Genomic DNA, 57,671 nt, shown 5'->3' on the forward strand with positions numbered 1-57,671 from the left:
AACTTTGATCGTCCCCTGCTGAACCGGGAGGGCTTTGCCGCCCGCTGCGGGATTGATCTGAGTGAATGCCTTGATCCCCTGCAGGAGCTGAATACCGCCCGCAAGCTCTTTGAACGCAGGATCCGCTACGAACAGTGCCGCCCGCTGCCCGATGATCCGGCTGCGGTACTCTCTCCGGCCGATGCCCGGGTGATCGTCGGTTCGCTGCAGGAGACGGCGCTGTTCTTTCTGAAGGACAAGTTCTTCAGCTTTGAGGAGCTGATCGGGCCTGAGCGCAGCTTCTGGCGCCACCGTTTTGCCGACGGCGACTTTGCCGTGTTCCGTCTGACCCCGGACAAGTATCACTACAATCATCTCCCGGTCAGCGGGCGGGTGGTTGACTTCTACAGCATTGACGGTGCCTACCACTGCTGCAACCCCGCCGCCGTGGTCAGCATGGTCACCCCCTATTCCAAGAACAAGCGGGTGGTAACCCTGATCGACACCGACGTCGAGGGAGGCAGCCGGGTCGGGCTGGTGGCGATGGTGGAGGTGGTGGCCCTGATGATCGGCGATATCGTGCAGGCCTACAGTGACCAGGGCTATGCAGAGCCCCGCCAGGTCCGGGTCGGCATGTTTCTGAAAAAGGGACAGCCCAAGAGCCTCTACCGGCCCGGCAGCAGCACCGATATCCTGTTTTTTCAGCCCGGCAGGGTCTGCTTTGCCGCAGACCTGCTGCAGAATCAGCTGCGTAGCGGGGTCGTCAGCCGCTTTACGCAGGGGTTTGAAAAACCACTGGTGGAGACCGACATTCAGGTGCGTTCTTTATTGGCAACGGCAGCGGGCGGCGCCAGGCGGGGCAGTCCATGCAACAGCGGGAAAACATACCATGAAAACCTTTAAGGCAGACCTGCACGTCCATTCCAGCTACTCCAACAAGCCGACCTACTGGGCCATGCGCAAATTCAACTGCCCGGAGAGCTATACCTCGCCCCGGCAGCTTTACCAGGCCGCCCTGGCGCGGGGTATGACGTACGTCACCATCACCGATCACAACGCCATCGGCGGGGCGCTGGAGATCGCCCATCTGCCCAATGCCTTCGTCAGCGCCGAGATCACCACCCACTTCCCTGAAAACGGCTGCAAGATCCATCTGGTGGTGCTGCATATCTCCGAGGCCCAGTTCAGGGAGATCATGGCGCTGCGCAAGAATGTCTACGAACTGACAGCCTACCTCAACCAGGAGCGGATCGCCCATTTCCTGGCCCATCCGCTCTATGCCCAGAACGACAAGCTGACCATTGCGATCATTGAAAAGTGTCTGCTGCTGTTCTCTGTTTTTGAGATCCGGAACGGCTGCCGGGCCAGCCGGTTCAACAACGTTACCGCGACATTGGTGGGAACCCTGACCCAGACGCTGATCGAGCGGTTGGCCGATAAACACAATCTGACCCCTTTGGGTGACGAACCGCACCGTAAGGGGGTGGTGGGCGGCTCCGATGACCACGGCGGCCTGTTCATTGCCCGGGCCCACACCTGCAGCCATTGCGGCGAGGATCTCGGCGCCTTTCTTGATGCCGTCCGGCAGGGCAGCACCTGGGCGGAAGGGGAACATGGCGGGCCGTTGACCATGGCCCACAGCCTCTATGGCGTGGCCCACAGCTTCTACCGGGAGCGTTTCGGCGAGCGCAGGCGGGGCGCCACCCCCTTTGTCAGCGCCCTTTTGGACCGCTTTTTCAACCTGGGCACGGACAAAGGCTCCTTTGTGGAAAAGATCAGACTGTTCGTGCTGAAAAACCTGCCGGAAAAACGCTCAGCCAGGGAGCTTGGCTTTGAAGAGCTGCTGGACAGCGAGGCCCGGCAGCTGCTCAACGATGCCCCCTTTCTGGAAGGGTTGAAGGGGGCCGACCTGAACCACAAGATCTTCATGGTCACCAGCCGCCTGGCAAACCGGATCCTGTACCGCTACACCAACCGTCTCATGTCGCTCTCCCTGCAGGCCGGTTTTTTTGATTACCTCAACACGGCCGGCACCATCGGCCTGGTGCATCTGCTGGTTTCCCCCTACTACCTGGCCTTTCATCATCAGCACAAGGGCAAGGAGTTGATCCGCGAGATGGCGGAGCGGCTGCCGGAGATCCCGTTTGCGCCTGCAGAGGAGAAGATCGCCCTGTTCACCGATACCCTGGATGAGATCAACGGCGTGGCCATGACGATCCACCGTCTGATCAGTACCGCACAGCAACGGGGCATCAGCCTGACCGTGATCACCTCCGGCGACGGCAGCCAGGCACCACCTGCCGGGGTGAAACAGTTCCAGGCGGTGGGCGACTTCGTACTGCCGGAATACCCCGAGCTGAAGCTCAGCTTCCCGCCGATCCTGGATGTGCTGAACTACATCGAGAAGGAAGGGATCACCCGGATCCATGTCAGCACCCCCGGCACGGTCGGCCTGCTGGGGCTGCTGATCGCCCGGCTGATGAACATCCCGGTGGCCGGCACCTACCATACCGACATCCCCCAGTATGTCCGCAGCCTGACCAATGATGAGTTTCTGGAACAGGCGGCCTGGAGCTACATGGTCTGGTTCTACAACCAGATGGAAGAGGTGCTGGTCCCCTCGAACGGCACGCGGGAACAGCTGCTCTCACACGGCCTGCCGCCGGAGAAGATGAAGCCGCTGCCGCGCTGGGTCGATACGGAGCAGTTTTCGCCGGATAAGCGGGTCGAGCGCTACTGGCTTGAGCGCGGTCTCAGCGCCAGGACCACCCTGCTCTATGTCGGCCGGGTCTCGCGGGAAAAGGGGCTGGAGCTGCTGGTGGAGGCGTTTGCCGGGCTGGTTGACCAGGGGGCGGATCTGGCCCTGGCCGTGATCGGCGACGGCCCCTACCGCAGCGAGATGGAGCAGGCCCTTGGCGGCTATCCGGCGCTGTTTACCGGCTATCTGCAGGGGCACGAGCTGCAGCGGGCCTATGCCTCGGCAGACCTGTTCGTCTTTCCCAGCGCCACCGATACCTTCGGCAATGTGGTGCTGGAGGCCCAGGCCTCGGGACTGCCGGTGATCGTCTCCGATGCCGGCGGCCCCCGTGAGCTGATGCGTGCCGGTGAGACCGGGCTGCTGTTCAGCGCCGGGGAGGCGGCGGCACTGACCGCCACAATCCGCAGTATGACCGCCAATCACCTGATGCTTTCCCTGATGGGGGAAGCTGCACGGAACTTTGTGCTGGCAAAGGCGCCACACGCCTCCGCCACCTACAGCACCATCCTGCGGCCCGGCCTGAAACCGGAGACCGCCTATTCCATCCCAGGGGAGCCCCCATGTCCGCAGTCCTGTTCCTGTTAGCCGCAAGCTGTCTGCTTGGCGCCTACCTCTGGTGGGGCTTCCGTTTCTTACCGGCCGAACGCTGGCAGATCGTTGCCGCGGTGCCGACCGCAAAAGATCCCCACGGCAACGGCTGGCTGGGGATCAACATCACCTGGTACGGCCTCCTGACCGCCAACGCCTATCTGGTGGCGGTTGCCGTACTGCTGGTACTGCTGGGGGCGGTGGGGGTGCCGCCGCTGGGTACGGCCCTGCTGGCTGCCGCCATGCTCTGCTGCTGCGTACCGGCCTCGCGGCTGGTGGCGCGGATCGTGGAGAAGAAGGCCCACACCTTCACCGTGGGGGGGGCGGTCTTTGTGGGGATCATCATTACCCCGTTTCTGATCCAGCTGCTGAACCGGCTGGCCGGTCCGTGGCTCGGCTTCCAGATCCCGGTCATGGCGGCCTACGCTGCCATTGCGATTGCCTATGCCTTTGGTGAAGGGCTGGGGCGGCTGGCCTGCATCAGCTTCGGCTGCTGTTACGGCAGGCCGGTTCCACAGGATGGCGGATTGCTGCACAGGCTTTTCAACGGTCGCGGCTTTGTCTTTCTGGGCAGCACCAAAAAGATCGCCTATGCCGACGGCATGGAGTCGGTAGAGGTGCTGCCTGTCCAGGCGTTGACGGCCGTGCTCTACACCGTCTGCGGCCTGCTGGCAACGGCACTGTTCCTTGACGCCCGGCATGCCGCCGCCTTTCTGCTGGCCACCACCGTCACCCAGGGCTGGCGCTCCTTTTCGGAAACCATGCGGGCCGATTACCGCGGCGCTGGCAGGATCTCTGCCTATCAGGTCATGGGGCTGATCGGCGTGCTGTACGCCTTTGTGATGGTCTGGCTGCTGGGGGGGGCGTTACCTGTGCCGGCGCAGCTTGCCGTTGGCCTGCAGAGTCTCTGGAACCCGGCCCTGCTGCTGTTCCTGCAGGGGATCTGGTGTCTGATCTTCTTCTACACCGGGCGCAGCACCGTTACCGGGGCCACCCTCAGCTTTCATGTCCACCGCGACCGGATCTGATGCTGCATGCCAACCATGAGCCACCCCAATCAGCTTACCCTTGAAGAGGCCCTGGCATTATTGAAACAGCTGGTCCTGCTGGATGGGCAGGGCTCAACCAGCCTGTCGCGACTGCAGGTGATGCAGTTGCTCTGTGCCCGTAAACGTGCCCTTGCCGCAGCTGATAACGGCTTTGATACGCTGTTGTTTGAACTGGGTAAGCAGCTGGATGAGCAGATCCGGGACGGTGCCCCGCTGGCGGTCAAAATACGCTTCAACCAGCTGACCGACTACTTTCACAAGCTGGAACTGGCCAGCGGCCACCTCAACCATCTGGCCTTCATCGGCAGCTCGCAGCTTGATGTCGAACTGCTGGTGGAGCTGAAACACGACATGGAGTGGTTTGAAGAGATCGAGGCCGGTCTGTTCAATCGCCTGATGGTGGATGACCTGCTCAAGAGCCAGCTGCTGGACAGCTTCGGGCGGCGCCGGGTCAAGCTGCTGGTGGATGGACTGGCGCAGATTCAGACCGTCAGAAGCCAGAAAAACGACATGAAGTTCTTTGACCTGCAGGCGGTCCAGGGGATCATCAGCCGGTTGCAGCAGCTGGAAAAGGAAGAACGGCTCTTCATGCTGCTGGCGGAGATCGTGGCTGAACAATCCAGGCTGAATCAGGCTGCCATGAGCACGCCCCAGGGGCGGGAGGTGATCCGGCGCATCACCACCATTGAACTGCGCCAGCGCCACGGCGTGGAGGGCGATATCCCGGATGAGCTGTTTCAGAAGGCCTTTGAGCTGGTCAAGCTGGAGGCGATCTATTCCAACGCCATCCTGCCGCAGGTGGTGCGGGGCAATAGCGCCCTGCGGCAGGACTTCATCAAAAAATCAGGACTGGACCTGTTCTACATTGAAGACCTTGAGGATCAGTACTGCAGCCGCAACGGCATTGATCCTGCGTTGATCCGGTGCCTACGCTGAGCACCGCCCGCCTGACGGCACCAAACCCCTCCAAACCGTTGCTTCCTGAGGGAGGCTGAAAGCCCCCGGCTATCTGCTGCCTCCTTGAGAAGGAAGGGCCGGTGAGGTTCGCTTCCGGCACGCTATTCTCGCTAACTACCCTGTTTTTTGCTGGACAGCCCGGCCGGACTGTTTTATACCGGACAGCAGATAAACCAGACACAAGGATCGCCCATGCGAACCCGGCCCATACACTGCGTACAGCACGCACCACACGAAGACCCCGCCCCACCAGGCGGGGTCTTCGTTTTTTCAGGATGTAAAGAAATTTTACAGTTTTTTGTAAAAGTTTATATTTACTGCTGCTTTGCTCAGGACGTAACACTATGAACTTGAACATTGACGGACACATTATCACGCACCAAGCAGCGCCTTCTCAACGCTGTTGCCTGACCCGGAACCTGATTAGCGACGGCATCCAATCCGGGCTTTTTAGTTGCCCTCGATATTTATGCTGTGCAGGCGCGGCAGTAACCGCAGGCAGTCCAGAGATCCCTTGGCGCAGGCAATCAACGCACCGTTCAACTGGAGCAGGATGCCGCCCGGTTTGTGTAGATTGAGGGCGGCTCGGAACGAGGCACTGTGCCAGGATAGCAGTAGGGTGTTTGGGGGGTTGGATGCCTGAGAGCGGTGACAATTGTCGGCCCTGACGAGAATTTAGCTTATGGAGTCATATAATGCCCATCAAAGTAACTTGTGTCTGCGGTGCCACGGCCATGGTGAACGATAAACTTGCCGGGCGAACGGGTCAGTGCAGTGTCTGTAAGGCACCAGTAATCGTTGGACCCGTCACTGAAACTGCTACCGAACCGACCGATTCGGTGTCGCCAACCCTTACTGGTATGAAATGTGGCTTATGTGGACGAGAAACCTCGGAAATTATTTTTCAAGATGACGAAGAGTTGTGCAGAAGTTGTTATGACAAGGTTAATGATAGTCATGACCCTTGGTTCCGGAAATTTGACGGTTTATTGCAGCTACTCCGCCCGAAAGTAAATCCAAAGGCTGTCGGATTTATTGTCTTGCTTGTCGTCTTTGTATTCGGATTTGTTATCAGGCTTGATAAAACCGGTCGTGGCCCTGACCTGTTTTCCATCATAAATAAGGGGTATGTAACTCCAGAGAACCGTTTGGTATTGGTTGGCAACACTCACTATACGGTCATTAACCTTGCGGGGCCAATAAAGCAGCAGACCAACATAGGTTCAAGGCCAGATGTTAATCCGACCATGACAAGCGCCTTTTCCTGGATCGGTTTCAGTAAAGGTAGTCCTGATGCCAAATTGATGCAAGGTGCAGCAGAGGTGGCAATTTCTAATGATTCTGTTAGTTTCCTCTATAACTCGGCAGTGGATGGTAACGGGGGGTGGGATAACTTGGCCAGGTCAAACCACGGTTTCCTTGCATCACCTCTTGTTGGGTATAGCTACACTCTTTATAAAAGTACCCCGGAAACAGGAAAACCCACACCAGGAAAATCTACACTAATAACATCCTGCATGTTGGTAACAAAAGGCAGATTTTCCAATGGATCCAATGCCGTCAAGTTGTTCTACGATCCCGGTATAGGTTTTCGCCCTAGATATATATTTAATACATTCCAGCTGATATTATACGGTCCTAGTTATTTAGGTCTTTGTATTGCAATGTTTGTTGCGATGACAGCGCTGAAAACTGCTAGTAAAGCCGGATTGTTAACTTTGTCTATGTTATTGCACGCTGTTTCAAGCTTTATGATATTTGTTATAGTCAGAGCAGGAGAAGCTTGGAGCGGTTATAGCACTGAGCACAATTATGCTATCACATATGGGGTTTTCGGGTCTCTCGTTATTCTAGCAATTGCAATGCTTCCAGGTTATTTCAGAACTCCATCAAGTAATGAAGGTGAAGTGTGACTCGTAAATGAAATAGCGACAGCTGCTTTAAGTGTTAACACCTTAAAAGCGAATAAAAGTAGCCTGTCCCATGTTCTGTTTTCACACAAAGAAACTCGCATCAGTTTTCTTAAGTAAACCGAAAGTCTTTAAAATAATATAAAGCTCTAGTTGTGTAGTTAAAACTGGTTTATATCCTGCATTGGTGCCAGAAATGAATGTATCTTCAATTTATGCCGCTTTGTTAAAAATAATCTGCTTCTTGGTTTGCCTTGTCATTGCCGCAATAGTTTCTTTTTATGCTGTGTTTCCCATATTTGGCGGGCATCGGTCCGCGTGGGGGCTTGAGTATTTGTTATGTTTATTTGCCCCGCTACCTGCTGTTATCGGGTTCTTGATCTCCTGGTTTCTGCTGAGACATAAATATAAAGGATATGAGCGGGGAATTTTGAGTGCACTAAACGGCGTAGCGGTGGCAGGCGTTGCTATTGTGTTGCTTTGCCTAGTTATACTATATGTGGGGGGGGAAAAGGATCGAGACGCGGCCAAGTTTTTTTACGCTGCAATCCAGGGAAAACATAGCGAAGTTGAAATCAGAAATTACTATACAAATCATCCTGCTCCGTATCAGATAAAGCTTGATAAAACAAAAGTCACTATTTCTCCAAAAGCAATGGAGCTACTCATTAGTGTTTTTGATAACAACCCTTCTCTTAAAGGAGAGTTCTCAGCGTGGCCTGAGACGCCGACAGAACTTAAATTAAAAGTGGCGGAATCGCCAGAAATACAGGCTGTTTTTCCGATGGCAATAAATACGTCAACCCCTCCTGAAGTACTTATTAAATTAGCTTCTCACGAATTGATAGAAATATCTCGCGCTGTTAATAACAACAGTAATGCACCATTGGCAGCAAGATACATATATTGTATTCGTGCATTAGTTGATGAAAAAGAACGCTATGTTGCTTCAAAAAAGTTGTGCCCGCCAGATCTCGAAGATGCGACGGGAAAATATGTATGGGAATCTCTTGCTTCAGATAAACGTGAATATGTCAGGCTCTGGGTAGCAAAATCAGATGCGCCACCAGCGATATTACAATCAATGGGAAGTGATCAGTCTCCAGAGGTTTTGAAGTAGATTTTCTTGAATAGTCTTACTCACCGTGAAACGATAAAATTTATTGCAAGACAATTTAACACTAATCAATACAGTCTCATGGAGCGTTTTAGTAGTGATCCAAACAACCTTGTAAGAAGAGCCGTTACCCAGACCTCTGCAACTTCTGATAAATTACTGTTTAAACTAATGGCGGATGAGGATGCTACGGTTTCAGGTTGGGCAAGTAGCGAATTAGAAGGGCGTGGATATGATTTAAACTATTCAAAGAATCGTCCCTTGTCAAAAAGTATTCCTTATTAGTCGTATCCCAACGTTGATTTATTAAACAACTCACCTTTAATAGCAGCGCTGCGTATTAAGGGTGAGCTGATCTTCAAACCACAACCTTTCCCACCCTCAGCGCGGACTATAGTGCCGCTTCAGCCAGCGGCTCAAGCCATCCAGGCCGGGAAACAGCACCCGTTCGGTGATGTTGGCCTGGTCAAGTTTGTCGCGGATCTCCCACTTCAAGGCAGCCGGTATGATGATCTTGCGGCCGGTTTCAGGATGGTTGGCCAGCCAGCTGTCCAGCGCCATGCCGGGGGAGGTCATGACCGAGCAGAAGGCAAACTGGTTGACGATCCGGTCGTCGATGGAGGGCGGCTCGAAAAACAGGGCAACGTCATCCTGCGCAATCGCATCCAGCTCGGATAACGATCTGATCACTTCCGTCAGCATCTCTACGGTCAGTATATTCGCGCCTTCCTGTTCAAGCTTATGACGTAATACGTCAGGCAATAACTGGTGGGCCTTGACGTAATTCACGGCCCAGACCACCCCATCAATGTCGCTCTTCTCAATGTTGGCCGTGGCAAAGTGCATGGCGATAAAGGGTGAGTAGGTCCAGTCCAGCAGACGGGTCGGCAGGCCGTAGTGCTGGGCCACCGAGAGCCAGTGCCAGATCGAGTCCCGCTCCACCACCCGCTGATGGGCGTATTTCTTGAAATTGCGCAGCAGGTGGTGTTCCAGCTCGGCATAGGGGCCGCCCAGCCGCATCAGGGTGGTCTCAAGGCGGTAGTTGACATCGGACAGCCCCCTGAAGGCGAAACGTGAGCGGTAGCGCCCCAGATCCTCGTTCCACGAATCGGCAAACAGGGCCTGCTGCAGTTCATCCCAGGAGTGGACGGTGATGGTTGCAAGCATGGCGTCAGGCCTTGTTCTTCAGACGTTGCTTGTACTCCTCATAGTCCTGCATCAGACGTTCATAGGGGTCGTGCATCAGTGAGGAGGAGATCAGGAAGTCGGCGGTGGAACGGTTGCAGGCCACCGGAATGTTCCAGACCACCGCGATCCGCAGCAGCGCCTTGACGTCCGGGTCGTGGGGCTGCGGTTCCAGCGGGTCCCAGAAGAAGATCACGAAGTCGATCTCCCCCTGGGAGATCATGGCGCCGATCTGCTGGTCGCCCCCCAGCGGCCCGCTCTGCAGGCGGGTTACCTGCAGGTCAAGCGATTCCGCCAGCAGCGCCCCGGTGGTGCCGGTGGCGTACAGGTCATGTTCCACCAGGATGGCGCGGTTGTAGCGGGCCCATTCGATCAGATCCCGCTTTTTGTTGTCGTGGGCCACCAGGGCGATCCGTTTGCGGGCCCCCATCTCTATGATGTTGTAAGAAGGCATGCTGTTTTCCTTTCCTGGCACAGGGGCTTTCCGCAATGTCGCTGTGGCCCCGTTGCGGTAACAGTACACCTTTTAGCTGACCGGTTCCAGTGTCAGTTACCGTTTTGCCAGCCAGATTTCAACCCGGTTGTTGCGCTGCCTGCCCTCTTTGGTGCTGTTGTCGGCCACCGGCAGGCTTGAGCCGAACCCCTCTGCTGCTGCCACCATGATGCCGCGGGAGCGCAGTTCCTGGGCCACCTGACCTACCCGCTGGTGGGAGAGTGCCAGGCTGCTGTGGGGGTCGCTGCTGGCATCGGTGAAGCTGAACAGCAGCAGCTGACGCCCCTGCAGCTCTTTGGAGGAAAGCGCCCGCACCAGCCGGTCCAGATCCCGGTAGGCCTTGTTGTCAAGCTGGCCGTCGGCGGCAAATTTGACGTTGAGGGAGAGCCGCTCCGCGTTGCCTGCAAGCATGCGGTAACGCTCAGGGGCATTGGCCGAGATGGAAGAGTTGCCCATCCGGATCGAGAGCGGCACAAAGCCGTTCTTTTCCACGATGGCCTGTCCTTCGGGGGAAAGGGCAAATTCGACAAAATCCCTGATCCTCTGGTTTTTGGGCTGACCCGGTGTGTAGAGGTAGAGGCGGCGGGCCAGCCCGTAGTCCTCGGTGGCAACGGTGAAGGGGGTCGGCAGGATCGGCTGGGCACCGCCGCTGATGGCCACCGCCTTGGAGGATTTGACGTAGGGCAGGCCGATGAAGCCGATGCCGTTGGGATCACCGGAGACATCCCGCGAGAGCTTGACGCTGTCCTCGAAACGTTTGGCATCGTTCACCAGTTTTTCCTTGTGCAGCACCAGGCTCTTGAAGGTGTCGAAGGTGCCTGATTTGTCATCCCGGGCATAGACATGCACCGGCGCAGCCTTGGCAGCGCTGTTCAGCTGCTTCCATTCAGGGATCGTGCCGGTGAAGAGCCCCTGGGTATCGGCCATGGTCAGGGTTGCAACCGGGTTGGTGCTGTTGACGATGACCGCCACCCCGTCCAGAGCCAGGACATGCTCGTTGGCTCGGGAGGTCATGTTCCCCAGCAGCGACAGCCGCTTGACCTCGTCATCCTTGATCCTGCGGGATGACATGCCGATGTCGCAGGCGTTGGCCTGCAACCCTTCAAAGGCGGTGGTGGAGCCGTGGGCCTTGATCTCCACCGCCCGGTTGCGGCGCCCCTCCATGATCCCTTCTACCAGCTGCTCTTCGTGGTTGTTGCCCGGTACCCGCCGGATTCTGACCGCCCCCTGTTTTTTGAGAAACTCTTCGGCCAGCGCGGGGGCCAGTTCTGCGCCGATGGTGTTGGAGCCCTGCAGCTTCAGGATGATGTCGTAGGAGTTGATCCAGTGGTAGTAGTAGCCGCCGCCGGTTGCCAGCAGCAGTGCGCTTACCAGTGATGACATCACCAGGCCGCGGCGGCGCCTGAACCAGGAGTCGGCAATCCCTTCGGCCGGTGCCTTGGGCAGCAGGGCGACCCGGTGCGCCTCAAGGGCGGCCAGGAACTCGACGCAGCTCTGGTAGCGGTTGGCCGGGTCCTTTTCCAGGGCCTTGTGGACGATGGCAGCCAGCTCTTCATGGGTATCCGGCGCAAAGGTTCTGATATCCGGGATGGTGCTGTCAAACTGGTTCATCAGGGTGTCGACGGCGGATTCTTCGCTGAACGGCAGCCTGCCGGCCAGCATGTTGTACAGGATCAGCCCCACGGCGTAGAGGTCGCTCTGGGGGGTCACGGTAAACGGGTTCAGGATCTGCTCCGGGCTCATGAAGGCGGCCTCACCTCCCTGGCCGACCTCCTGCAGGTCTTCGCCGTACTTCAACAGCGCCACCCCGAAGTCGGAGATCTTCAGCCCGCCGTTGCGGTCCAGCAGGATGATCGCGGTGGTCAGGCCACGGTGGATCACCCCTTTGTCATGGGCGAAGCGCAGCCCCTGCAGCAGCCGCACCGCATAGTGCAGGGCAACCTGCTGCGGAAAGGGGCCGTTATGTTCGATCATCCGGTCCAGGGCCGCGCCGTTGTAGTATTCCATCACCAGCCAGAACCCGCCGTTGTGCTCAAAAAAGTCGGTGGCCTGCAGGATGTTGGGATGGACCATGCCGGCCAGCAGCTTGGCCTCGTTATAGAACCGCTCCCGGTAGGATTCGGTGCCGGGCAGTTTCGGGGTCAGGGATTTCAGCAGAAAACGTTTGCCCAGCAGGATATGTTCGGCCATCAGCAGCGCCCCTTTGCCATAGGGGGCCGGCCCTTCGATGCGATAGTGGTACAGCATGGTTCCCTTTTCCATTCCCCAGAACTCCTTGCTCTTGTAGTTGGTTATGCTTCTGCCGGTAGGGCGCCAAGCACCACATTGGGCGCCTCGAAACTGTCTTTAACCGCCACCGACGACCCCCTGACCTTCTTGGCGGTCTTTTTGACCTCGCTGGCCATGGAGGCCAGCTGGGCATAGGAGCCGATCTGCAGCTGCCCGGTGCTGATCACCGCCACTGAAAGCGACAGCAGGCTGAAGGTCTCCAGCTCACCCTTGCGGTTGAAGGAGGTGTAACAGCCCTTGGCGTAGTCACTGGAGCCGTGCAGCAGCGGCAGCCGTGCGTCAAACTCGGCGATCACCTGGCGGGACAGGGCGGCGGCGTAGCCGGGGCCGGTGATGATGATGAAGTCGTCGCCGCCGATATGTCCGCAGAAGTTCCTGGCCTGCTTGCCCTGCAGCAGCTCATCGGCGTGAAATTTCAGGATATCCCCCACCACCTGGATCACCATGTCGCCCCGCTCAAAGCCGTAGAAGTCGTTGTACGGCTTGAAGTGGTCAATATCGATGTAGGCGATGTCGAACGGCATGCCGGACTCCAGCCGCCGGGTGGTCTCACGCTGGATGCTTTCATTGCCCGGCAGGCCGGTCAGCGGGTTGGCCCCTTTGGCCAGCTTCAGGTTCAGGGCGGTGATCGCCTCCACCAGGGTGCGGACATCCAGGATGCCCTGGTAGACGCCACGCTTGGCAACGCAGATGTTCTCCAACCGCATGGTGCCGAAATTGCCGTGCAGGGCCTGGGCCGCCTCTTCAATGCTGGCGTCGGAATCAATCACCAGCGGCACCGGCTGCATCAGGTCGCGCACCTTTTTGGAGTGGTTGATATGAAAGGCGTAGCCGATCCGCCCGACAATCTGCTCTTCGATGAACTCGGAGCGGTTCAGCACCCCCGCGACCCGGTACTGATCCACCACCGGCAGCACCTGCAGCCGCTTGTCGGTCTGAAAGCGCTCCAGGGCGGTGTTCAGCCGGTCAGCCGGTCTGAGCGGCTGAATACGCAGGGTGATGTCGGCAACGTTCTGCAGTGAACGGTCATCCTCATCCTGCACCGCTGCCATGACCGCCGGGGCCTGGAACTCCTGCTCGGCCTGGTCGGGGATGACGCAGGCGGCTTCGCCGGCCGGCAGCGCCACCCCCTCCTGCAAAAAATGTTCAAAGGCCTCCCGCTGCATCGGTTTGCCGAAGTAGTAGCCCTGCATGGTGTCGCAGCCCAGCTCCTGCAGCAATTGGTGCTGGCTGAGGGTCTCCACCCCCTCTGCGGTGACCTTGAGATGCAGAGAACGGGCCATGGCGATGATGGCAACCACAATCGCCCGGTCATCCGGGTTGCTGTCCAGCTCGTTCACAAAGGAACGGTCGATCTTGATCCGGTCCACCGGCAGGTGTTTCAGGTAGGTCAGGGATGAATAGCCGGTGCCGAAGTCATCAATGGCCAGTTTGACCCCCAGCTCCTTCAGCCGGAAGATCTGCTCGGTATTTTCATTGGAATGCTCCATCAACAGCGATTCGGTCAGTTCGCAACAGAGCGCGTCAGGCGGCAGCCCCACCATCTGCAGCTGGCGGGCAACCCGTTCGGCAAACTGGCGGTCCTTCAGCTGACGGGTCGAGACATTGACCGACACGGTCAGATGGGGGTAGCCCTGCTCCCGCCACTGCTTGCAGTTCTGCAGGGCCAGTTCCAGCATCCGGTCCCCCAGCTGCACAATGGCGCCGTTGGCCTCGGCCACCGGGATGAACTTGTCCGGCCCCACCAGCCCCAGGGTCGGGTGCTGCCAGCGGGCCAGCGCCTCCATCCCGACCAGTTTTTTGCCGTCCTGACTGAACAGCGGCTGATAGCAGGCAAAGAACTCCCCGGCCCGCAACCCCCGCAGGATGCTTGACTCAATCTGCATCTGCTCTCTGACCGCCTGGTTCATCTCTTCTGCGTAGAACTTGAAGCCGCTTTCACCGGCAATCGACTTGGACTGCGCCTGGAGCTGCGCCAGGTGGGCATGCTGCAGCAGCACCTCGCCGCTGCGTCCGTCACCGGGAAAGATGGCAATGCCGATATGGGCATTCAGCTGGAATTCGGCGTCATGCAGGCTGAACGGCTCGTTGATGGCATCAAGCAGTTTGGTGATGACCGGCAGGATATCCCGTTCGCTCCCGCTCTTGGGCAGCAGGATGCCAAACTCACCCTTCTGCAGCACCGCCAGGGTGTCGGTCTCGCGCAGGACATCCTGCAGCCGGTCGGCCACGCTGCGCAGCAGCTCGTCACAGTCGTCGCCACCCCGTGCGCTGATCGCACCGGGACAGCGGCCCAGCACCAGCTTCAGCACCGACAGGGCCTGTTCTTCGCGGCTGCTGATGGCCAGCAGCTGGGTCAGGCGGTCGCTGAGCAGCTTCTGGTTGGGCAGGCCGGTGATGGCGTCATAGCGGGTCAGCTCTTCCACCTTGCGGGCCGCCTGTTTCAGCAGGGTGATATCCTCCAGAAAGATGATGGTGCAGGAGTCTCCCTCAAACAGGATCCGGTGGGCCGAAATGGCCCCGGTCAGCAGGGAATCGTCCTGGCGCCGCAGGGTGACCTCCAGACCCTGGACAGCGCCGCTGCTGCGGATCCGGCGGATCAGGTCCAGCCGTTCCGTGCTGTTTTCCCAGAGCTTCAGGTCGTTGTCGCTGTGTCCCACAATGCTGTCAACGGTATAGCCGGTCATAGCGGCAAAGCGCTGGTTGACCGACAGGAACCGGCGGTCCTGGTCCCGCACCACCGCAATACCGTTGGGAGAGGCATGGAAGGCCCTGATGATCAGTTCATGGGAGGATGAATCGTTTCTGATAAAGCGCCGGATCAGCAGGTAGAGCAGTGCCGCCGTGATCAGCAGCAGGCCTGATCCTGCGACAATATGTGTCAGATACGAAAGCCCTTCCGGTAGTCCGAGCTGGCGTTCAAGCAGCCCGGCCGAGACGGTCCAGATGCCGCCGAACAGCAGAAAGGTGAGGGTTATGCTGCGGGCGCTCAGGGGCAGTGTCAGGCCGAACAGCAGCAGCTTTGCCTGACGGCCCGGTATGTTGGCCGGTTTGACCGCTTCGTCCGGCAGCCACTGCCTTCCTGCTATGGGGTGCTGCGTAACGGTATGCATGGTTAGGTTCCTCTGTCAGACTGCTGAATACTACTGCGGAGCCCGTTTACTGCGTTGCAGGGTGCTCGCTCCTTTGTCTAACGGTTTGTTCTGTCTCTGCTGCTGTGCGCCGTGCTGTGCAGTCCGGAGATGACATCGCGAATCACCTCCTACGATCTGGTTACCAGGCTGTTGATCAATAGTTTCCGGCGGATGGTCATGGCGTGTCTTCCTCCCTGTCTATGGCGAAACCGAACAGTAACAGGCCGCTGTTACAGCCCGGTGACGGGCGGGAAAAATCTCTGTGGCGGCCCTGATAAGCGCTGTTTGGGGCCTTGGGAGGTTTGTTGCAGACTCTTTGGAAACCTGACACGCAACTGTTATTTTTAAGCGGTAAGGTCTGGCAAACGATAAAGGACATGCCAATCAAGAGGCAGGAGGACGACTGCTATGAGAAGACGAACCCACGATGACTATTATGCCTGGACCTGTGACTGGTGCGACAGCGAGAACCGGACCCTCTGGGTGCGGGTGGCTCACGGTGATGTGGCCTGCGGGGCCTGCCACCGCACCACCAGCTTTCCGACCTCAAGTGTTGCCTTGACTGCCGGACAGCAACCGATGCTGAGCGGCCAATGTTAGAGAGGTAGACCATGTTTCTGTTACGGATTTTGAGCATGAAGCGCGAGTTTGACCTGATTGACCAGCAACTTGAGCGTTTACGCCGTTTGACGGGCCGCAAGGCCTGAGATCGGGGAGATCATCCATGAAGCAGTTGTTGAGCAGACACCTACAGCCGTTAACTGAGCGTCACCCGGCCCTGCTGACTATGGCCACCGCCACCGCCGGTTTCTTGCGTTCGATTGCCATCAAGCCGTACCGGCAGCGTCACCGCCCGCGGGAGCTGGCGTTGTGGGAACGCTATCACAGTCTGCATGCCGTGCGGTGCCAGGTCTACCGCGAGAAGTCTGCCGGGGGGAGGCCCACCATTGTGGTGGCCGGCTTTGTGCCGGATGCCACCGAGGTGGTGGAGTTTCAACGTCCGCTGCTGCGTAGCCACGGCAGCATCTATTATCTCAACTACCCGCGCAACGGTTTCAGTCATGAACTGTTTGAGGCGCAGCTGGCAGACCTGATTGATGAACTGAGCCTGAAGGGAGAACGGCCGGTGCTGATGGGGGTCAGCTTCGGCGCCGGGCTGGTGGTTGATTTTCTGCGGCGGGCCTCGGAGCAGCTGCATGACCGCCTGCGCGGCCTGCTGCTGGTCAGCCCGGTACTCTGCACCGCCGACCTGATCCGGCCCGACAACCAGCGCAGCGGCGGGGTGCGGATGCTGGAGTCGAACCTGCGTAAAATCCTGAAGGCCGATCCTGAAGACGAGAGCGACCTGAACCGTCAGCTGGAAAGGGCACGGCGCTGCTTTCAGGCCCTGTTCGAGGCAGGAGCCGAAAACCGCAACCTGACCACCCGCCACCTGGCCATCCGGCAGCGGATCTTCGGGGTGCTGGAACATACCTCCAACCTGGGCGGCTACCAGCGGGTGCTGGCACTGCGCAGCTTTGCTGAGCCGGCTGCCGGCAGGACCATCTTTGGCGGTCCGACCCTGATCATGCTGGCCGAGGATGAACAGAGCATTCTGGTGCCCGGTTCGCCCACCCTGCAGCTCTGTGCCGATCATGCCGCCCTGCGCTCCGTCTTCCCTGAAGCAAGGGCCAGCCTGATCGCCTCAAACAATGATGCCGACCCGGTGGCCCACGCCTCGCTGATCTTCCATCAGCACTGCTACAATCCGCGCATGGAGCAGTGGTTGCAGAAGTTGCATAACCAGCCGCTCCTGGCGGTGGTGTGATACCAATTCCAACTCAAGGCGATATCATCGTTGGCTCGTCTTCTACTCCTCGACGTACTGTCGTGTACGCCTGCGTCGTAGAATTCCTCGCCGCCTTGATCTCATCCTTGATTTGAAATTGGCGACTACCTGATATATGCCGCCTACCTGCCCGGTATGTCTCGGTCGCTGCGCTCCGGGCGCCTGGTATACGGCCTTCCTCATACGTTTTCAGTTTCAGTTCAAAGGAGCACCATTGAAGTTTCCTGTTTCCCTGTTATCTCTGCCGCTGCGCGCCGCCGCTGATATCCGTGCCCGGCGCTTTTTACGCAAAGATCCGCTGGATAGCCAGCGGGAACTGCTGCCCCGTCTGCTGCAGAGGGCGGCAGCAACCCGCTTTGGCCGCGAGCACGGCTTCAGCGCCCTGGCCGCTCTGCCCTTTGAGGCCTGCTATCACCGGTTTCAACGTCAGGTGCCGATCCGCACCTACCGGCAGTTCTGGGATGACTGGCTGGCAGCCGCCCTGACAACCACACCCCAGGGACAGCAGCTGCGGCTGCAGGATCAGTGCTGGCCCGGTCTGGTCCCCTGGTTGTGCGAGACCTCCGGCACCACGGCGCCAACCAAGTACATCCCCTTTACCGTTGAGATGTTCAGGATGAACCAGCGGGCAGCCCTGGATATGCTCTGCTGTTACCTGGCGGCTGAACCGGGCAGCCGGATAACCGGCGGCAAGATCCTCTACATGGCCGGCAGCACCCGGCTCAAGCAGATGGGGCAGGGGGTGCTGGCCGGCGACATGAGTGCCATCACCCTGCAGCAGCGGCCCGCCTGGCTGAACCCGTTCGTGGAGCCGCAGGAGCCGCTGACCTCGGCCCCGTGGGATGAGCGGCTGGATGGTATGGCCCGGCTGCTGCTGGCAGACCGGAAGATCCGTGTCATTTCAGGCGTGCCGCCCTGGATCTTGCTGCTGTTGAAGCAGGTGGAAGCCCTGGCCGGCTGTCCACTGCATGAGGCGTTGCCCAATCTGGAGCTGATCATCCACGGCGGCACCAGTATGGCCCCCTATGCGGCCGAATACCAGCGGCTGCTGCCTGCTGGCGGTCCCCGCTTTCTGGAATTGCTGCCTTCATCCGAGGCGTTCATGGGCTTTCAGGTGCATGGTGAGGCAGCCATGCGGTTGACCCCGTTTTACGGCGCCTTTTTTGAGTTTGTGCCGCTTGAACAGCTGGATGAGACCGGCGCACCGTTGCCGGATGCCCAGGCGGTGCCGCTGGCCGGGGTGACGGTTGGTCAGCGGTATGCCGTGATCCTCTCCACCTGTTCCGGGCTGTGGCGCTACCATATCGGCGATACCCTGCGTTTTCTGGACAGGGAGCGCTTTCAGATCGAGTTTACCGGCCGTGACAAATTTCTGGACCGCTTTGAGGAGAAGGTGACCCAGGCTGAGGTTGAACAGGCGATCGCCGCTTTGAACCGGCAGTATGACGGTCTGGTGCGGGAGTTCATGGTGGGGGCTGATATTGCCGGCCGCTGCCACCACTGGGTACTGGCCTGCCGCGGCAATGGGCTGGAGTCCGGCCAGACCTCGCGTCTGCTTGACGGTTTGTTACGAAACAGCAATGCCGATTACGATACCTTTCGCCAGCAGGGCAGGATCAACAGCCCTTCGGTGCTGCTGGTGTCGGAACAGCAGATCTATGACTGGTCGGCTACGGTGCGGGGCAAGCTGGGCGGCCAGAGCAAGATCCCCCATATCGATCCCACCCTGACCGGCGAGCTGGTCAAAAGCCTGTCCGGTTATGTCTGTAACAATAGTTTCCAATCTTTTGCCTCCCTGTAACACGGCTGTCACAAAGCTCGAGTAAGGTAGCAATTACACGACAACCCAAGCAGAACAACATATCCAAGGAGGATTTCCAAGATGTTGAAGAAAAGTATTCTGGCACTGTGTGCCACCCTCTGTATCGCCACTGCAGCCCATGCTGAAAAGACCAAGGTTGACGCCAAGCTGCCCCACTACAAGGCAACGTCTGGCGTATCCGGCAACCTGAGCAGCATCGGCTCCGATACCCTGAACAACCTGATGACCTACTGGGCGGAAGGCTTCAAAAAGAAGTACCCCAACGTCAACATCCAGATTGAAGGCAAAGGCTCCTCAACGGCTCCTCCGGCCCTGATTGCCGGTACTGCCCAGCTGGGTCCCATGTCCCGTGAAATGAAGGGTGAGGAGATTGAAGGATTTGAAAAGAAGCACGGCTACAAGCCGACCAAGGTTGGTGTTGCCCTGGACGCCCTGGCTGTCTATGTCAACAAGGACAACCATATCAAGTCCCTTTCACTGGAAGAGCTTGATGCCATCTTCTCCAAGAACCGCAAGCGTGGCCTGGCTGAGATCACCACCTGGGGACAGGCCGGCGTAACCGGCTCCCTGGCTGCCAAGCCGATCTCGCTGTTTGGCCGTAACTCCGCCTCCGGCACCTATGGCTACTTCAAGGAGCATACCCTGAAGAAGGGCGATTACAAGCCGACCGTGAAGGAACAGCCCGGCTCTGCCTCTGTGGTTGAAGGCGTTGCCAAGGATGTGAGTGCCATCGGTTACTCCGGTATGGGCTACCTGACCTCCGGCGTACGGATTGTACCGCTTTCCGAGAAGAAGGGCGGCACGGTTTATGAGGCCAACTACGCCAACGTACTGTCCGGCAAATACCCGCTCGCCCGTATGCTGCAGATCTATGTTGCCAAGAAGCCGGGGCAGCCGCTGCCTAAAGTAACCCAGGAGTTCCTCAAGTTCGTACTGTCCAAGGAAGGCCAGGAGATCGTAGTGAAGGACGGCTTTGAACCCCTGACTGCCAAGATGGCTGAGGCACAACTGAAGGAACTGCTCAAGTAGCAATATCTGTTACCATTCGGCAGGGACGGCCGGAAGGTCGTCCCTGCTTTGTATTCAGGACTTCCCATGCCTACAAACATCGTTGATAAATCCCGTCGCAATGACCGGCTGGCGGCCTGGCTGATCAAGGCCGGCGGCCTGTTCGTGATCGTCGCGGTGATCGGTATCCTGGTCCTGATCGCCCGGGTTGCCCTGCCGCTCTTTTACTCTCCGTCAGCCGAAAAACTGCCGGAGGTGTCCGGTGAGCTCAGCGCCCTGGTTTCCGGTGATGCCGCCGGGACGGTCCAGTCCCGCGAGCTGCCTGAATCAGCCGGTTCCATCAGCATCCAGCTGATGCCCGGCGACCGGATTGAGGTGCGGCAGCGTAAAGTTGAAAAGAACCTGCAGGGTGATGAAAAGGCCACCGAACATGCCTACCGGCTGAGCGACAAGCTGCCCGGCAGTATCTCGGCCATCTGGCTGGGCAACAAGGGACAGAACCTGTATGCCGGTACCGACAACGGCTGGCTGGCCCGCTGGGAGCTGTCTGATGAGGGTGAAGGGCGGCTGGTCGGCGTGGTTGAGGCATTCAGGGATCATCGTCGCATTACGGCATTAACAACGCTGCTGGGTGATAACTCGCTGGCGGTGGGGGATGCACAGGGACAGGTCACCACCTGGATGCCGGTGCAAAAGCCGGGGGCCGGTGAAGACAAGCAACTGACCTTGATCCATCATCTGCCGGGCCTTGCAGGGCCGGTGACCGGCCTGCTGGCATCACCGCGCGACAAGTCGCTGGCCGTCATGGATGCCAATGGCACGATCCGTCTGGTGCATATGACCAGTGAGCGGCTGTTGCTGGATTTGAAGGCCGGTATGCCGATTCGCAGCGCCGCCTTTGCCGACCGCGGCAGGCAGCTGGTGGTGGCCGGTGCCGATGGCAGGACCGTTGCCTGGACACTGTCGATTCCCCACCCTGAGATTTCCTTCTCAACCCTGTTCAAAAAGGTCTGGTACGAGGGCTACAGCAAGCCTGAGTACGTCTGGCAGTCCTCGGCAGCCAGCGATGACTTTGAGCCCAAGCTGTCACTGGTGCCGCTGATTTTCGGCACCTTCAAGGCCACCCTGTTCGCCATGCTGTTTGCCGTGCCGCTGGCGCTTCTGGGGGCACTGTACACCAGTCAGTTCATGGCCCCCGGCATCAAAGGGCGGATCAAGCCTACGGTTGAGATCATGGCGGCTGTCCCCTCGGTGGTGGTCGGATTTCTGGCCGGTCTCTGGCTTGCCCCGTTGATGGACAAGCACCTGCTGGGACTCTTTCTGGCCGTTGTGATCGTGCCGGTCATGCTGTTGATTGCAATCCTGGCCTGGCGTCCCCTGGCGGAGAACACCCGGATCGGGCGTAATCTGAAGGGATACGAATTTCTGGGGCTGCTGCCGGTTGTGGTACTGGGCCTTTGGCTTGCAGGCCAACTGGCAGTCCCCCTTGAAGCCACCTTGTTTGGCGCCGACCTTAAGCAATGGCTCTATACGGCGCTGGGAGTCCGCTATGACCAGCGCAACAGTATCATTATTGCCATTGCCCTGGGATTTGCCGTGATCCCGATCATTTTTACCATTGCAGAGGACGCGCTTTCAAATGTCCCGCGCAATTTGACTGCCGCATCGCTGGCCCTGGGGGCCAGTCGTTGGCAGACCGCCTGGAGGGTCGTACTTCCCTCGGCCCTGCCGGGCGTTTTTTCCGCCATCATGATCGGCTTTGGCCGGGCTGTCGGCGAGACCATGATTGTGCTGATGGCAACCGGCAACACCCCGATCATGAGCTGGTCCCTGTTCAACGGTCTGCGCTCGCTCTCGGCCAATATCGCGGTGGAGATCCCCGAGGCACCCATGAACGGCACCCTCTACCGGACCCTGTTCCTCTCGGCAGTGCTGCTGTTTGTGCTGACCTTTGTCATCAATACCGCGGCTGAACTGTTGCGGCAGCGCTTTCGTAAGAAGTACGGCAGATATTAAGTAAAGGTGTCCCTGTGAAAAATTACTGGAAACGTGGCGAACCGATGGTGTTGGCAGCCGGGGCTACCCTGGCGCTGGTACTGTTCATGACTCTGACCCTGATGGCGGTTATTCTGGGTAACAGCCTGGGCTATTTCTGGGTCAAGGGACTGGTAAAGCTGAAACTGCAGGATGGCAGTTACGTGATGGGCCAGATGACCGGCAAGGAGCGCAACGCCCTGACCAAGGTCAAGCGGCTGCAACTCAAAGTCGCCAACCGTGATCTCTATGGCCAGGATTTCCGCTGGGTTGATGAGTCTGAGGTGGCCGAGCGGGAGCAGCCTAAGGATGCCTACCTGCTGGAGCGCCAGGAGCATGGCAACTTCTTTGGTTTTCTGAAGGAGTTGAAAGACGGCACCGGCGCTGCCGTTACTGCTGATGCAGCGGCGCTTGCGCGGCTGCATCGGGAGACCCTGCAGAAACAGGCCGGTCTGAAGGATATCAAAAAACAGATGTCCAGCCTGAACAATGCATCTGAACGGCTGCGGCTGAAGATTCTGAGGCTTGAATACCGCGGGGCCGAGGCGAACAGCGCCGCTATTGCCGACCTGACAGGGAAACGGGTCGAGTTGACCAAGAGCTTTGACGGCCTGAATGATCAGTTGAATCAGAAACAGGCCGAGCTGAACAAGGCTTCGGCGGTCTTCAGCGATGCCGCCGGAACAACCAAAGAGCTGGCACTGGTTGAGATCGTCAGGATCTATCAACCCAACAGCATGTCGGTGTTTGCCAAGGCAGGGGCCTATCTGGGCAAGATCCGGGAGCTGCTCTTTGATGACCCGCGGGAGTCAAATACGGAGGGCGGGCTGTTTCCGGCCATCTTCGGCACCATTATGATGGTCTTGTTGATGTCGCTCTTTTCCCTGCCGCTGGGGGTGATTGCTGCCATCTACCTGCGTGAATATGCCAAAGAAGGTATGCTGGTGCAGCTGGTGCGGATTGCGGTCAACAACCTGGCCGGTGTCCCTTCGATCGTCTACGGCGTGTTCGGCCTGGGATTCTTTGTCTACGGCATCGGCGGCTCACTGGACAAGCTGTTCTTTCCGGAGCGGTTGCCGACCCCGGTCTTTGGCACCGGCGGCATCCTCTGGGCCTCTTTGACCCTGGCGATCCTGACCGTACCGGTGGTGATCGTCGCCACTGAAGAATCGCTGGCCTCGATCCCCAAGGGGATCAGGGAGGGGTCACTGGCCCTGGGAGCCACCAAGTTTCAGACCCTGGTCAAGGTGTTGCTGCCGATGGCCACACCGGGTATCATGACCGGCCTGGTACTCTCCATGGCCCGGGCCGTGGGTGAGGTCGCCCCCCTGATGCTGGTGGGAGTGGTCAAACTGGCACCGACGCTGCCCATTGACGGACAGTTTCCGTTCTTTCATATGGACCGCAAGTTCATGCACCTGGGATTTCACATCTTTGACGTCGGCTTCCAGTCCCCCAATGTGGAGGCAGCCAAGCCGATGGTCTATGTCACAACCCTGCTGCTGCTGCTGATTGTCATTGCCGCTTCCAGCTTGGCAATCCGTTTTCGTAACCAGATGCGACGCAAGTACACCACATCGCATTTCTAACTGACCAAAGGATACCTACTGATGAGTCCGGAACCTGCTGAACTGAGCAAACACCCAACGATTATTGAGGTGGATCATGTAAACCTGCACTACGGGAGCTCGCATGCCCTGAAGGATATCTCGCTCTCCATGCGCCGCAACCAGGTGACCGCCTTTATCGGCCCTTCCGGCTGCGGCAAATCAACCCTGCTGCGCTGCCTGAACCGGATGAACGACCTGATCGATTCGGTCAGGATTGAGGGCAGTATCCGGCTGGACGGCGCCGAAATCACCGGTGCCAAGACGGATGTCATCTCACTGCGCCGGCGGGTGGGGATGGTCTTTCAACAGTCCAATCCGTTTCCCAAATCGATCTATGAAAATATCGTCTATGGTCTGCGGATCGCCGGGATCAATGACAAGGCGGTACTGGATGAAACCGTGGAACGGAGCCTGAAGGGGGCCGCGATCTGGAACGAGGTCAAGGACCGGCTGCATGATTCGGCCCTGGGACTGTCCGGCGGCCAGGCGCAACGGATCTGCATTGCCCGGGCGATTGCCACCAACCCTGAGGTGATCCTGATGGATGAACCCTGTTCAGCCCTGGACCCGCTTTCAACCCTGAAAATTGAAGAGTTGATTGACGAACTGAAGGAACAGTATACGATTGTAATCGTGACCCATAACATGCAGCAGGCAGCACGGGTCTCCGATGCAACCGCCTTTTTCTATCTGGGTGAGCTGATTGAGATGGGTGACACCAAAAAAATCTTCACCAACCCGGAAAAGCAACAAACGGAAGATTACATCACCGGGCGATTCGGCTAAAAACAGCCCTTTTACGCCCTGATCCCGTCAAGCTGCTGCCTGCCTTGTGCGACGTACTGCCTGTACGTCTCCGCATCAGGCCTTGCTTGCCGGAACCATGACGAAAAAGTTCGTGTTTTTTGAGTAGCAGCTTTTACTTTTGTTTCTGGAGAATACGTTATGAGTGGACATGTAGTTTCATCCTACGATGCAGACCTGAACGATCTGCGGCAGCGTATCCTGACCATGGGCGGGCTGGTGGAAAAGATGATCGCCGACGCGGTCAAGTCGCTGGTTGAGCGGGATACTGAGCTTGCCGAGCGGATCATTGCCATGGACCATGAGGTGAATAACCATGAGGTCGTGATTGACGAACGCTGTCTGGAGCTGCTGGCACTGCGCCAACCCACCGGCAAGGACTTGCGTTTTATCACCCTGGCCTTGAAGATCGTCACCGACCTGGAGCGGATCGGCGATAAATGCGCCAACATGGCCAAACGGGCCCGGCAACTGAACCAGGAACCGCCGCTCAAGCCGTACATCGATATCCCGCGCATGGCCCACTGGGTTGAGGTGATGATCAAGGAGGCTCTGGATGCCTTTGTGCGGGGGGATGATGTCCTGGCGGTCAAGGTCTGCAAGGACGACCAGATGGTGGATGACCTGAATGAGCAGGTCCAGCGTGAGCTTTACAGCTACATGATTGAGGACCCCTCAACCATCAGCCGTGCCATGCGCCTGACCTACATCGCCAAGTCGCTGGAGCGGATCGCCGACCACGCCACCAATATTGCCGAGATGGTGATCTTTATGGTCAAGGGCAAGGATATCCGTCACACAATCGCCTGAGCGGGCAACGGACCTTTTCCCCGCTGAACACGGCATGCCTTGCCGCCAGCAGGCCGAAGGCCAAAAACAGGTTTCCCGTGGCTGGCAGGGGAGCGATTGCTGCAGATAAAAATAACGGGCGGCTCTGGTGAAGGAGCCGCCCGTTGCTGTTACTGCGGTTTGGTCTGCGGGGTGATTAACGGTTGGGGCCGGGCCCCATGCCGCCAGCTCCGGGACCCATGCCGCCGGGCCGCGGTCCCATACCGGCTGGTCGTGCCGGCATGTCAGGCAGTGTTACGCCGCGCTCCTTGGCCCGCTGCTGCATCTTTTCGTGATGTTCCTTGCGGATCTGCTCCCGCTCCTCAGCGGTTTTGGCGGCACGCAGTTTAGCGCGGTGCTCGAGCCGTTCCTGGCGGGTCATCAGCTGGCTGCCATAGATCTGTTCCCGTGCCTGCTTCTTGACGGCAGGTGCCACCGGTTGCGGAGTCGCTTCTTCAGCAGCAAAAAGACCTGCCGGCACCGCCAGCAGTCCAGCCAGCACTACACCTGTCAGATACCTGTGCATCATACCTTCCCCCTTTCCAGCGTGTGTGAATGCGTACCTTGCTTAGCGGCACGCTGTCTGATAAGCCTACCACTGTCTGGAGGATTCGCAACCGGTAGCAGCAGAATAAACCGGAAGGCTAGTGCTCTTTGTAGCCCAACACCACCAGCAGGCAGCTGTGGTCGGCAATCACGTTGACCCCGGCAGCCTTGCAGCGTTCAATGGCAACAGCGCTTTCGGCACCGGGCTGCATCCAGATGTTGGTGATACCGCGGGTAATGGCGGCCTCAACCACCTTTTCGGTCACCGCCGGGGGGGTGATGACCGAGATGCTCGTGACGTTATCCGGCAGCTCCGAAACCGAGGCAACGGTGGCAATCCCCTCAACAGAAGCCACTTTGGGATTAACCGGAATGGCGGTCTTCTTGTTCTGCAGGTAGCAGCGCAGCACCTTGTTGCCGTACTTGCTGCGATCCTCCGATGCCCCCACCACACCAAACGCCTCTGCCTTCAAAAAGGTCTCAATCGCTTCGGTCATGACATTTCTCCTTTGGGTCTATCAGGAAGTAACTATTACATCCTGCATCTCATCTTTGGGCATCTTTGCCCGGACTTCAATCACAAAATCCTCACCGTAGCCCTGCTACGCCTACGGTTTTGTTCAATCAGTCCAGCCAAATCTCTCCCAAATCAGAGTGCAGTATTTGTAACACTTATTTCCCGATAGACCCTTATCTTGATCTTGCACCGCTTTTCCAGTTGCCGTATGCTGTCGGCATGACAACATTAGCCACTATTAAAGAAAAAGTCCATGCCGGTGAACGGCTTTCCGAGGCCGATGCGCTGGCGTTGTATGCCTCCAATGACCTGCTGGCCATCGGTGAGCTGGCAGCCTGGGCAAATGAACGTAAAAACGGCACAAACGTCTATTTCAACGTTAACCGTCACATCAACCCCACCAATGTCTGCGTCAACCGCTGCGCCTTCTGCGCCTTTTCCCGCACCGCCGAGGCCGATGATGCCTACACCCTGGCGCTGGACCAGATGGTGGGTCGGGCAGTGGAGGCGGTCGGCCAGGGGGCTACCGAGGTACACCTGGTGGGTGGCCTGCACCCTGACCTGCCGTTTGAGTTCTATCTGGAGCTGTTGCGGGATATCCGTACGAATGCGCCATCCCTGCATATCAAGGCCTTTACCGCGGTTGAGATCGACTACTTTGCCCGGATCAGCCAACAGACCGTGGAGCAGGTGCTGGGGCAGCTGATTGAGGCCGGACTGGGCTCCATGCCCGGTGGCGGGGCCGAGATCCTGGTGGAGGCGGTGCGGCAGAAGATCTGCCCGGAAAAGATCAGTGGTCAGCGCTGGCTGGAGGTGCATCGTCTGGCCCATCAGGCCGGCCTGAAGACCAATGCCACCATGCTCTACGGTCATGTTGAGAGCGTTGCCGACCGGGTACGCCACATGGCGCTGCTGCGGGAGCTGCAGGATGAGACCGGCGGGTTCCAGGTCTTTATCCCCCTGGCCTGGCAGCCGGAGAATTCGCCGCTCAAGCTGGACACCAAAGGCACCTCCGGTCTGGATGACCTGAAGACCCTGGCGATTGCCCGGCTGTTTCTGGATAACTTTCAACACCTGAAGGCCTACTGGGTCATGCTGGGAGAGAAGATCGCCCAGGTGGCGCTGGCCTTTGGGGTGGACGACCTGGACGGCACCGTGGTGGAGGAAAAAATCGGCCACGATGCCGGGGCCGCCTCGCCTCAGTCCCTGACCCTGGAGCGCCTGATCCGGCTGATCAGGATTGCCGGCAAGACACCGGTGGAGCGGGATACGCTGTATAACCCGCTGCGCAGATATTAAAACGAGATCGGTGTAACCATGGTTGACGGAGCAATACAAATGAGTACGAGGATGAAGTTTTCAATGGGTACCAACCTGTTTGTGGCTGTTGTTATCACCTTGTTCCTTGCGGCCTGTTCCGGCAGCGATACCGTGTCTCTGCAAAGCGAAGCCGGTTACATAGAAATTGAACCGATCAGTTTTTCCCTGCAGCAGCCCGGACGTGACACCTACAGTGATACCTCGTCAACATCACGGATATTGTATTCCTTCCATCCTGCAAGCCTGGATTCTGCTCACAAGCCACTGTTTGTTTTTCTCAATGGCGGTCCAGGCTGTGCCACAACCACCAACCTGTTTAGCATGAACACTGCTCCCTACACTCTGGACAGGTTACGTACCAATGGTAATCCCTACGCAGCTAATCCCTACAGTTGGACGGTACTCGGTAACCTGCTCTACATCGATGCCCCCAATACCGGTTTTTCCTACAATCTGGTTACTGGTGCCTCAGATAAAGAGGTCCGCTTCTCCGAGTTTAATTCTAAAAACTTCAACCCGTTTATTGACTCGGCCAATGTTATCAGGGTGATCCTCCGCTTTTTGGAGGCCCATTCGTCAATCCGGTCTAATCAGGTAATTCTGGTGGGTGAAAGTTATAGCGGGACGCGGGTTTCTACCATGTTGAATCTGCTGCTGTTTTATCCAAAATACGGTACAGGTGAAAAAATCTACAAAGACACAGCTCTTGTCGCTGAAATTCAACAGCACTTTTCCAAGTTGTTTCCGGCTGAAGCGGCGGCTGGTAACCTCACCCCCCAGATGGTAGCCCGGCAGTTCGGGCGCCAGATTCTGATTCAGCCTGAAATCAGCGGCCCCTACCAAGCCGAGGCGGATGGTGATCTCTTTGAGCAACCCGGCTCCATTATTGACCAACTGGCGACGGCAACCGGGACGGTCTATACACGATGCAACCCATCCGACTCAACCTGTAGCAAAGAGATGAACGCACTGACCTTTGTTGAAAAGCTTGCCAAGCGTGACAGATACAACCTGAGCATGCAGGTGGGCTGGACCGATGAGCTGGAAGTTTTTGCCATGCAGAGCCTGCTGGATGTGGATACTCTTTCACGGCTCTTTAATTATGATGTGCATAACATCAGCATGATACGGCCAGAGGCAAGAAAAGACGCTTACCGTTATGCTGTTAACAAGAATGAAGACCCTAACAGCTGGAATTTGACCGATGTCCGTCTCAGCCAAAAGCTGCTATTGGAGCGGGATTCCCTCAGCCGTATGATCGCTTTGTTGGGAAGCGCCGGTAATAATTCCTTTGAAAAAGTATTTGGCAGCCTGCCGGTATATGACGATTATCTGAGCGGCACCAACATTGCTGTCTATATTTCCTTTATGAGCAACCGTGCCGTGTATGCCGGCTACCCGGTCAGCCCGGACACCTCGCCGCTCTTTGGGCAACTGTTTCTTGAGAACGCAACGCTGGTTAAGACTTTTCTGACTGATGCGGAGCACGATCTGGTCATCTATTCCCCTGGTTACCCGGAAGCTCTTAAAAAGTATACCGGCATTGTCGATTCTGTCGTTGTCAAGCGTGGCAAAGATTTACTGCAACCACTAGGGAGTTTCCGTATCAATTATACCCCCAACTCTTTAACCGGCATGTCAACTCCGGCCTATGTGGATCTGTACTACCCCTATTATGGTGTTTCAGGTCACTCGGTTACCTCTGCGCAACCAGATAAGATTCTGGCAGACATCAAAAACTGGATGCTGTGAATTCAGCGTCAATCAGCCAGCCTGATCTTACCTGTTTTACTGCCGGCCCAGGGCGGATGCCCCAGTGCTTTGCTATGCCGCCATGTTTCCACAGCCGCTCCCGCTGGATCGGCTGATCAGGCTCAGCAAGGTAGCAGTCGATATATCCCGACCAAACATATCTAAACTGTCAGGCGGTTGCAGATGCACTGCACTGGCGCCACCCGGCATTGCAACCTTCTGCTTCAGCCCTGCCACCAGACTGTAAGGATTATGCACCATAGTTCAGCAGCAGGCTTCTGCCTGTTGCGAACAGAAAAAACTCTGCTAAACTTTGTATGCAAATTTGTTCTGCCGCAGAACCACCAGTCCAACCCTGCTAGTCAAGGCGGTTCCCGTGAAACGCATCCTGCACGTGATCCATATGCTTACGACGCTGCTTCCGGGTAAACGACGTACGGGCCTGCCGGTACTGTCCGGCACCGAATCGAGGCCGGCGATGGCAGCAACCTGCAACCTGCGGCTAAACAGCACCACTATCACTATGAATGCCCTAGCGGCGTCACGCGACTCTGGCGTTGCTGACACTGTTGTTATGTAACAAATCAGCTGATCCGGACAACATTGAAAGAGAAGAGGAGGCACAGATGTTCAAAAAACGGTTCCAAAAATTTGCAGCCCTGGCATGTGCCCTGATACTGACGGTATTAGCCGGATGTGGCTCAGACGATGTTCAAACTTCCAGAGACCCTGCGGTGCTGGTGTCTGCCGAAAAAACGGCAACTTTTTCAAGCATAACCGAAGTAGAGCAGGCACTGTTTGCTGGCGGTGCAGATCAGTTGACCATCAGCAGCACCCTTGGAGGTTACGATACCCTGGCAAATGCAACGAAAAACGGTGCTACCGGCGTGCAGCCCATCAACGACTTGATCAACCTGATTAAATCCGTCTGGAATGAAGGCTTTCTCCCGTACACGCGAACGCCGATCGTGCATTTATACAAAATCACCTATAAACAGTCGCCTCAGCCCAATGCACCGAATCTGACCGGTCTCTTGATGCTTCCCTATGATCTTTTGCACAACCCGAGAGGGGTCCTGCTGTTTACCCATCCCACAGAGACCTTGCGGGCATACTCACCCTCACGCAAAGAGCCATTTATAGACGGGACCATGACCAAGATGTTCGGCTATCTGTTCGCAACCCTGGGTTATGCGGTGGTCATGCCTGACTACCCCGGCATGGGTGATAACTACGAAACCCACCCCTACTGTCTGACCACCCTGGGCAGCAGTTCCGCCGCCATGGTTAAGGCAGTCAGATCCAACAAGGACTTCGGGCTCAGCGACTATATCGAAGTCAATATTATGGGCTTCTCAGAGGGCGGCTATGCTGCCCTGGCGTCAGCCTACTACATGAAAAACTACCCTGCCGACTACATGGTGAAAAAGGTTGCATCACTCTCCGGCCCCTATGACCTAGCCGGTACCATGAAGAATCTGATGATTAGCGCTGGTATTGACTTCCCTGCGCCGTACTTTCTGCCCTATGTGATCAACGGCTATCGCGCGGCCTATCCAGCTATCAGTTATCTGGACTTCAGCAACGCAGTCGTAGCAAACCCCGTCATTGACGGCCTCAATTTCAACTCGCGACTTCTGGCTTTACTAAACGGAGATTATACCGGGAGCCAGATATCGACCCTGATCTATACCGTCACACCAGCCAGTAAAGACAACAAATATTACGGACCTATCTCTATTACAACCCTCGACTTCCAGAAACATCTGGTCGACGAGCCGGACAGCGATCTTAACAAGGCTCTGGCTGCCAATACGCTGGCGCAGACAGCCTGGCTCCCTGATCCGAACGTCAAGTTTTTCTTTGCTCACTACGAGGGCGATGACTGCGTACCCTATGGAAACACCCTGGCCATGCAGAAGGTCTGGGGGACTTACAGCAATGTGACCTTCACCAAACTGACCAGTACCGAGCCATTCAACAAAGCAAATACCGGCTCGACCCACGCGGCCTCTCTCGTACGGGAATATGTTTTGGGCATGCAGTTTCTGCTGGGGATGTAGCTGCCGGCGACTTGAACGACAAAGAGGAATTCCGTGAAGATATTTTTGATTTTTCCTGTTTTTACAATTGCCATAGTAATTGGATTACTGTCGTGCGGTTCGGACGACAGCTCGCTGGTCAGCATAACGCCCGGCACCGGGTTCTATCAGGTTACGATTCTATCTTCGGATGGCAATCATTATGCTGTCGGGAGAGAATATGGCCAGAAGGTTCTGGCTACGGTTCCGGACTATGAACAGCTCATCGACTCCTACCTGAAAGAGTTACAGGAAGCGGCTGTACCGGTAACCGGCTCGGGAATCCCCGGAACGGCAGGCAGCATTCCCTTTGCGGTTATGATCGCACGGGCCCTTGAGATCAAAAAACAGATCGACCCGCTCTATCTGCAGGAACTGGATGGATTTGCGTCAACCCTGAGTGGCGGTGACCACGATGAACTGGGGGATGGCAAGCTCTCCAGAAATGAGTACCTGCTCCTGAACCTGGTTCCTGACATAGCCACCACCACGGCCTGTTCTACTCTGGCGGTCACCGGTGCACGATCAGCCACCGGCAAGACCATCGTCGGCAGAATCACCGACTGGTTCCCCGGATCAACAGGACAGTTCGGCGCGTTGAATGCACTCGTGCACACCAGGACCGGCTCGAAACAGGTCGCTTCCTTCGGCTGGCTTGGTGTGCTTGGTAACTTGGTTGCCATCAATAGCTCTGGAGTATACATCGCCAACCTTTACAGCCCGGTCGGCGGAGCCTATTCGGCGGTCGGCCGGCGTTCTATCCTGCTCGACATTCGCAAGGCAATGGAAACAAGTTCAACACTGGATGAGGTGGCAAATTACCTGAAGGATCCAGCCAAACTCTACGGCTATAATCACAATATGTTCCTTGCCGATGCAACAACCACAAAGGTGCTTGAAAACGATTTCAACAGGACCCGTGCCCTCAGGGGGCCTGACAGCGCCCTTAACCCAGGCATCGTATGGGGATTCAGCAATGCGGTAGCCAGTGTTAACTCCTTCCTGCTTCTGGGCAATGACGACAACCATACTCCGGCCCCGGTAAATACCGAGCGCTGGGCCAATTATAAATCATTGCTTGCAGCCCAGGGTTCGCGTGTAGATTTTATCGGCATGAAATCGATTATCACCTATCACAAACCTGGCGCCAACGGCACTGATAATGGAGATATATATGGCAACACCTCTATTCAGGCGATTGTCTACTCTTTTGACGACAATCGCCTGGAATGCTGGCTGCGTCCCCATAGCGGCAGTTTCATTGACCAGCCGCAGTTCATCAGTATCAAGATGCCGTTTTGATAACAACCATGCCTGACGTGCGAATTGACAGATGCCTGTACCGTCTCGTTGCAATTAATGCTCTGCGGCTGTGATGACAACCCAAGAACATCTTGCTCCAGGGCCATAATGACTTCCTGCCCTCTAATCAGAGCCTGCGATGTGGCACGGAACAATACCTTTCTGCAACAGCTCCATCGTCTTTTTGCCGTGTATGCTGCCACCTCGCCGCAGCCGCTTCCGGCTCCGGGGCTGATCATCACCCCTGAGATCCGGCTGCAGTCCGAGCTGTACCTGCCGATTGCCACCATCAGGCGGGTATTCTACCGGTTGTACGGTCAGGCCCTGGTGTATCCCCCGATCTGTAGCAGTACCCCGTTCCATACTGCCCTGAGCTGGGCTGACTGCTATGCAGCCCTGCCCAGCTGGCTGCAACGCTCCCCCAATCCGGCAAGACTGCTGGAACATCTGTTGCAAGACCATGATCTGCTGACCGGATTCATATTCCACTCGTTTCTGCCAAGCCGCTTTAACGGGGCCGGATTTGGCCGCTATCCCGACCAGCTCAGCTGGCTGCGACAAAATATGTCAAAAAGCAGCGGTTCTCTGCGGGTGCTTGATGCAGCCTGTGGCAGTGGCGAAGGGACCTGGGAGCTGGCAGAGCTGTTGGCAGCGCACGGTTGGCCGCCTGAGCAGGTTCGGCTTGAGGGATGGACCCTGGAGCCGCTGGAGGTCTGGGCCGCGGAGAACCGCGCGCTGCCCCATGACTTGCAGCGGGAACAGAGCTACCGGCAGAGGATACAGCCGCTCAAGCAGCAGGGTTGGGACAGGCGGATCAGCTTTCAGACCGTGGATTTACTGGCACAAGTGCCAAGCAACCAAGCCTTTGATCTGATCCTGTGCAATGGTCTGTTGGGTGGTCCCATTATCAGTAACCATGGCGAAATAGGGCAGGTGCTCGGACAGCTCGTAGCAGTGCTGAACCGTGGTGGTATGCTATTGATTGCCGATCATTTTCACGCTGGTTGGCGCAAGAAGGTACCACTGGAGTGGTTGTGCGGATTGCTGTGCAACATGGGATTGGAGGTCCGGCAGGCGGGTGAGGGACTGGTTGCTATCAAACCGTGCACATGATCCGTTTGACCAGGTAATCACCGCCGATCACCAGGTATTCACCCTCGCCCTTGAGCAGGCTGGTGGGAAGCAGTTCATCAAAAAAGAAGATCTTTGAGGTGGGTACCTGTACCCGCCAGACAATCGAGCCGAACTCCCAGGCACGTTCCTCTTCATCGGTAAAGGAGACCAGGTTGTTCAACCGTACGATCTGCTCCCGTTTGCCCACCTGTTCCAGGATCTGATCCTCGGTCGCACCGTTGGTGCCGCGAAACAGGGTCAGGGTCCCCAGTTTGCCGTGGCTGCGCTGCAGCTCGTACTGGCAGTATTCGTACAGCAGGTCAAGCTGCGCATTGATGGCGTTGGTCCGCTTGCTGCCACGGGTCCGGTCTACAATATAACGGTAATGGGCCTCTGAATCCGTGCCGCTGATCCGGCCGTTATGAAAGGTCGGGGCGATCCCCATTCTGCTCTCTACCCAGCTTTTCAGCACCGCCCCTTCCACCGAATTGCTGTCCATCATCCACCCCTTCAGGAAGCGCAGATAACTGTTACGCAGCGCCCTGCGGGCAGAGTCGGTATGGCCATCCTCATGGTGGAGCTGGAACTTGACCGAGAGGTAGTCACTGAAGACCTGTCCCCGTTCGTCGCGGTTTTCGAGTGTGTCAAGTTTGTTGAACAGAAAACGGTTGGCATCCCGCACCCCCTGCAGAAATAACGGTTGCGGATGTTCATTGAAGTGACGCGAGGCGATCACCCAGGGTGGCAGATTGCAGAGATTGAAGATCGACATCGGCCGTCACCCCGTTGAGATGGCCTGCTTCCAATTCCGTTGCAAGCTGCTGGTGGATTGGCTCCTCTTCGGCTCCGCCACCCTTACATTGAAATTGGAGCGACTGGGTTAGTAGAGTTTTATCACTTCCTTCAATACGTCGCTCACCGGTCCTGAAATGCTGATGATCTCAATCCCCAATCGTTCCATCTCCGCTTTTGGGGATTCGCCGATCATGGACGTTACGATCACCCGGCAATCCCCCAGGCTTGCTGCAATGGCTGCCAGCTTGTCCTGCATCAGGTCATGTCCCGGGCCGGTGCCACCGCAGTAACGGGGGGCCTCCACCTCATGCTGTAGTGCAGGCTCACCGGTGCCGACTTCGTAGACCAGAAAACGATCTGCCTTGCCGAAATGGGTATCAATATGTTTGCCATCTGATGATGTTACGGCAATCAACATGACTGATCCTTTCCTGCCTGTCAGGGGGGCGCGGGACTTTTCGCCCTGGCAAGGTACCCGCAGGGCTGCAGCGCAGACACACCAAACGGTGCGTCGAGCATGCCCAGCCGGGGGGGGACGATGCCAGAGCGAAAAAGAACCGTCCCTAGGCTGCTACCGGTGCGAAGGTGAAGCACTTCTTGGAGCAGGTCTTGCCACAGGCCTCACAGCCGATACAGTTGCCGGCATTGGCCACCCGCATGAACATCTTGGCTGAATCATCTTCGTCCAGTTCTTCAAATGCCAGAACGTCGTGGCTGCAGACCTTGAAGCAGCGGCCACAGCCGATGCAGGTCTCTTCGTCAATGGAAACGATAAACTGGGGGGTCCACTCGTGCTTGTCTTTGGTGAGTCCGGTGATGTAGGCCATTTTGATTTCCTCCTGTTTTATGGATGGATGCGGTATTTCCGCAATCCTGTCGTTGCTTTGCAAGCATGTCTTGTGCGCCACTGCCCCGGCAGTTGGAGCCCGGCGAAAAACTCATATCCCTTCATGGTACTGCGCCATCATGCTAGTCGTCTTCAAATGAGACGGCCTGTCCCTTGTTCATCGCCTTGCGCAGCCAGGGGGGGGGATTGCCCCGTAATACCTCCTGCAGCCTTGCCACGGTCTCCGGCAGACTGACCTCGGCATTGGTCTTCATGGGATGAATCTTCTGAGCCACCAGTTTTGCTGCCGCCGGTCCACCGATCTGCATGGTGTAGACAATGGCACAATCCGACAGGATCTTGGCTCTGGCGGTGATCCGGTCCTCTTCATCAGATCCGTGCGCCTCCGTTGAGACGGATTCCAGAAATGACGCCTGGTCAGGCCCGATCTCCCAGATCTGGAAGCTCTCACACTGGCCAAAGTGCTGATCGATCATGGTGCCATCGGTGGTGGTAAATGCGATTTTCATGGTTACCCTCTTTCTAACCCCCCTCAATCCCCCCTTGTCAGGGGGGAGGCTCAAGCCTCTGAGCTTTTACTCCCTCCCTGAAAAGGGAGGGTCGGGGTGGGTTCAGGATTTCAATTATGTGCCAGTTTCTGCGCCTCTTTAGCGTTTGCCTGGAAGATATTGGCAACTTCAAAAACCAAATTCAGAGTTCCGCGATAGCCGACCCACATCTTCTGGTGCGCTCCCAGCCGGTCAAACACCGGCAGGCCGGTTCTGAGGTGGGCGCCGATCTTGAGCTTGGCCGCTGCCTGTCTGCCGTTGGAGTTGGCCACCAGCAGGTCGGCACCAACGGCAGCGGTTTCAAGATCCTCAAGGTCACCCACAAAGACGTTGTTACAGGGCAGGCTGTCCAGGCCGCGGGTGCGGGTGGCTGCCAGGGCAGCCTGGATCTGGCAGCCCATGCCTGCCAGAAAACGGGTCATCCCTTTCAGATGGTCGGCCTCAAGGGCGATGGCAACCTTCTTGTTGCCAAACTGGTAGTGCGAATCCACCAGCGCATCAGCCAGCCTGGATCTCCAGCGCTGGTGCTTCTCCGGAATGGCCCTGCCGCTGATGGCTGACAGCACCGCCATGAAGCTGTCGGTCTCGGCCATGCCGGTCAGGGAGGTGAAGCCGTAGGCCGGTATGCCCAGCCGCTCTTCCAGCTGGCTGGCAGCCTTGGCCAGCGAATCGCCCACATACAAGGTGGCGATGCTGCGACCGGCCTGTTTGATCTTGTCGACGCTGATCCCGCCGGTGGACAGCGGCGAGACATCGGCATCAATATGGCCATCCAGGGCATTGGCGATGTCCGGAATACAGAGTACGCTCAGGCCGAATGACTCGATCAGCTCCTTCAACTCCTCCACATCGGCCGGTGTCAGCTGTGCCCCCGGCACCAGGGTGACCTGTCCGGAGATCGGGGCGCCTGCCTCCGGCAGGGTGGCCAGAATCGCCTCCACCGTGTTGGCGTAGCCCTCCTGCAGCGAACCGCAGTAATCCGGGGTTGAGGCCCAGATAACCGGTACCTGGTCATGCTCAGGATGTTCCACACGGAACTGGTGGATGGCAGAGCGGACATCATCCCCCATGGTCTCGGTCAGACCGGAGGTCATCACCCCCACCACCTTGGGACCGAATTTCTCGATTACCCGGCCGATCCCTTTTTTCAGGTTTTCCCAGCCGCCAAAGATGGCGCTGTCTTCGCTCATGGCCGTGGCATTCAGGGCGATGGACTCCTTGAAGTGCCTGGAGAGCTGCAGCCGGATAAAGGTCGAGCAGCCTTGAGCACCGTGCAGCAGTCCCAGCATCTGATCGATCCCCAGATAGGCCAGGGTCGCCCCCAGGGCCGGCGAGTTCTTCTGGGGATTGACCGTAGCGGCCTTCTTGGGCACTGCCACCCGTGAGGCTGCCAGGTCCTCGGCCAGATAGGTTTCAGCATGACTGCGGGCGGCGTTTACCAGCGGGGTTGCATCGGTTTCCCATGGTTCCGGGCTGTTCAGCAGCGGCCAGATCGGATTGTTGACGGTCAGGTCAAGCTGACGGGCAAAGGTCACCATCCCTTCGTATCCGGCATAGGGGTGGGAGCGGCCATGGTTGATGTCAAGGAACGGGGTCTTGGTCTTGAGGGCCAGGTACTTGGTCTTGCCGCCAGCCACGATCAGGTCCGGCATCTTCTCTTTCATCACCCCCAGCAGACCGGCCGTGGAGGTGTCTTCAATGATCCGGGCATCCTTGTGCATCAGGGCCTTCATGCGATAAAAATCTTCCAGGGTCGAGTTCTGGGTGCCGGCAGCCAGGATCTCAACCCCCAGCTCGCGCAGGGCGTTGACCATGGACCAGGTCTTGACTCCGCCGGTGAACAGCACGGCCCGCTTGCCTTCCAGCCGGGCGCGGTAGGGGGCCAGCCGCTCGCGACATTTGGCCTCTTCCTCTTCCAGCAGCTGTTCAACCCGGTCCTGCATGACCCGTTTTTCCAGACCGTTAACGGCGTCATCCAGGGCGATGGCGATGTTGCGCAACGCCTTGGCGATATCGGTCATGCCATAGAACGACTCCTCCAGGTACGGCATGCCGTAGGTCTTCTGCATCTTCTTGGCCAGGTTGGTCAGGCTCTTGGAGCAGATGATGATGTTCAGCTTGGCGCGATGGGCGTAGCGCAGTTCCTCAAACTTGGCGTCACCGCTGAAGCAGGAGAGAATCTGGATCCCCAGCCGGTCAAACAGCGGCAGCATCCCCCACAGATCACCGGCGATGTTGTACTCACCGATCAGGTTGATCGGGTACTCACCCAGCACCGGCGGCTCAGCCGTGCCGATTACCTGTTTGAACAGAATTTCACCAGCCAGGCGGTTGCCGATGTTCTTGTCACCGATAAAACCGGGGGTGTTGACCGGTACCAGCGGGATACTGACCTTCTCCTGGGCGGCCTTGCAGACCGACTCAATATCATCACCGGTCATGGCGGTGACGCAGGTGGCGTAGACGAACATCCCCTTGGCTTCAGGATAGCGGGCTGCCAGATCGATGATCGCCTTGTAGAGTTTCTTTTCGCCACCGAAGATCACATCGTTTTCCAGCATCTCGGTGGTGAAGCCACGGCGGTAGAGTTGTGAATCGGATGAACGGGCCCCCCGGTTGTCCCAGGAGTTGCCGGCGCAGGCGATCGGGCCATGCACCAGGTGAATCGCGTCGGTCACCGGCATCAACACTACCCGGGCGCCGTCATAGGCACAGGAACGTTCGGTCCCCTCGCCAGGTTCAGATTTTTTGCAGAACTTTGGAGCACCCTTTTCGTGGGTGGAACAGTCTTCAACGTCGTAGTAGTCAGGTTTTGCCATTGCTGCCTCCAAACGGGCGGCATCGTTGCTGCCCCTGACCTGACTTTGCACTGGGCGTGCCAACAATGTAATTTGCTGTTTTTGCTTAAATATGTGCCAGTGTGGCCCCGGCGGCGAGCGTGCCATGGTCTGCTGGTGCCGACGAAATACACAATTTTGCCACCTGCTGCAAAAAAGCTGGGCGCCTCACCCTTCTTGATCTGTCATCTGCCAGCTAATAACCCCCTTGATTTACATGTACAAAGGGCATACTATAATAACTGGCATGTAGCTGAATGCATGGGTGAAGACCATGATTAGTTCAGTATCGATACAAATCCCTGCGTTGTCGCCAGATTCTACCTCGGCTCCGGCCAAGAGCGAGGCAGCCCCTCCACAAACACCTCAACCAGCACAGTTGGAAAAGGCAGCGCTCAATGCCAGCATTCAAGCCTCCAAACAGGATTCAGTGACGTTATCCAGTACAGCCCGTGACATGAGCAAGGCGCTGAATCAGCAGCATGAACAGAAGACCGAACTTAAGAAGGAAGCGGTCAAGCAGCAGGAACAGTCTGCCAGCACAAAGTCGGAGGTATATACGGCGGCAGGCAAGAATTATCCCCCCTTCATGGGGAACAGTGAAGAATTGAAGGTGCTGAAGGAAACGTCACCGTCGTTATATCGTGAAATACTGAGGATGATTGTGCCGCCGCCACTCAATATTTCCCCGAGCGACCTTCAGATCCTGCAAGGCACGCAGTCCGGGAGCAGTACAACAAAGTCAGAATTAACAACCGCTTGAGAAGGAGGTGGTTATCATGCCAATCAGTCAGATATCGCCCAACAGTTTAGCAACCAACAGCCCCTATGTTAACCCGTCAGCAAAGACAACCGAGACACAGGCAGGGGCAATTCAGCAAGGTAATCAGGATGCGCAAAAACCATCCAAGGCCGCCAAGACCGATACGGTGACCATCTCACAACAGGCGCTGCAGATGACAGCCGGTACGAACAGCAAGCCTGGACAAACCAACAGCAGCACAACCAACAACCTGGCCGGTACCCCCAATCCCGGGAACCGTCAGCCGGGGAGTTTCAGCACGCAGGGCTGAGATCTCTGCATAGTCTGAATGTCAACGGGCGTCCCGGTTTTCCGGGGCGCCCGTTTGCATGTGCAGCATCGATGTTGATGACGGCGTCTGTAGCTCAGCGCAGCTGGGCCAGACCGGTCTATATCTCGATTAGAAAAAGGCTTGACATTTATTCTAATCTTGTATTTACTAGAAACATAGTAAACAATTGAATAGCAGTTGATATACGAAAATACTCAACTACCCGCGAGGGTAGGGCGGAAAACCTACGGGTCTCTCTGAGACAGCCGGGCTACCGAAATATCGATTTATCGATAGGCAGGTACCCGGCTTTTTTGCGTCTTGAGCCGCAGAAAACGGGTGGATCTACACAATCAAGCAAAGGAGAAAAGCACCAAAGATGGGAATAACATTCAGTAACGCATTCAACAATTCCGGAGTAAAGGGAAAGGAGCAGGGTATGAAACCTCTGATGACAAAGCTGGGCAGCATGATAGGGGGGCTGGTTCTCGCGTTTTCAGCGCTTGTACTTGGCGGATGTGGCGGCGGGGGTAGCAGTCCCGGGGTCTCTTCGCAGGTGGTAACGGGAACTGCGGCTGTCGGTATGCAGCTGTCCGGCCAGGTGACCCTGAAGGATGCATCAACACCGTCAAAGCAAAAAACTGCCGTGATTGGCAGTGATGGCTCCTTTGCCTTTGATGTTACCGGTATGAAGGCCCCCTTCATCCTTCAGGCAACCGGCAGCGCAAATGGTCAGAATCATACCTTGCTCACGTTTGCATCGGGTACCGGCATTGCCAATGCCAATCCGTTGTCGCATGCGCTGGTGACACTTGCCTGGGGCAGCGCTAATCCCGGAGATGTCTTTACCACCCCAGATGAACAGAAACTCAGAAAGATTCAGGACGGGTTAACAATTGCCACACAGGACCTCTTGATGATGCTCAATCCGCTGCTTGACCTGTATGGCGCTGCCGGGAAAAATCCGATCAGCTCTCCCTATCGTGCCGACCATAGCGGGCTTGACGGCATGTTTGACTTCGTTACGGTCGATATCACAGGCAGTACCTTGACGGTTTCCAATAGAGGCACCAGTGCCCCGATCTTCTCCTGCGCCATCAACAACATCACCAGCGGGACCTTTAACGCCAACAATATGCCACACAGGATGACCGTGCCGGCTGCCCCGACCAACCTGGCCGCCGTTGGCGGTGCAGGGCAGCTGACACTTACCTGGAGCGCCGTCAGCAACGCCGCCTCCTATACGATTTACTACGCCACTACCAGCGGCGTAACCCCGGCAAACGGGATAAAGGTTGCAAATGCCACCAGCCCGGCGGTCCTGAGCGGGCTTGCTGATGCAACTACCTACTACTGCGTTGTTACAGCGGTCAACAGTGCCGGAGAAAGCGTCGCCTCTGCCCAGGTCACGGCCACGACAAACGTTGCCGCCCCGGTTGTCCCGGCGGCACCGGGCGGTCTGATTGCCACTGGCGGTACCAAGCAGGTCAGTCTTTCCTGGAATGCGGTAAGCAATGCAACCTCGTATAATGTCTATTACGCAACCAGCAACGGCGTGACAAAGGTGAATGGCACAAAAGTCTCAAATGCAACCAGCCCGCTGGTGCTGAACGGACTGGCTGATGCAACCACCTATTACTGCATCGTGACCGCCGTTAACAGTGCCGGCGAAAGTGCCGCTTCCGTGCAGGCTGCCGCGACAACCCTGCCTACAACACCGCCACCTACGCTACCGGCAACACCGTCAAACCTGGTTGCCACCGGCGGCACCAACCAGATCACACTTTCATGGGCAGCAGCCAGTAATGCAACCTCCTATAACCTCTACTGGTCAGCCGCTTCAGGTGTTACAACCGCCACCGGCACCAAGGTCTCAGGTGTGACCAGCCCCTACGTAAAAACCGGTCTGGCTGCCGGGACCACCTATTACTTTGTCGTAACCGCGGTCAATAGCGTGGGGGAAAGCAGTGCCTCGGCCCAGGCATCGGCAACCACCAGTGCCCCGCCTCCAACGGTGCCTGTTGCCCCGACCGGCGTGACTGCCACCGGTGGAACCAATCAGGTGAGCCTTGCCTGGTCGGCCGTGTCCGGAGCAACCTCCTACAACCTCTACTGGTCCAATACATCCGGGGTGACCACGGCCAACGGGACAAAACTGACAAATGTGACCAGCCCGTACCTGCATACCGGTCTGGCTGCCGGCACCAGCTACTACTATATCGTTACCGCAGTGAACAGTGCTGGAGAAGGGGCCGCATCAGCCCAGGCCTCGGCAACCACCAGTGCTCCTTCACTCAGTTGCGGCAGCTGCCATGCCATTCCTCCCCAGGTTGGGCAACATGCCTTCCACTCCGGCATGGGGGTTGGATGTGCAACCTGTCACGGAAGCGGTTACAGCACAACGACGGTTAATGCCGCTACCCATATGAACGGCGTCAAGGACCTCAGCACGACAATCGGATGGAATGCAACCAACCGAACCTGTGCCAATTCATGCCATGGGACTAAAGCGTGGTGATGCTGCGGTTTCTGTGAGAGACAAAACGGGCGCCCTGGAAAACTGGGGCGCCCGTTTTGCCTGCGGATACTGCAAACAAAAGTCAGGACTTAGGGTTGATTCTCAGCAACAGATCACCTTCAAACAACAGGGGGTGCCGGCGGATACCGGTCAGCAGACCGTTGGCCGGCGCCTCCACCTTTTCAATCACGTTGCCGCTGAAGCTGTCGTAGATGTACCCCAGCTCCTGCCCCGTGCGTACCCAACGCCCCACCTGGCAATCCGAGACAAAGGTGCCGGCCTTGCCGGCATAGAGCCGCTTTGAACTGCCCTGCCGGAAGTGAGAGATCTCTTCGTCCCCTTCCGCCAGACTGACCCCTGCCAGGATGCCGGTCTGTCCCAGAAATGCAACCAGTCCCCGGAAGACCTGCTGACAATGCCCGAGCTGGACGGTGCCGCCCTGGCCGACCCGCAACAGAAAACTCTGGCCCGGCCAGACCTGCCAGGCATGCATCAGGGTGGTGGTAAAGACCGGCGAGATGCTGCGCTCCATGATCGCCGGCAGCCCAAAATGACGGGCGGTTGCGCGTTGGGCGTCGCTGGGGCTGTAAAGGCGCACCTGGGGCAGTTCCTCGAAATCGACGCCGGAAGTGTGCAGATCCACCCGGTATTCCGCCTTCTTGGTGGCCTCCAGCACGGCCAGGGCGATCCGTTGGGTGGTCTCGCCGCTGACATTGCCGGGAAACATCCGGTTCATGTCGCTCTTGTCAAAGGGCCAGGTGCGGGAGCGCAGATTGATCCCCAGCACGTTGACCGCCGGGATGATCAGCACCTTCTTGAGCAGCTTCAGGCCGGGATGTTTGCCGGCTTCCACACCGTTCAGGAAATCAGCCAGACGGGAGAGGATAAAGGTGCCGTTCAGTTCGTCGCCATGCAGGCCTGCCACAAAGGCAGCTGCCGGATGAGCGGCCTTGGGGCCGATCTCATGGCAGGGGATGTCAAAACTGTCCCGGACCGGCGCGGTCATCAACAGCAGATCGCGTTTCATCGGGCACCTCCCTTGCGGGCCATGACCCGTGCCATCAGCGAGCCTTCGTAGACCAGCGGATATTCCCGCAGGGTAAACAGGATGCCGTCCACCGGTGAACGGACCTCGGATAACACCGCACCGTGGAACGGCGAGACAATCGTGCCCAGCAGCTCACCCCGCCGCAGATCGGTCCAGTGGGCGGTTGCCGGTACAAACAGGCCGGAGGTCTGGGCATTCAGGTAGTGTACGTTGCTGTCATCGGCCACCAGCGGGTGATGGGTCAGCGGCGGCAGCACCACTTCCGGCGCCAGCACTCCCAGCTCCTGCCAGAGATGCAGCAGACCAACCGTCAACTGTTCGCAGTAGTCCGGCGTCAGGCGCATCCCCACCCCCATCTCCACCACCAGGCAGGGGACATTACGGCTGTTAAGACTGTGGGCGATGGTGGCCTCCAGCACGGTGGCAGCACCGTGGATCCAGATCAGGTCCAGGTTGGCCTGCTCAGCCAACGGCACCAGGAGGTCGCTGAATTCGCTGTTGATCCTCACCTGGGGGATCTCCCGCAGGTAGATGTTGCTGGCATGGATATCAACCACCAGGCTGGCGCCATCCAGTGCGGTCATGACTGCCGCTGCCAGACGTTTGGGCAGATCACCCTGCTGGCTGCCGGGAAAGGAACGGTTCAGGTCGCTGTCAAAGACCGGCACCGAGCGGGTCAGGGTATCCAGTCCCAGCGGATTGAGGGCCGGGTACAGCTCCACCTGTCCCAGCAGGTGCTGCGGATTGCTGTGCTGCAGCTCATCCAGCCAGGCAGCCAGGCGATGGCAGACGTAGAGCCCTTCCAGTTCATCGCCGTGGATGCCGGCAGTGACTGCTACACGGGGGCCATTCCCACCGGTATAGACCGTGCGGCGGATATCAAGCGTCTCCCGGTACGGCATGGCCAGGGAGAAGATGGTTTCAGTGGTTTGGGTCATGGTGTGCTCATTGGTTGACAATAGTCAGGTTAACCTGGGGCTGGGTACCGGCATCGCCCCCCTTGAAACTGCCCCGTTGGGGGGCAGCATCGTAGGAATCACGCCCGACGGCAACCGCCACATAGCGGTCATTGGCCAGCAGGTTGTGCACCGGATCGAAACCGATCCAGCCGCCTCCCGGTACCAGTACCTCAGCCCAGGCGTGGGTGGCGATCATCTCTCCTTCGGCCAGGATGCCGGGATCCATGTAGCCCATCACATAGCGGCTCGGCAGATTCCAGGAACGGGCAACGGTGATGAAGAGATGGGCGAAATCCTGACAGACACCGGTCCGGTGGCGAACCGCATCAAGCAGATCATTATGCACAGCGGTTGACCCGGCCTCATAGGACAGCACCTTTGGCACCCAGCCCATCAGCTCCAGCAGGCTGTCCATGGGTAGCTGCTCTGCTTCGTGACGCGGCACGGCACAGTCAAGTTCAGCCGCCAGCTTCATGATTGCCGGTGTCAGGCTGCTGCGGTGCAGCAGGTAGTCGTATAACGCCGGGGTCTGGCGCAGTTCCCGGGCATACCACTCCTTCTGCTGATAGACGGGTACCGGCTCAAAGTCAAAGGGATTTTCCCGCAGGGTTTCCACCTCGGCCGTCAGACGGGTGGTCAGGCAGGTGTGGGGAGCGTTGACACAGAAGTAGTCAACTCCATTGCCGAAGTAATCCTGATAGCTATGGCGCTCCGCCGATGGCTCCAGCTCGATCCGGTGTGAGATCAGACGCTGCCCCGCATCCTGACGGGGGGTCAGGCGCAGCTCAAGGTGGTGTTCCCGGACTGCTGCCGGATAGTCCAGTATGGTTTCGTGCTCGATCAGATAACGCATCGGGTAAACTCCTTAACCCCCTCATTCCCACCGTGTCAGGGGGGGAGGAAGGGCCTTGCATTGTTCTGCTCCCTCCCTGACAAGGGAGGGCTGGGGAGGTTATTGAAAAAACTCTTCTGCCAGTGCACAGTGGAACCCTGCCAGCAGCCCCAGCACCTGTTCCAGAAACTCATGCAGGCCGCTGGTAAAGACCGTTTCTCCGTTGGAGGAGGCCAGCAGTGTCTGCAGGGCGGCAAATGCCGCAGCGGTCTTCTCCTTGCCTTCAAGCCCGATGTTGGCCAGGGCGGCTCCGGCGCGATCAACGGAAAAGGCCAGTGAACGCGGGAAGTCATGTTCAAAGACGGCAAAGTCAACCACCGCCTTGGGCTCGAAGCCGCTCTGATTGGTGCGCCGGAACGCCTCAAAGCCGGACAGTGATTTGAGCAGGGCAGCCCATTGGTAGTAGTCAAGTGCGGAGCCGACCAGATGAATGTCCGGCAGAATGATATGGTATTTGACATCCAGGATCCGGGCGATCATATCGGCCCGTTCCACGCAGCCACCCAGCTGACAGAAGGCATAGGCCTCACCCCGCATCATGGTGGCAGCCAGCAGGCCGTTGAAGCGGGCCACCTGATTGCGCAGCTCCACAAAGAGGTTGCTGGCCTTTTCCAGGGTAATGCTGCCCCGCAACCGTTCGTTGTAGGTCATCCAGATATCGTTAACCGCCTCCCACATCTCTTTGGAGATCCGGTCCCGGGCCACCCGGGCGTTTTCGCGGAACAGCCGCAGACAGGTGCGGATCGAGTTGGTGTTGGTGCGGCCGCCACAGACAAACTGCAGGACCCGTTGCGTGGTGATCGCATCATCGCCATACAACTCCACATACTGGGGCAGGGCGGCCGTAATCTCCAGAATCGGGCGCCACTTGTCCTCTTCACCCATATCCTCTTCCGCCTCCACCAGATAGAGCAGGTTAATCTCCATCAGACGGGCGGTTTCGCCGGCTCTTTCCAGATATCTGGCCATCCAGTACATTGAATCAGCTATGCGGCTTAACATATCAGTAACCTCTTTGCTGCGGCTGCGATAAAAGTCCATCTGCTTCGTTGCCGTCGTCGCAGGCCATTCAACGTAGCGCTTGCTACGCCTCACACCCTGCTCCTCCTGCGCCTGGCATCTGGAGCTTTTCTCACAGCCGTCTTGTTTATAATCATTCCGTTAACTGAGGTGCATAGTTTTCGCAAGGTCAAGGCGGTCGAGGCTTTGGGCGGAGGCGTACACCCAGTACGCCGCACAACCAAAGCTGAAGATCAACGTAGAGATTGCGGAAACTATGTGCCTCTACTCCGCCAGGACCCAGGTGTCTTTGCTTCCACCACCTTGAGAAGAGTTCACCACCAGTGACCCCTTACGCAGCGCCACCCGCGTCAGTCCGCCCGGTACCACCTGGATATCCTCACCATAGATCACAAACGGCCGCAGATCCAGGTGGCGTGCCTCCAGTTCTCCGTCCATGTAGCAGATATGCCGTGAGAGATAGACCACCGGCTGGGCGATGTAGTTGCGGGGATTTTCCAGCACCCGGTCCATAAATTCCTTGCGCAGGGCCGGGGTGGAGGAGGGCCCCATCAGCATGCCGTAGCCGCCGGATTCACTGACCGCCTTGACCACCATCCGTTCCATGTTGTCAAAGACATACTCCCGGTCGGTCACATTGGTCATCTGATAGGTGGGGACATTCTTGAGGATCGGCTGCTGTCCCAGGTAGTAGCGGATGATATCCGGCACAAAGGGGTAGACCGCCTTGTCATCGGCAATACCGCTGCCCGGTGCATTCACGATGGCCACATTACCGGCCCGCCAGGCATTGATCACCCCGGCAATCCCCAGTGATGAGTCGGAGCGGAAGATCAGCGGATCAAGATAATCGTCATCAATCCGGCGGTAGATCACATCCACCCTTTTCAATCCTTTGGTGGTCTTGAGATAGACGATGTCGTTGATGGTGACCATGTCGCGGCCTTCAGCCAGCTCGATCCCCATCTCCTTGGCCAGGAAGGTATGTTCGAAATAGGCCGAGTTGTAGATGCCGGGGGTCAGCAGCACAATCTCGGCTGTTCCTTTGCCGCGGGGCGAGAGGCAGCGCAGGGCATCCAGCAGCAGTGACGGGTAGTGCTCAACCCGCCGCACCCGGTATTTGTTGAAGAACTCTGGCAGGATGCGACGCTCGATTACCCGGTTTTCAATCATGTAGGAGACCCCTGAAGGGGTGCGCAGGTTGTCTTCCAGGATCAGGAAGTCACCCTGCTCATCGCGGATAATATCGATACCGCTGATATGGGTGTAGATGCCGCGCGGCGGGACGATGCCGACGATCTCACGCCGGAAGTCCTTGCCCTGGTAGATCAGTTCCGGCGGGATCACGCCATCCTTGATGATCTTCTGCTCGCCGTAGAGGTCTTCCAGAAACAGGTTGAGCGCCCTGACCCGCTGCTTGAGGCCGGATTCTATCCGCACCCATTCCGCTGCAGTTATGATACGGGGGATCAGGTCAAAGGGCCAGATCCGCTCGATCCCCTCTTCGCTCTCGCCGTAGACCGTAAAGGTGACCCCTTCGGTCTGCAGTGCCAGCTGGGATTCATGATCCTTGGTCTCCAGGGCATTGTTGCCGGTGGCGCGGATATGATCCCAGAGCAGACGGTAGTGGTCGCGGGGACTGAAGTCGTCAGCATAGAATTCGTGGTAGGACGTTTTGGGTCCGGAGCTGGCCGGGTTGGAAAGTGGCGGCATGGTACAACCTCCTGCGTGCCAGGGCTTGAAAACTACGGTGGAGGCAGTTTGCGGCGTTGCGCAATGTCCGCTTCCTGGCCTGACATCTTGTTGTGTCTCGGCAGCTGCGTGACCTGCGCCCGGTATCCGGCCATCCCTATGATGCTTTCAAGCCATGGTTGCAATTAGATCTGCCGGGTATGCGACGGTGCATCCCCTGCTGGTACGGTAAAGCATAGGCTGTGCCAAGGTGTGAATGGCTGAAATTGCTTAGAAAATATGCGGCTAGTCAAAGGGGAGGGTCAGTCTGCTGCTTGCTTGCTGCCCATAGTGGTAGTGTATGTGCACATAAAATAAGCAGAGAGAGCGGCTGCCCAATGCAGGGCAGCCGCCAGGTCCGGCAGAATGGAAAGGAACGATTTCTGTTACCGCATCAATTCAAAGTCGCGATCTTCACAGGTCTCATCCTTGATGTCGATGAACTTGTTGCAGATCTCGGTCAGCATGTTGACGGTACCCTGATAACCGATGATCGGGTAGCGATGCTTGTTGACCCGGTCAAAAACCGGGAAGCCGAAGCGGAACAATGGAATCTTGGCGTCACGGGCGGCAAACTTACCGTGGCTGTCGCCGATGATAGCATCGACCGGGTCGGTCATCAGCAGTGAACGCAGGTGCCAGAGATCTTTGTTCATATAAATCTTGCAGCCTTTGCCAAACTCGGAGCTGTCAAGAAGCGCCTGCAGCTCTTTTTCAAGCTTCTTGGAACCACGGCTGCAGAGAATGTGGTGCGGATGGGCGCCCATTTCAAGCAGGAAGGATACGTAGCCCAGCAGGTAGTCCGGATCACCGTAGACGGCAAACTTCTTGCCATGAATGTACTGATGAGCATCAGTGATGGCATCTACGGCACGACCGCGCTCGTTTTTCAGTGAGGCAGGCACTTCCTTGCCGAACAGCTCAGCCACCTTCATGATAAAGGCATCGGTCTTTTCAATACCCATCGGCATCGGCATGCTGACATGCTTGCCGGAGTAGTTGTCCTTGATAAAGCTGAAGGTCTTAGGGGTCGCATAAGGCCCCAGGGTCATGGTTGCCTTGCCGTTGATGGAGTCTGCAGCATCCTCCAGCTTGGTGCCACCCGCATAAATATGGTAGTGACCATCACACGGCGAATCAAAGCTGTCGCTGATGTCTGCCAGAACGGTATGGGGGATGCCGAACTCCGTCAGAATCCGTTTGTATTCACGGTAGTCGCCGGTATTAAAGTCGCAGCCTGCGATCAGGTTCAGCTTGCCGGTGCAGCGGCCTTCGATCTGTTTTCCTTCTGTCAGATTCTGAAGAACCGACAGCAGCATGGAGTCATAACCGTGGATATGGGTGCCGTTGAAGCTGGGGGTGTTGGCAAACGGTACCGGCATGTCCTTGGGCACGTGCCCTTTTTGACGGGCATTCTTGATGAAGGCGGTCAGGTCGTCGCCGATAACCTCAGGCATGCAGGAGGTGAAGACGGCAATCATCTTGGGCTTGTACAGGGCAACGGCGTTTTCCAGACCTTCGTGCAGGTTGTTCTGACCACCGAACACCGCACCGTCTTCAGTCATCGCGTCTGATACTGCCGGAGCAGGCTCGCGGAAATGACGGTTAAGGGTTGAACGGTAGTAGGAGGCGCAGCCTTGTGAACCATGCACGAACGGCAGGGTGCCTTCAAAACCGTGGGCAGCAAGCTGGGCTCCCAAAGGTTGGCAGGCGTGGGCCGGGTTGATTACCAGCGCCTGGCGGGCAAAGTTCTTCTCCCTGTATTCTTCAGTGTTGATCCAGTTATGAACCCGATCTACTTCTTCGGGTGTGGTCTCGACTATCTTCTTTACTTCGAGTCCTAGTAAGTTTGACATGGTATATCTCCTTTGGCGGGAAACTCATCCGTAACACCGCCATTGTAGGTGGTTATCGTGCGTGTTCTGGCAGCGTTAGAATGGTGACTTCACCAGCTTCCAGGTCGGGCTGTTGATTGCCATATCCACGTCGCGGGCAAATACCTCAAAGCCTTTATAGCCGTGGTAGGGGCCGGAGTAGTCCCAGCTGTGCATCTGACGGAACGGAATGCCCATCTTCTGGAAGACATACTTTTCCTTGATACCGGAGCCGATCAGGTCAGGCTTCAGGGCATCGGCAAACTTTTCAAACTCGTACTCAGATGGATCGTCGTACACCACCGTGGCATCAGGCATCTCGGGTGCGGTACGGTCGTAGTCATCGGTGTGGGCAAATTCATAGCCGGAACCGATGCAGTCCATGCCAAGGTCTTCGTAGGCGCCGATGGTGTGGCGTGGACGGAGACCACCCACCAACAGCATGACCTTTTTGCCGTCCAGACGTGGCTTGTACTGCTCGATAATTCCCTGCATGATCGGATCATACTTGGCGATTACCGCCTCAACCTTCTCTTTGATGGTGTCATCAAACAGGGCTGCCAGCTTGCGCAGACTTTCCTTGATCTTGGTCGGACCGAAGAAGTTCAGCTCAATCCAGGGAATACCGAATTTTTCTTCCATCACCTTGCACATATAGTTCATGGAACGGTAGCAGTGGATCACGTTGAGCTTTACCGTATGCGTAGCGGCAATCTTTTCCAGTTCACCGTCGCCGGTCCAGACCGCTTTGACGTTGAAGCCGCACTCTTCCAACAGCGGCTTGGTGGACCAGGCGTCACCACCGATGTTGTATTCACCGATCAGGGCGATATCATAGGGTGATTCCGGTTCGGCATACTCACGGGTGCCGATGATATAGTCACGGATGGTGTCGTTACTGATGTGGTGACCGAGGGACTGGGACACACCACGGAAACCTTCGCAGTTACAGGGGATGATCGGGATATCCAGCTCCTTGGCAGAGCTCTTGGCCACTGAGTTGATATCGTCGCCGATCAGGCCGACCGGGCATTCGGACAGGACCGAGATCCCTTTGGCCAGCGGAAACAGGTCATGGGCCTCTTCCAGCAGGGTCTTCAGCTTCTTGTCGCCACCATAGACGATATCCTTTTCCTGGAAGTCGGAGGTGAACTGCATCGGAAAGCTGGTCACACCGACAATGCCGCTTACCATGTTGCGCCGGGTGCCCCAGGAATACCAGCCGCAGCCCACCGGGCCGTGGGAAACGTGTACCATGTCACGGATCGGACCCCAGACCACCCCTTTGGCACCTGCGTAGGCACAACCGCGAGCTGACATGACACCGGGAACCGTCTTTTTGTTGGACTTGACACAGGCTGAGCCTGATCCCTGATCGTTGGCACCGATATGCGGAGCACGCTTCTTTTTGGCCTTTTCCGGATACACTGACAAGGTTTCAGCTATCAGCGCCTCGGTGGATTCTTTGGTGATGCCCTCTATTTTACGTATCTTGTCTGACATAGGTATTCTCCTTGAGATGTTCAGAGAAACGATGGTTTTTCACAAGGTCAAGGCGGGTGATACCGGTTCGAGCGGAGCTGTACGAAGCAGTGCGCCGCACAACCGAATCAGGAACCTGACGCCGAGACTGCGGAAAAAGACCGTTTCCTAGGCTACGCCTTCCACTTTGCCGACGTTTTCCTCGTCATCCACTTCCATGATGCCGAACTCCATCAGCAGGTCTTCCAGCTCTTCCATCTCAAGCGGAGTAGGCACTACCAGCATCTTGTTGTCGGCAATCTTCTGGGCCAGGGTACGGTACTCATTAGCCTGCTTGTGGTTCGGTGAGTACTCGATCACGGTCATCCGGCGCAGCTCTGCACGCTGAACCTGATTGTCACGGGGGACGAAGTGGATCATCTGGGTGCCGAGACGGGCTGCCAGAGCCATGATCAGTTCATCTTCACGGTCGGTGTTACGGGAGTTGCAGATCAGGCCGCCCAGACGGACCTTGCCGGAGGAGGCGTACTTCAGGATACCTTTGGCGATGTTGTTGGCAGCGTACATGGCCATCATCTCGCCGGAGCAGACGATGTAGATCTCTTCAGCCTTGCCTTCACGGATCGGCATGGCGAAACCGCCGCAGACAACGTCACCAAGAACGTCATAGAAGACAAAATCAAGGTCAGGGGTATAGGCACCGTTTTCTTCCAGGAAGTTGATGGCGGTGATAACACCGCGGCCTGCACAGCCGACACCCGGCTCAGGACCACCGGACTCAACGCACTTGACGTCGCCGTAGCCGACCTTCATTACTTCTTCCAGCTCAAGGTCCTCAACCGTACCCAGCTCGCGTACCAGGTCCATAACCGTATTCTGTGCCTTGGCATGCAGGATCAGACGGGTGGAATCTGCCTTGGGGTCGCAACCGACGATCATGACCTTCTTGCCGATGGATGCCAGGCCTGCCACCGTGTTTTGTGTGGTGGTTGATTTGCCGATGCCGCCTTTGCCGTAAATAGCTATCTGTCTCATGGTACTGCTCCTTTCACCCACTCATCTGTGGGTCCCTTGGGATGTTGGTCGGGGCAACGCAAAACGGCGCCCCAATTGTGTGAACCAAATTGGAAGGCGCCGTTGCCTTGTCTTCAGTTTCCTGTTGTTTCAAAGATGCTGATTTAGCCATAAGCATAGGCCGTGCCAAGTTCTTTGTTTTTTAAAATGACAAGTAATGTAAGTGTGTTACTGATTATGCGTGTGGATGCTGTATACAATTTCCGAGCGATCTGCTGCGTGGCGGTCAGGCGGAGATGCTAAAAAAGAGGGCAAAGCTGAGGGGGGCAAAAGGTCGGGTGGGATTGTGTTATCCCCTGCTGCGGGTCTGCCAGCCTTTCCAGAGCAGCCAGCTGCCCCAGAGCATGGCAATAAGCATCAGCAGGCTGCCGATGCTGAAGGAAAGGCGGGCCAGGGTCTGGTCGTACTGCAGCATCCCCAGCCTGCCCAACAGCACTTCCCAATCGTGATAATCTTCCACTTCACTGCCGGTGACGCCTCCCAGCAGGATCAGCTGGCCGGCCCGGGCATCATTGATATAGGGGGAGATATCTAAAAAACTCTCCCCCAGCCACCAGGTGCCGACTGCAGCGCCGAAGTTGTCACGCTGCCAGAGAAAGGCGCCAATCACTATGGTTGGTATGAGCAGTTGTCCCAGGCTCCCTCCCAATACCTGCAGGAAACGTCCGAACGGGCTGAAAAAGAGATGGCCCGCCTCATGAAAGACCAGGTTGACCGCATGCAGCCACCCGCCCGAGTCCGGGAAATTCTGGATAGAAGTCAGCATCAGCCTGAATCCGTACAGTATCAGCAACAGCAGAAACAGTGCCTTGGTGCCGATCACGAGGCTGCTTTCGCCGGTCTTGACATGGCACAGCTGCTGCCGGACACCATCGTTTTCCGGTTGCAGTGCTGTACGTTTTTTGTGCAGATCTGCCTGGGCCAGTTTGGCGAAGATCACCCCGCAGCGGGGGCAGCTGGTGGCTGGCGCTGAGAGGACATGGGTGCATTTGGGGCAGATATCGAGGCGCATGGAGCCTCCTCAGGGGTAGACCCGGACCACCTGCTCTGCCACGCAGGCAGGCTTGTCGTTGCCATCGATCTCGATGGTCAGGAGATAGACAATCTCAACCCCGTTCCCGGCCATGGCTGCGGCCTGTACGCTGGTGCGTGCCCGCAGGCGGTCACCCGGCTTGACCGGAGCGGGAAAGCGGACCTTGTTCAGGCCATAGTTGACCCGCAGCCGCATGCCGGGGTAGTTCTTTTCAAACTGCCCCGGTGCGTTGGCCTGGGTCAGCAGCGGCAACAGCGACAGGGTCAGGAAACCATGGGCAATGGTGCTCTGATAGGGGGACTCGACCGCGGCCCGTTGCGGATCAATGTGGATCCACTGCAGGTCACCGGTGGCCTGGGCAAAGGCGTCAATCCTGGCCTGGTCGATCAGCAGCCACTCTCCCACCGCAATCTCTTGGCCCTGCTGCTCTCGATATGAGCTTAGAAGCTGTTCTGCTGCAGACATGGCTTGTCCTTTCAAAACCCGGAAAATAGATGTATAGAACAATTCTACTCAACGGAAACCGCTTTGCAAGGGAGGAAACGATGAAACTGCACGAAGGATTGAAGACGCTGGGGGAGGGAAAGGCGACTACCTACAGCTACGATGCGCCTGATGCCGGGCTGCTGGAATGGTTTCCCTCGCCCTATGCCGACCCGGAACTGAATCCCTGCGGTTGCACCGGGACGCTGCATATCAGCTGTCCGGAGTTTACCTGCCTCTGCCCCATGACCGGTCAGCCGGATTTCGGTACCATTATCATTGACTATCAGCCGGACCGGCGTTGTGTGGAGAGCAAGAGCCTCAAGCTGTATCTGGGGTCATTCAGGATGCACGGCGAGTTCCACGAGGCCGGCGTCAACCGGATCTGCAATGATCTGGTCAAGCTGCTTGATCCGGTCTGGCTGACGGTCAAGGGAGAGTTTACCCCGCGGGGCGGGATACCGTTCTGGCCAACGGCGGAGTATCGGAAGGGATAAGACTGGTAGGGGAAAAGGGCGACCGCTTTGGTCGCCCTTTTGCTGCTCCTCAATAAAACAAGAGCCAGCCATCCAGAAAGAAGAAGATCCAGCCCAGATTGGCCAGAAGGGCAATATACCAGAGGTATTTCTTTTTGGTCAGGCTGGAAAGGGATGAGAGCATTATGGCGATCTGCAGGAAGATCAGGGCATAGGCGAAGTTGCCCCCCATATCCTGAGCCGTATGCTTTGACTTGGCGATCTGTTCTGCCTTGGCCTTGATCTCTTTCTTCTCGCTATCATAACGTTTGGTTTCGTCAGCATATTTTTTGAGGATTGTTTCGTAGTCAGCCGCAACCTCTGGCGCTAATCCCTTTTGAGAGCGGTACTGCAGTTCAAGTGCCTGTCTGCTGATCTCAAAGGTATGCCCCTTGATGCTTTTTGCCTGGTAGTGAGCCCACTGGTCACTCTCCAACCCTTGGGACATGATTGCCCGTGACGAAAATTTGCCCATGTACAGCGTGGTCAGGGCTGCCAGCACAGCCATGATTGCTGTTGAAAGTGCCAGCCAGTTCTGCCAGCGTTCCTTCTCTTCCTTTGTATCCTTGTGTGACATCTGCCGTTTTCCTCCTGTTAATCCAGTTCGTCAATCTCCCCGACCAGCTGCTGCCGCAGCTTGACCGGTGTTTCAGCACTTTTGCGTACCTTGATGTTGATCATCTCCACAAAGACCGAGAAGGCCATGGCAAAGTAGATGTAGCCCTTGGGAATATGGAATGAGAGGCCGTCGGCGATCAGCGCAACGCCGATCATCAGCAGAAACGACAAGGCCAGGACCTTGATGGTGGGGTGCCGGTCAACAAACCTGCCCACCGCCCCGGCAAAGAACATCATGATCCCCACCGAGATCACCACCGCCGTTACCATGACCGCCAGCTGACTGGCCATACCCACCGCCGTGATCACTGAATCCAGCGAAAAGATGATATCCAGAAACATGATCTGAATCAGGACACTGTTGAATGAGACAGCTCCCTTGCCGCCGTCGGCATGGTGTTCCTCCCCCTCCAGCTTGTCGTGAATCTCCATGGTACTCTTGGCCAGCAGGAACAGGCCGCCGATGATCAGGATCAGGTCACGGCCGGAGACACCGTGATTGAAGATGAAAAAGAACGGTGCGGTCAGCTTCATGATCCAGGCCAGGGAGAAAAGCAGCAGGATACGGGTGATCATGGCCAGCGAAAGCCCCAGCTTCTGGGCTTTGTCCCGTTGCTGTTCCGGCAGTTTGCCGGTCAGGATGCTGATAAAGATGATGTTGTCAATGCCCAGTACGATCTCAAGGGCGGTCAGGGTCAAGAGGGCCAGCCAGGCCTGGGGATCAGTCAGCCAATCCATGGATCAATCCTTTCACGTGAAGAAGACTGTTGCGGTGACCGGTCTGTTGCGTTGCGCGGCACTGGCTGCCTCGCCTACCTGTCGTGGTATGTCCCGCTAGTTGCGTGACCTGCGTCTCGTATCCGGTCTTCCTCATGACGTTTTCAAGGTTCTTTTTTGCTGGTCTCTGTGCAGGTAAAGCGGCGGCAGATTGCCGGGCGGTGTTGATAGATGCCGCAGCGGGTGCCTGCCAGAAATTCGCAGCCGTGTTCAATCAACAGATAATAATGGCCGTTCAGGGTGAATTCAAGCCGCTTTGCTCCCAGGCGTTGCAGGGTCGCGTATTCATCGGCGGTCAGTTCTACGCTGGGGAAACCGCGGCAACAGGAGGCATCGCAGCAGGCGCAGCGTTCAGTGCCGTCCTGGGGATGATCAAGCAGGATGCCGTGCAGTTTTTTCCGGTTACGCTGAAAAAGCCCCATAACCAGCTCCTTATTCCGATTTCAGTTCAAGGATGCTATCAAGGCGGCGAGGAATTCGGCTACGCAGGCGTACACGCAGTACGTTGAGGAGCCGATGACGAGCCAACGAAGAGAGCGTCTTGAAATGGAATCGGAACTAGATGAATAGCGGCGCCTCCGATGCAGGTACCAGCCCGGCAGCCTCAGCCCGGCGCAGCAGCTCGGCAATGGCCTGTTCCCCTTCAGCCCCCAGCTGCTGCGAGAAGTCGTTGACATACAGTCCGATATGGGCGGCGCAGACCTGCTCGTTCATCTCCTGGGCATGCTCCCGGATATACTGGGTCGCTGCCGCGGGGTTGTTCCGGGCATATTCCACGCCATCGGCCAGGGCCTGTTCAATGGCGCGGATGGCCCCGGCCCCCAGGCTGCGTTTGGCCACAATCCCGCCCAGGGGGATCGGCAGGCCGGTCTCGTTCTCCCACCACTCTCCCAGATCCACCAGCTGGTGCAGGCCAAAGCCATGATAGGTGAAGCGGGATTCATGGATGATCACCCCGGCGTCGGCCCTGCCGGTCATGACTGCATCCATGATCTCATGGAACGGCATCTCCAGAAAGGTGGTCAGACCGGGGGCGTACAGCCGCATCAGCAGGTGGGCCGTGGTGTAGCGGCCCGGAATGGCAATGGTCTTGCCCTGCAGCGCAGCAGGGTCAAGCGGTTCCTTGGCCACCAGCAACGGCCCGCAGCCGCGCCCCAGGGCGCTGCCGGCCCGCAGCAGGGCGTACTGTTCGCGGAAATGCCCCAGGGCGGCATAGGAGACCTTGGTCACATCCAGTACCCCTTTCACGGCCAGCCGGTTGAGGGTTTCCACATCCTCCAGCCGCTCGTTGAAGCTGTAGCCGCCGGTATCCACCAGGCCATGCACCAGTGGATAGAACATGAAGGTGTCGTTGGGACAGGGGGAAAATCCAAGGGTTAAGGGATTCTTCATAGGTGCTCCGCAGTTCAGATGGTGTGTCGCTCTACCATAATATATGGTTACTGTTTTTTCACTTCTCTTGCCATCCGGGTCAGTACCCGGTCCAGGGATGAGGCAAAACGCTGGCGGTCAGTCATGCCGAA

The 57,671-nt window shown here is 57.3% G+C and carries 50 protein-coding genes and 1 riboswitch (2 of these 51 running past the window's edge); of the genes, 24 read left to right on the forward strand and 26 right to left on the reverse strand.

The window, feature by feature from the left end; all coding sequences use genetic code 11:
* The 7 genes from FY034_RS02370 to FY034_RS02400 all read left to right on the forward strand — a co-directional run.
* Nucleotides 1-882, forward strand: partial view of a phosphatidylserine decarboxylase gene (locus tag FY034_RS02370; protein WP_265553459.1) — the 3' portion only. The gene continues 165 nt to the left of window position 1, outside the view; the window shows 882 of its 1,047 coding nt (coding positions 166-1,047); its start codon lies beyond the left edge, outside the window; its stop codon occupies nucleotides 880-882.
* Nucleotides 869-3,322, forward strand: coding sequence for a glycosyltransferase (locus FY034_RS02375; protein WP_265553460.1), 2,454 nt, complete (start codon nucleotides 869-871; stop codon nucleotides 3,320-3,322). Before FY034_RS02370 ends, FY034_RS02375 begins: the two co-directional genes overlap by 14 nt.
* Entirely contained in the window at nucleotides 3,298-4,353 is a 1,056-nt protein-coding gene (locus FY034_RS02380; protein WP_265553461.1) for a prolipoprotein diacylglyceryl transferase family protein, read from the forward strand. Before FY034_RS02375 ends, FY034_RS02380 begins: the two co-directional genes overlap by 25 nt.
* Before the next feature lie 6 nt (nucleotides 4,354-4,359).
* Nucleotides 4,360-5,310 carry a TIGR04442 family protein gene (locus tag FY034_RS02385; RefSeq protein ID WP_265553462.1) on the forward strand — a complete coding sequence of 317 codons (951 nt, stop codon included), beginning with the start codon at nucleotides 4,360-4,362 and terminating at the stop codon, nucleotides 5,308-5,310.
* Between the two features lie 716 nt (nucleotides 5,311-6,026).
* Complete coding sequence (locus FY034_RS02390) at nucleotides 6,027-7,244, forward strand: hypothetical protein (RefSeq protein ID WP_265553464.1); 1,218 nt, start codon at nucleotides 6,027-6,029, stop codon at nucleotides 7,242-7,244.
* Between the two features lie 193 nt (nucleotides 7,245-7,437).
* Nucleotides 7,438-8,361 carry a hypothetical protein gene (locus FY034_RS02395; RefSeq protein WP_265553466.1) on the forward strand — a complete coding sequence of 308 codons (924 nt, stop codon included), beginning with the start codon at nucleotides 7,438-7,440 and terminating at the stop codon, nucleotides 8,359-8,361.
* Nucleotides 8,362-8,367: 6 nt separating this feature from the next.
* The gene (locus FY034_RS02400) at nucleotides 8,368-8,643 is read left to right on the forward strand and encodes a hypothetical protein (protein WP_265553468.1); all 276 of its coding nucleotides are present in this window, start codon (nucleotides 8,368-8,370) and stop codon (nucleotides 8,641-8,643) included.
* A 96-nt stretch (nucleotides 8,644-8,739) separates the two neighbouring features.
* Here FY034_RS02400 and FY034_RS02405 read toward each other — a convergent pair whose 3' ends face one another.
* The 4 genes from FY034_RS02405 to FY034_RS02420 form a co-directional block, all read right to left on the reverse strand.
* Entirely contained in the window at nucleotides 8,740-9,525 is a 786-nt protein-coding gene (locus tag FY034_RS02405) for an FRG domain-containing protein (protein ID WP_265553470.1), read from the reverse strand.
* A 4-nt stretch (nucleotides 9,526-9,529) separates the two neighbouring features.
* On the reverse strand, nucleotides 9,530-9,997 hold the full coding sequence (locus FY034_RS02410; protein ID WP_265553472.1) for a methylglyoxal synthase: 468 nt from the start codon (nucleotides 9,995-9,997) through the stop codon (nucleotides 9,530-9,532).
* Between the two features lie 96 nt (nucleotides 9,998-10,093).
* Entirely contained in the window at nucleotides 10,094-12,298 is a 2,205-nt protein-coding gene (locus FY034_RS02415; protein WP_265553474.1) for a protein kinase domain-containing protein, read from the reverse strand.
* Between the two features lie 29 nt (nucleotides 12,299-12,327).
* Nucleotides 12,328-15,438: an EAL domain-containing protein gene (locus FY034_RS02420; protein ID WP_265553477.1), complete on the reverse strand. Its 3,111-nt coding sequence runs from the start codon at nucleotides 15,436-15,438 to the stop codon at nucleotides 12,328-12,330.
* 429 nt (nucleotides 15,439-15,867) lie between these two features.
* On the opposite strand from FY034_RS02420, the gene FY034_RS02425 reads away from it, so the two are divergent.
* The 8 genes from FY034_RS02425 (at nucleotide 15,868) to phoU (ending at nucleotide 25,375) form a co-directional block, all read left to right on the forward strand.
* Nucleotides 15,868-16,059, forward strand: a complete 192-nt coding sequence (locus FY034_RS02425; RefSeq protein WP_265553479.1) for a hypothetical protein — start codon at nucleotides 15,868-15,870, stop codon at nucleotides 16,057-16,059.
* Nucleotides 16,060-16,183: 124 nt separating this feature from the next.
* On the forward strand, nucleotides 16,184-17,266 hold the full coding sequence (locus FY034_RS02430; RefSeq protein ID WP_265553481.1) for an alpha/beta fold hydrolase: 1,083 nt from the start codon (nucleotides 16,184-16,186) through the stop codon (nucleotides 17,264-17,266).
* A 235-nt stretch (nucleotides 17,267-17,501) separates the two neighbouring features.
* Complete coding sequence (locus tag FY034_RS02435) at nucleotides 17,502-19,088, forward strand: GH3 family domain-containing protein (protein ID WP_265553483.1); 1,587 nt, start codon at nucleotides 17,502-17,504, stop codon at nucleotides 19,086-19,088.
* Between the two features lie 81 nt (nucleotides 19,089-19,169).
* The gene (locus FY034_RS02440; protein WP_265553484.1) at nucleotides 19,170-20,138 is read left to right on the forward strand and encodes a PstS family phosphate ABC transporter substrate-binding protein; all 969 of its coding nucleotides are present in this window, start codon (nucleotides 19,170-19,172) and stop codon (nucleotides 20,136-20,138) included.
* 66 nt (nucleotides 20,139-20,204) lie between these two features.
* A complete protein-coding gene (locus FY034_RS02445; RefSeq protein WP_265553486.1) occupies nucleotides 20,205-22,133 on the forward strand; it encodes an ABC transporter permease subunit in 1,929 nt (642 codons plus the stop codon).
* Nucleotides 22,134-22,147: 14 nt separating this feature from the next.
* Complete coding sequence (gene pstA / locus FY034_RS02450; RefSeq protein WP_265553488.1) at nucleotides 22,148-23,740, forward strand: phosphate ABC transporter permease PstA; 1,593 nt, start codon at nucleotides 22,148-22,150, stop codon at nucleotides 23,738-23,740.
* A gap of 21 nt (nucleotides 23,741-23,761) precedes the next feature.
* A complete protein-coding gene (gene pstB, locus FY034_RS02455; protein ID WP_265553489.1) occupies nucleotides 23,762-24,547 on the forward strand; it encodes a phosphate ABC transporter ATP-binding protein PstB in 786 nt (261 codons plus the stop codon).
* A 159-nt stretch (nucleotides 24,548-24,706) separates the two neighbouring features.
* Nucleotides 24,707-25,375 (forward strand): phosphate signaling complex protein PhoU, encoded by a 669-nt coding sequence (gene phoU, locus FY034_RS02460; protein WP_265553491.1) that lies wholly within the window; start codon nucleotides 24,707-24,709, stop codon nucleotides 25,373-25,375.
* Between the two features lie 175 nt (nucleotides 25,376-25,550).
* Here the strand turns inward: phoU and FY034_RS02465 are convergent, their stop codons facing one another.
* Nucleotides 25,551-25,922 carry a hypothetical protein gene (locus FY034_RS02465; protein WP_265553493.1) on the reverse strand — a complete coding sequence of 124 codons (372 nt, stop codon included), beginning with the start codon at nucleotides 25,920-25,922 and terminating at the stop codon, nucleotides 25,551-25,553.
* A gap of 115 nt (nucleotides 25,923-26,037) precedes the next feature.
* Nucleotides 26,038-26,436 carry a CoA-binding protein gene (locus FY034_RS02470; protein ID WP_265553494.1) on the reverse strand — a complete coding sequence of 133 codons (399 nt, stop codon included), beginning with the start codon at nucleotides 26,434-26,436 and terminating at the stop codon, nucleotides 26,038-26,040.
* A gap of 239 nt (nucleotides 26,437-26,675) precedes the next feature.
* Here FY034_RS02470 and mqnE point away from each other — a divergent pair, with 239 nt between their 5' ends.
* The 5 genes from mqnE to FY034_RS02495 all read left to right on the forward strand — a co-directional run bounded on the left by mqnE (nucleotide 26,676) and on the right by FY034_RS02495 (nucleotide 34,024).
* Entirely contained in the window at nucleotides 26,676-27,755 is a 1,080-nt protein-coding gene (gene mqnE, locus FY034_RS02475; RefSeq protein WP_265553496.1) for an aminofutalosine synthase MqnE, read from the forward strand.
* A 51-nt stretch (nucleotides 27,756-27,806) separates the two neighbouring features.
* Nucleotides 27,807-29,528, forward strand: a complete 1,722-nt coding sequence (locus FY034_RS02480) for a S10 family serine carboxypeptidase-like protein (protein ID WP_265553498.1) — start codon at nucleotides 27,807-27,809, stop codon at nucleotides 29,526-29,528.
* Between the two features lie 626 nt (nucleotides 29,529-30,154).
* Nucleotides 30,155-31,591: an alpha/beta hydrolase gene (locus tag FY034_RS02485; protein ID WP_265553500.1), complete on the forward strand. Its 1,437-nt coding sequence runs from the start codon at nucleotides 30,155-30,157 to the stop codon at nucleotides 31,589-31,591.
* Between the two features lie 33 nt (nucleotides 31,592-31,624).
* The gene (locus FY034_RS02490) at nucleotides 31,625-32,911 is read left to right on the forward strand and encodes a C45 family autoproteolytic acyltransferase/hydolase (protein ID WP_265553501.1); all 1,287 of its coding nucleotides are present in this window, start codon (nucleotides 31,625-31,627) and stop codon (nucleotides 32,909-32,911) included.
* A gap of 141 nt (nucleotides 32,912-33,052) precedes the next feature.
* Nucleotides 33,053-34,024 (forward strand): class I SAM-dependent methyltransferase, encoded by a 972-nt coding sequence (locus FY034_RS02495; RefSeq protein ID WP_265553503.1) that lies wholly within the window; start codon nucleotides 33,053-33,055, stop codon nucleotides 34,022-34,024.
* Here the strand turns inward: FY034_RS02495 and FY034_RS02500 are convergent.
* The 5 genes from FY034_RS02500 to FY034_RS02520 all read right to left on the reverse strand — a co-directional run bounded on the left by FY034_RS02500 (nucleotide 34,008) and on the right by FY034_RS02520 (nucleotide 39,033).
* A complete protein-coding gene (locus tag FY034_RS02500) occupies nucleotides 34,008-34,796 on the reverse strand; it encodes an NAD(+)--dinitrogen-reductase ADP-D-ribosyltransferase (RefSeq protein ID WP_265553504.1) in 789 nt (262 codons plus the stop codon). The genes FY034_RS02495 and FY034_RS02500 overlap by 17 nt on opposite strands.
* A 108-nt stretch (nucleotides 34,797-34,904) precedes the next feature.
* Entirely contained in the window at nucleotides 34,905-35,237 is a 333-nt protein-coding gene (locus FY034_RS02505; protein WP_265553506.1) for a Fe-only nitrogenase accessory AnfO family protein, read from the reverse strand.
* 145 nt (nucleotides 35,238-35,382) lie between these two features.
* Entirely contained in the window at nucleotides 35,383-35,646 is a 264-nt protein-coding gene (gene fdxB, locus FY034_RS02510) for a ferredoxin III, nif-specific (protein ID WP_265553508.1), read from the reverse strand.
* A 142-nt stretch (nucleotides 35,647-35,788) separates the two neighbouring features.
* On the reverse strand, nucleotides 35,789-36,175 hold the full coding sequence (nifX, locus tag FY034_RS02515) for a nitrogen fixation protein NifX (RefSeq protein WP_265553510.1): 387 nt from the start codon (nucleotides 36,173-36,175) through the stop codon (nucleotides 35,789-35,791).
* A 110-nt stretch (nucleotides 36,176-36,285) separates the two neighbouring features.
* Nucleotides 36,286-39,033, reverse strand: coding sequence for a bifunctional nitrogenase iron-molybdenum cofactor biosynthesis protein NifEN (locus FY034_RS02520; protein ID WP_265553512.1), 2,748 nt, complete (start codon nucleotides 39,031-39,033; stop codon nucleotides 36,286-36,288).
* 283 nt (nucleotides 39,034-39,316) lie between these two features.
* Here FY034_RS02520 and FY034_RS02525 point away from each other — a divergent pair, with 283 nt between their 5' ends.
* The 3 genes from FY034_RS02525 to FY034_RS02535 all read left to right on the forward strand — a co-directional run bounded on the left by FY034_RS02525 (nucleotide 39,317) and on the right by FY034_RS02535 (nucleotide 42,642).
* On the forward strand, nucleotides 39,317-39,814 hold the full coding sequence (locus tag FY034_RS02525) for a hypothetical protein (protein ID WP_265553513.1): 498 nt from the start codon (nucleotides 39,317-39,319) through the stop codon (nucleotides 39,812-39,814).
* A gap of 16 nt (nucleotides 39,815-39,830) precedes the next feature.
* Nucleotides 39,831-40,124: a hypothetical protein gene (locus FY034_RS02530; protein ID WP_265553515.1), complete on the forward strand. Its 294-nt coding sequence runs from the start codon at nucleotides 39,831-39,833 to the stop codon at nucleotides 40,122-40,124.
* A 203-nt stretch (nucleotides 40,125-40,327) separates the two neighbouring features.
* A riboswitch (cyclic di-GMP riboswitch) is annotated at nucleotides 40,328-40,403 on the forward strand.
* A gap of 160 nt (nucleotides 40,404-40,563) precedes the next feature.
* Nucleotides 40,564-42,642, forward strand: a complete 2,079-nt coding sequence (locus FY034_RS02535; protein ID WP_265553516.1) for a fibronectin type III domain-containing protein — start codon at nucleotides 40,564-40,566, stop codon at nucleotides 42,640-42,642.
* An 82-nt stretch (nucleotides 42,643-42,724) separates the two neighbouring features.
* Here the strand turns inward: FY034_RS02535 and FY034_RS02540 are convergent, their stop codons facing one another.
* The 10 genes from FY034_RS02540 to FY034_RS02585 all read right to left on the reverse strand — a co-directional run bounded on the left by FY034_RS02540 (nucleotide 42,725) and on the right by FY034_RS02585 (nucleotide 54,220).
* Nucleotides 42,725-43,669, reverse strand: coding sequence for a M14 family metallopeptidase (locus FY034_RS02540; RefSeq protein WP_265553518.1), 945 nt, complete (start codon nucleotides 43,667-43,669; stop codon nucleotides 42,725-42,727).
* Nucleotides 43,666-44,628 (reverse strand): M14 family metallopeptidase, encoded by a 963-nt coding sequence (locus tag FY034_RS02545; RefSeq protein ID WP_265553519.1) that lies wholly within the window; start codon nucleotides 44,626-44,628, stop codon nucleotides 43,666-43,668. Before FY034_RS02545 ends, FY034_RS02540 begins: the two co-directional genes overlap by 4 nt.
* Before the next feature lie 7 nt (nucleotides 44,629-44,635).
* Nucleotides 44,636-45,502, reverse strand: coding sequence for a transglutaminase family protein (locus FY034_RS02550; protein ID WP_265553520.1), 867 nt, complete (start codon nucleotides 45,500-45,502; stop codon nucleotides 44,636-44,638).
* Nucleotides 45,503-45,601: 99 nt separating this feature from the next.
* The gene (locus tag FY034_RS02555; protein ID WP_265553522.1) at nucleotides 45,602-46,636 is read right to left on the reverse strand and encodes an alpha-E domain-containing protein; all 1,035 of its coding nucleotides are present in this window, start codon (nucleotides 46,634-46,636) and stop codon (nucleotides 45,602-45,604) included.
* Nucleotides 46,637-46,825: 189 nt separating this feature from the next.
* Complete coding sequence (locus FY034_RS02560; protein ID WP_265553524.1) at nucleotides 46,826-48,274, reverse strand: circularly permuted type 2 ATP-grasp protein; 1,449 nt, start codon at nucleotides 48,272-48,274, stop codon at nucleotides 46,826-46,828.
* A 404-nt stretch (nucleotides 48,275-48,678) separates the two neighbouring features.
* On the reverse strand, nucleotides 48,679-50,148 hold the full coding sequence (gene nifK, locus FY034_RS02565) for a nitrogenase molybdenum-iron protein subunit beta (protein WP_265553525.1): 1,470 nt from the start codon (nucleotides 50,146-50,148) through the stop codon (nucleotides 48,679-48,681).
* A gap of 75 nt (nucleotides 50,149-50,223) precedes the next feature.
* Nucleotides 50,224-51,669, reverse strand: coding sequence for a nitrogenase molybdenum-iron protein alpha chain (nifD, locus tag FY034_RS02570; protein ID WP_265553527.1), 1,446 nt, complete (start codon nucleotides 51,667-51,669; stop codon nucleotides 50,224-50,226).
* A gap of 147 nt (nucleotides 51,670-51,816) precedes the next feature.
* Nucleotides 51,817-52,683 (reverse strand): nitrogenase iron protein, encoded by an 867-nt coding sequence (gene nifH, locus FY034_RS02575; protein ID WP_265553529.1) that lies wholly within the window; start codon nucleotides 52,681-52,683, stop codon nucleotides 51,817-51,819.
* A gap of 328 nt (nucleotides 52,684-53,011) precedes the next feature.
* Nucleotides 53,012-53,734, reverse strand: a complete 723-nt coding sequence (locus FY034_RS02580) for a zinc ribbon domain-containing protein (RefSeq protein ID WP_265553530.1) — start codon at nucleotides 53,732-53,734, stop codon at nucleotides 53,012-53,014.
* A 9-nt stretch (nucleotides 53,735-53,743) separates the two neighbouring features.
* On the reverse strand, nucleotides 53,744-54,220 hold the full coding sequence (locus tag FY034_RS02585; protein ID WP_265553531.1) for a MaoC family dehydratase: 477 nt from the start codon (nucleotides 54,218-54,220) through the stop codon (nucleotides 53,744-53,746).
* 80 nt (nucleotides 54,221-54,300) lie between these two features.
* Here FY034_RS02585 and queF point away from each other — a divergent pair, with 80 nt between their 5' ends.
* Entirely contained in the window at nucleotides 54,301-54,735 is a 435-nt protein-coding gene (queF, locus tag FY034_RS02590; RefSeq protein ID WP_265553532.1) for a preQ(1) synthase, read from the forward strand.
* A gap of 49 nt (nucleotides 54,736-54,784) precedes the next feature.
* Here queF and FY034_RS02595 read toward each other — a convergent pair whose 3' ends face one another.
* The 5 genes from FY034_RS02595 to FY034_RS02615 all read right to left on the reverse strand — a co-directional run.
* Complete coding sequence (locus FY034_RS02595; protein WP_265553533.1) at nucleotides 54,785-55,330, reverse strand: DUF4337 domain-containing protein; 546 nt, start codon at nucleotides 55,328-55,330, stop codon at nucleotides 54,785-54,787.
* A 17-nt stretch (nucleotides 55,331-55,347) separates the two neighbouring features.
* On the reverse strand, nucleotides 55,348-56,109 hold the full coding sequence (locus FY034_RS02600; protein WP_265553534.1) for a TerC family protein: 762 nt from the start codon (nucleotides 56,107-56,109) through the stop codon (nucleotides 55,348-55,350).
* Between the two features lie 143 nt (nucleotides 56,110-56,252).
* On the reverse strand, nucleotides 56,253-56,570 hold the full coding sequence (locus FY034_RS02605; protein WP_265553535.1) for a YkgJ family cysteine cluster protein: 318 nt from the start codon (nucleotides 56,568-56,570) through the stop codon (nucleotides 56,253-56,255).
* 136 nt (nucleotides 56,571-56,706) lie between these two features.
* On the reverse strand, nucleotides 56,707-57,540 hold the full coding sequence (locus FY034_RS02610; RefSeq protein ID WP_265553536.1) for a 1,4-dihydroxy-6-naphthoate synthase: 834 nt from the start codon (nucleotides 57,538-57,540) through the stop codon (nucleotides 56,707-56,709).
* 47 nt (nucleotides 57,541-57,587) lie between these two features.
* Nucleotides 57,588-57,671 carry the 3' end of a YaiI/YqxD family protein gene (locus tag FY034_RS02615; protein WP_265553537.1) on the reverse strand. Its footprint extends 381 nt past the window's final position, so only the last 84 of its 465 coding nucleotides appear in the window; its start codon lies beyond the right edge, outside the window — the gene reads right to left on this strand; it ends in the stop codon at nucleotides 57,588-57,590.

Origin of the sequence: Trichlorobacter lovleyi (genome assembly GCF_015239775.1) — a bacterium.
Taxonomy (GTDB): Bacteria; Desulfobacterota; Desulfuromonadia; order Geobacterales; family Pseudopelobacteraceae; genus Trichlorobacter; species Trichlorobacter lovleyi_B.

Coding starts and splice junctions, on each gene's coding strand:
- FY034_RS02375 (WP_265553460.1), top strand. CDS start 869: ATGAAAACCTTTAAGGCAGACCTGCACGTCCATTCCAGCTACTCCAAC.
- FY034_RS02380 (WP_265553461.1), top strand. CDS start 3,298: ATGTCCGCAGTCCTGTTCCTGTTAGCCGCAAGCTGTCTGCTTGGCGCC.
- FY034_RS02385 (WP_265553462.1), top strand. CDS start 4,360: ATGCCAACCATGAGCCACCCCAATCAGCTTACCCTTGAAGAGGCCCTG.
- FY034_RS02390 (WP_265553464.1), top strand. CDS start 6,027: ATGCCCATCAAAGTAACTTGTGTCTGCGGTGCCACGGCCATGGTGAAC.
- FY034_RS02395 (WP_265553466.1), top strand. CDS start 7,438: ATGAATGTATCTTCAATTTATGCCGCTTTGTTAAAAATAATCTGCTTC.
- FY034_RS02405 (WP_265553470.1), bottom strand. CDS start 9,525: ATGCTTGCAACCATCACCGTCCACTCCTGGGATGAACTGCAGCAGGCC.
- FY034_RS02410 (WP_265553472.1), bottom strand. CDS start 9,997: ATGCCTTCTTACAACATCATAGAGATGGGGGCCCGCAAACGGATCGCC.
- FY034_RS02415 (WP_265553474.1), bottom strand. CDS start 12,298: ATGGAAAAGGGAACCATGCTGTACCACTATCGCATCGAAGGGCCGGCC.
- FY034_RS02420 (WP_265553477.1), bottom strand. CDS start 15,438: ATGCATACCGTTACGCAGCACCCCATAGCAGGAAGGCAGTGGCTGCCG.
- FY034_RS02425 (WP_265553479.1), top strand. CDS start 15,868: ATGAGAAGACGAACCCACGATGACTATTATGCCTGGACCTGTGACTGG.
- FY034_RS02430 (WP_265553481.1), top strand. CDS start 16,184: ATGAAGCAGTTGTTGAGCAGACACCTACAGCCGTTAACTGAGCGTCAC.
- FY034_RS02440 (WP_265553484.1), top strand. CDS start 19,170: ATGTTGAAGAAAAGTATTCTGGCACTGTGTGCCACCCTCTGTATCGCC.
- FY034_RS02445 (WP_265553486.1), top strand. CDS start 20,205: ATGCCTACAAACATCGTTGATAAATCCCGTCGCAATGACCGGCTGGCG.
- pstB (WP_265553489.1), top strand. CDS start 23,762: ATGAGTCCGGAACCTGCTGAACTGAGCAAACACCCAACGATTATTGAG.
- phoU (WP_265553491.1), top strand. CDS start 24,707: ATGAGTGGACATGTAGTTTCATCCTACGATGCAGACCTGAACGATCTG.
- FY034_RS02465 (WP_265553493.1), bottom strand. CDS start 25,922: ATGATGCACAGGTATCTGACAGGTGTAGTGCTGGCTGGACTGCTGGCG.
- FY034_RS02470 (WP_265553494.1), bottom strand. CDS start 26,436: ATGACCGAAGCGATTGAGACCTTTTTGAAGGCAGAGGCGTTTGGTGTG.
- mqnE (WP_265553496.1), top strand. CDS start 26,676: ATGACAACATTAGCCACTATTAAAGAAAAAGTCCATGCCGGTGAACGG.
- FY034_RS02480 (WP_265553498.1), top strand. CDS start 27,807: ATGAAGTTTTCAATGGGTACCAACCTGTTTGTGGCTGTTGTTATCACC.
- FY034_RS02485 (WP_265553500.1), top strand. CDS start 30,155: ATGTTCAAAAAACGGTTCCAAAAATTTGCAGCCCTGGCATGTGCCCTG.
- FY034_RS02500 (WP_265553504.1), bottom strand. CDS start 34,796: ATGTCGATCTTCAATCTCTGCAATCTGCCACCCTGGGTGATCGCCTCG.
- FY034_RS02505 (WP_265553506.1), bottom strand. CDS start 35,237: ATGTTGATTGCCGTAACATCATCAGATGGCAAACATATTGATACCCAT.
- fdxB (WP_265553508.1), bottom strand. CDS start 35,646: ATGGCCTACATCACCGGACTCACCAAAGACAAGCACGAGTGGACCCCC.
- nifX (WP_265553510.1), bottom strand. CDS start 36,175: ATGAAAATCGCATTTACCACCACCGATGGCACCATGATCGATCAGCAC.
- FY034_RS02520 (WP_265553512.1), bottom strand. CDS start 39,033: ATGGCAAAACCTGACTACTACGACGTTGAAGACTGTTCCACCCACGAA.
- FY034_RS02530 (WP_265553515.1), top strand. CDS start 39,831: ATGCCAATCAGTCAGATATCGCCCAACAGTTTAGCAACCAACAGCCCC.
- FY034_RS02535 (WP_265553516.1), top strand. CDS start 40,564: ATGAAACCTCTGATGACAAAGCTGGGCAGCATGATAGGGGGGCTGGTT.
- FY034_RS02540 (WP_265553518.1), bottom strand. CDS start 43,669: ATGAAACGCGATCTGCTGTTGATGACCGCGCCGGTCCGGGACAGTTTT.
- FY034_RS02545 (WP_265553519.1), bottom strand. CDS start 44,628: ATGACCCAAACCACTGAAACCATCTTCTCCCTGGCCATGCCGTACCGG.
- FY034_RS02550 (WP_265553520.1), bottom strand. CDS start 45,502: ATGCGTTATCTGATCGAGCACGAAACCATACTGGACTATCCGGCAGCA.
- FY034_RS02560 (WP_265553524.1), bottom strand. CDS start 48,274: ATGCCGCCACTTTCCAACCCGGCCAGCTCCGGACCCAAAACGTCCTAC.
- nifK (WP_265553525.1), bottom strand. CDS start 50,148: ATGTCAAACTTACTAGGACTCGAAGTAAAGAAGATAGTCGAGACCACA.
- nifD (WP_265553527.1), bottom strand. CDS start 51,669: ATGTCAGACAAGATACGTAAAATAGAGGGCATCACCAAAGAATCCACC.
- nifH (WP_265553529.1), bottom strand. CDS start 52,683: ATGAGACAGATAGCTATTTACGGCAAAGGCGGCATCGGCAAATCAACC.
- FY034_RS02580 (WP_265553530.1), bottom strand. CDS start 53,734: ATGCGCCTCGATATCTGCCCCAAATGCACCCATGTCCTCTCAGCGCCA.
- FY034_RS02585 (WP_265553531.1), bottom strand. CDS start 54,220: ATGTCTGCAGCAGAACAGCTTCTAAGCTCATATCGAGAGCAGCAGGGC.
- queF (WP_265553532.1), top strand. CDS start 54,301: ATGAAACTGCACGAAGGATTGAAGACGCTGGGGGAGGGAAAGGCGACT.
- FY034_RS02595 (WP_265553533.1), bottom strand. CDS start 55,330: ATGTCACACAAGGATACAAAGGAAGAGAAGGAACGCTGGCAGAACTGG.
- FY034_RS02600 (WP_265553534.1), bottom strand. CDS start 56,109: ATGGATTGGCTGACTGATCCCCAGGCCTGGCTGGCCCTCTTGACCCTG.
- FY034_RS02605 (WP_265553535.1), bottom strand. CDS start 56,570: ATGGGGCTTTTTCAGCGTAACCGGAAAAAACTGCACGGCATCCTGCTT.
- FY034_RS02610 (WP_265553536.1), bottom strand. CDS start 57,540: ATGAAGAATCCCTTAACCCTTGGATTTTCCCCCTGTCCCAACGACACC.